This is a genomic window from Sphingomonas trueperi, from assembly GCF_040545665.1.
GTDB classification, from domain to species: domain Bacteria; phylum Pseudomonadota; class Alphaproteobacteria; order Sphingomonadales; family Sphingomonadaceae; genus Sphingomonas; species Sphingomonas trueperi_B.
Window position 1 is genome coordinate 1 of the sequence record NZ_JBEPMH010000002.1, and the last position, 55,816, is coordinate 55,816.

At 65.1% G+C, this 55,816-nt stretch carries 54 protein-coding genes and 1 tRNA gene (1 of these 55 cut by a window edge); 32 read left to right on the plus strand and 23 right to left on the minus strand.

Going from position 1 to position 55,816, the window contains the following annotated elements:
- Positions 1 to 181: 181 nt before the first annotated feature.
- Positions 182 to 1,189, minus strand: a complete 1,008-nt coding sequence (locus ABIC65_RS07180) for a LacI family DNA-binding transcriptional regulator (protein WP_354307803.1) — start codon at positions 1,187 to 1,189, stop codon at positions 182 to 184.
- A gap of 149 nt (positions 1,190 to 1,338) precedes the next feature.
- Between ABIC65_RS07180 and ABIC65_RS07185 the strand changes: the two genes are divergently transcribed.
- From ABIC65_RS07185 to ABIC65_RS07225, 9 genes are read left to right on the plus strand one after another with little or no spacing between them, the layout of a single operon-like run.
- Positions 1,339 to 2,562, plus strand: a complete 1,224-nt coding sequence (locus tag ABIC65_RS07185) for an MFS transporter (protein ID WP_354307804.1) — start codon at positions 1,339 to 1,341, stop codon at positions 2,560 to 2,562.
- Complete coding sequence (locus tag ABIC65_RS07190) at positions 2,559 to 3,623, plus strand: sugar phosphate isomerase/epimerase family protein (protein ID WP_354307806.1); 1,065 nt, start codon at positions 2,559 to 2,561, stop codon at positions 3,621 to 3,623. Before ABIC65_RS07185 ends, ABIC65_RS07190 begins: the two co-directional genes overlap by 4 nt.
- On the plus strand, positions 3,620 to 4,765 hold the full coding sequence (locus ABIC65_RS07195) for a Gfo/Idh/MocA family protein (RefSeq protein ID WP_354307807.1): 1,146 nt from the start codon (positions 3,620 to 3,622) through the stop codon (positions 4,763 to 4,765). Before ABIC65_RS07190 ends, ABIC65_RS07195 begins: the two co-directional genes overlap by 4 nt.
- Positions 4,762 to 5,127 (plus strand): c-type cytochrome, encoded by a 366-nt coding sequence (locus ABIC65_RS07200; RefSeq protein ID WP_064310063.1) that lies wholly within the window; start codon positions 4,762 to 4,764, stop codon positions 5,125 to 5,127. Before ABIC65_RS07195 ends, ABIC65_RS07200 begins: the two co-directional genes overlap by 4 nt.
- Positions 5,124 to 6,026, plus strand: a complete 903-nt coding sequence (locus ABIC65_RS07205; protein ID WP_354307808.1) for a hydroxypyruvate isomerase family protein — start codon at positions 5,124 to 5,126, stop codon at positions 6,024 to 6,026. Before ABIC65_RS07200 ends, ABIC65_RS07205 begins: the two co-directional genes overlap by 4 nt.
- 14 nt (positions 6,027 to 6,040) lie before the next feature.
- Positions 6,041 to 6,871, plus strand: coding sequence for a 3-keto-disaccharide hydrolase (locus tag ABIC65_RS07210; protein WP_354307809.1), 831 nt, complete (start codon positions 6,041 to 6,043; stop codon positions 6,869 to 6,871).
- Positions 6,868 to 7,431 (plus strand): gluconate 2-dehydrogenase subunit 3 family protein, encoded by a 564-nt coding sequence (locus tag ABIC65_RS07215; protein ID WP_354307810.1) that lies wholly within the window; start codon positions 6,868 to 6,870, stop codon positions 7,429 to 7,431. Before ABIC65_RS07210 ends, ABIC65_RS07215 begins: the two co-directional genes overlap by 4 nt.
- The gene (locus ABIC65_RS07220) at positions 7,428 to 8,273 is read left to right on the plus strand and encodes a sugar phosphate isomerase/epimerase family protein (protein WP_354307811.1); all 846 of its coding nucleotides are present in this window, start codon (positions 7,428 to 7,430) and stop codon (positions 8,271 to 8,273) included. Before ABIC65_RS07215 ends, ABIC65_RS07220 begins: the two co-directional genes overlap by 4 nt.
- Before the next feature lie 32 nt (positions 8,274 to 8,305).
- Positions 8,306 to 9,979, plus strand: coding sequence for a GMC family oxidoreductase (locus tag ABIC65_RS07225; RefSeq protein WP_354307812.1), 1,674 nt, complete (start codon positions 8,306 to 8,308; stop codon positions 9,977 to 9,979).
- 57 nt (positions 9,980 to 10,036) lie between these two features.
- Here the strand turns inward: ABIC65_RS07225 and ABIC65_RS07230 are convergent, their stop codons facing one another.
- From ABIC65_RS07230 to ABIC65_RS07255, 6 genes are all read right to left on the minus strand, one after another.
- Positions 10,037 to 11,395 (minus strand): efflux transporter outer membrane subunit, encoded by a 1,359-nt coding sequence (locus tag ABIC65_RS07230; protein ID WP_354307813.1) that lies wholly within the window; start codon positions 11,393 to 11,395, stop codon positions 10,037 to 10,039.
- Complete coding sequence (locus tag ABIC65_RS07235) at positions 11,392 to 12,393, minus strand: HlyD family secretion protein (protein WP_354307814.1); 1,002 nt, start codon at positions 12,391 to 12,393, stop codon at positions 11,392 to 11,394. Before ABIC65_RS07235 ends, ABIC65_RS07230 begins: the two co-directional genes overlap by 4 nt.
- 104 nt (positions 12,394 to 12,497) lie before the next feature.
- Positions 12,498 to 14,135, minus strand: coding sequence for an MFS transporter (locus ABIC65_RS07240; protein ID WP_354307816.1), 1,638 nt, complete (start codon positions 14,133 to 14,135; stop codon positions 12,498 to 12,500).
- Between the two features lie 225 nt (positions 14,136 to 14,360).
- Complete coding sequence (locus tag ABIC65_RS07245) at positions 14,361 to 14,777, minus strand: hypothetical protein (protein WP_354307817.1); 417 nt, start codon at positions 14,775 to 14,777, stop codon at positions 14,361 to 14,363.
- A gap of 10 nt (positions 14,778 to 14,787) precedes the next feature.
- Entirely contained in the window at positions 14,788 to 15,387 is a 600-nt protein-coding gene (locus ABIC65_RS07250; RefSeq protein WP_354307818.1) for a M17 family peptidase N-terminal domain-containing protein, read from the minus strand.
- The gene (locus ABIC65_RS07255) at positions 15,384 to 16,007 is read right to left on the minus strand and encodes a hydrolase (protein WP_354307819.1); all 624 of its coding nucleotides are present in this window, start codon (positions 16,005 to 16,007) and stop codon (positions 15,384 to 15,386) included. Before ABIC65_RS07255 ends, ABIC65_RS07250 begins: the two co-directional genes overlap by 4 nt.
- Positions 16,008 to 16,215: 208 nt before the next feature.
- Here ABIC65_RS07255 and ABIC65_RS07260 point away from each other — a divergent pair, with 208 nt between their 5' ends.
- From ABIC65_RS07260 to ABIC65_RS07270, 3 genes are read left to right on the plus strand one after another with little or no spacing between them, the layout of a single operon-like run.
- The gene (locus ABIC65_RS07260; protein ID WP_354307820.1) at positions 16,216 to 17,079 is read left to right on the plus strand and encodes an alpha/beta fold hydrolase; all 864 of its coding nucleotides are present in this window, start codon (positions 16,216 to 16,218) and stop codon (positions 17,077 to 17,079) included.
- 3 nt (positions 17,080 to 17,082) lie between these two features.
- Positions 17,083 to 18,807 carry a D-lactate dehydrogenase gene (gene dld, locus ABIC65_RS07265; RefSeq protein WP_354307821.1) on the plus strand — a complete coding sequence of 575 codons (1,725 nt, stop codon included), beginning with the start codon at positions 17,083 to 17,085 and terminating at the stop codon, positions 18,805 to 18,807.
- 19 nt (positions 18,808 to 18,826) lie between these two features.
- Positions 18,827 to 19,672 (plus strand): fumarylacetoacetate hydrolase family protein, encoded by an 846-nt coding sequence (locus tag ABIC65_RS07270; protein WP_354307822.1) that lies wholly within the window; start codon positions 18,827 to 18,829, stop codon positions 19,670 to 19,672.
- Positions 19,673 to 19,718: 46 nt separating this feature from the next.
- On the opposite strand, the gene ABIC65_RS07275 is transcribed toward ABIC65_RS07270, so the two are convergent.
- Both ABIC65_RS07275 and ABIC65_RS07280 read right to left on the minus strand, forming a co-directional pair.
- Positions 19,719 to 20,282 (minus strand): carboxymuconolactone decarboxylase family protein, encoded by a 564-nt coding sequence (locus ABIC65_RS07275; RefSeq protein ID WP_354307823.1) that lies wholly within the window; start codon positions 20,280 to 20,282, stop codon positions 19,719 to 19,721.
- 17 nt (positions 20,283 to 20,299) lie between these two features.
- On the minus strand, positions 20,300 to 21,319 hold the full coding sequence (locus tag ABIC65_RS07280; protein ID WP_354307824.1) for an MBL fold metallo-hydrolase: 1,020 nt from the start codon (positions 21,317 to 21,319) through the stop codon (positions 20,300 to 20,302).
- A gap of 87 nt (positions 21,320 to 21,406) precedes the next feature.
- Between ABIC65_RS07280 and ABIC65_RS07285 the strand changes: the two genes are divergently transcribed.
- Together ABIC65_RS07285 and ABIC65_RS07290 are read left to right on the plus strand one after the other, a co-directional pair.
- A complete protein-coding gene (locus tag ABIC65_RS07285; RefSeq protein WP_354307825.1) occupies positions 21,407 to 21,541 on the plus strand; it encodes a hypothetical protein in 135 nt (44 codons plus the stop codon).
- Between the two features lie 270 nt (positions 21,542 to 21,811).
- On the plus strand, positions 21,812 to 23,824 hold the full coding sequence (locus ABIC65_RS07290; protein WP_354307826.1) for a site-specific integrase: 2,013 nt from the start codon (positions 21,812 to 21,814) through the stop codon (positions 23,822 to 23,824).
- A gap of 841 nt (positions 23,825 to 24,665) precedes the next feature.
- Here ABIC65_RS07290 and ABIC65_RS07295 read toward each other — a convergent pair.
- Entirely contained in the window at positions 24,666 to 25,763 is a 1,098-nt protein-coding gene (locus ABIC65_RS07295; RefSeq protein ID WP_354307827.1) for a hypothetical protein, read from the minus strand.
- 278 nt (positions 25,764 to 26,041) lie between these two features.
- Here ABIC65_RS07295 and ABIC65_RS07300 point away from each other — a divergent pair, with 278 nt between their 5' ends.
- From ABIC65_RS07300 to ABIC65_RS07330, 7 genes are all read left to right on the plus strand, one after another.
- The gene (locus ABIC65_RS07300; RefSeq protein ID WP_354307828.1) at positions 26,042 to 26,830 is read left to right on the plus strand and encodes a hypothetical protein; all 789 of its coding nucleotides are present in this window, start codon (positions 26,042 to 26,044) and stop codon (positions 26,828 to 26,830) included.
- Positions 26,831 to 26,973: 143 nt separating this feature from the next.
- Positions 26,974 to 30,117, plus strand: coding sequence for a helicase-related protein (locus ABIC65_RS07305; RefSeq protein WP_354307830.1), 3,144 nt, complete (start codon positions 26,974 to 26,976; stop codon positions 30,115 to 30,117).
- Positions 30,118 to 30,127: 10 nt separating this feature from the next.
- Positions 30,128 to 30,904, plus strand: coding sequence for a DUF4391 domain-containing protein (locus ABIC65_RS07310; protein ID WP_354307831.1), 777 nt, complete (start codon positions 30,128 to 30,130; stop codon positions 30,902 to 30,904).
- Between the two features lie 32 nt (positions 30,905 to 30,936).
- Positions 30,937 to 31,350, plus strand: coding sequence for a hypothetical protein (locus tag ABIC65_RS07315; RefSeq protein ID WP_354307832.1), 414 nt, complete (start codon positions 30,937 to 30,939; stop codon positions 31,348 to 31,350).
- Positions 31,343 to 33,385 carry a site-specific DNA-methyltransferase gene (locus ABIC65_RS07320; protein ID WP_354307833.1) on the plus strand — a complete coding sequence of 681 codons (2,043 nt, stop codon included), beginning with the start codon at positions 31,343 to 31,345 and terminating at the stop codon, positions 33,383 to 33,385. The genes ABIC65_RS07315 and ABIC65_RS07320 overlap by 8 nt, the downstream gene beginning before the upstream one ends.
- 11 nt (positions 33,386 to 33,396) lie before the next feature.
- Positions 33,397 to 36,411 (plus strand): DEAD/DEAH box helicase family protein, encoded by a 3,015-nt coding sequence (locus ABIC65_RS07325; protein WP_354307834.1) that lies wholly within the window; start codon positions 33,397 to 33,399, stop codon positions 36,409 to 36,411.
- A gap of 19 nt (positions 36,412 to 36,430) precedes the next feature.
- The gene (locus ABIC65_RS07330) at positions 36,431 to 37,537 is read left to right on the plus strand and encodes a hypothetical protein (protein ID WP_354307835.1); all 1,107 of its coding nucleotides are present in this window, start codon (positions 36,431 to 36,433) and stop codon (positions 37,535 to 37,537) included.
- 163 nt (positions 37,538 to 37,700) lie between these two features.
- On the opposite strand, the gene ABIC65_RS07335 is transcribed toward ABIC65_RS07330, so the two are convergent.
- Entirely contained in the window at positions 37,701 to 39,143 is a 1,443-nt protein-coding gene (locus tag ABIC65_RS07335) for a hypothetical protein (protein ID WP_354307836.1), read from the minus strand.
- A 414-nt stretch (positions 39,144 to 39,557) separates the two neighbouring features.
- Between ABIC65_RS07335 and ABIC65_RS07340 the strand changes: the two genes are divergently transcribed.
- From ABIC65_RS07340 to ABIC65_RS07355, 4 genes are all read left to right on the plus strand, one after another.
- The gene (locus ABIC65_RS07340; RefSeq protein ID WP_354307837.1) at positions 39,558 to 40,397 is read left to right on the plus strand and encodes a hypothetical protein; all 840 of its coding nucleotides are present in this window, start codon (positions 39,558 to 39,560) and stop codon (positions 40,395 to 40,397) included.
- Positions 40,398 to 40,483: 86 nt separating this feature from the next.
- The gene (locus ABIC65_RS07345; RefSeq protein WP_354307838.1) at positions 40,484 to 41,128 is read left to right on the plus strand and encodes a hypothetical protein; all 645 of its coding nucleotides are present in this window, start codon (positions 40,484 to 40,486) and stop codon (positions 41,126 to 41,128) included.
- 90 nt (positions 41,129 to 41,218) lie between these two features.
- Entirely contained in the window at positions 41,219 to 41,758 is a 540-nt protein-coding gene (locus ABIC65_RS07350; protein WP_354307839.1) for a hypothetical protein, read from the plus strand.
- Between the two features lie 76 nt (positions 41,759 to 41,834).
- Positions 41,835 to 42,548 carry a MobA/MobL family protein gene (locus ABIC65_RS07355; RefSeq protein WP_354307841.1) on the plus strand — a complete coding sequence of 238 codons (714 nt, stop codon included), beginning with the start codon at positions 41,835 to 41,837 and terminating at the stop codon, positions 42,546 to 42,548.
- A 99-nt stretch (positions 42,549 to 42,647) separates the two neighbouring features.
- Here the strand turns inward: ABIC65_RS07355 and ABIC65_RS07360 are convergent, their stop codons facing one another.
- On the minus strand, positions 42,648 to 42,899 hold the full coding sequence (locus ABIC65_RS07360; RefSeq protein ID WP_354307842.1) for a hypothetical protein: 252 nt from the start codon (positions 42,897 to 42,899) through the stop codon (positions 42,648 to 42,650).
- Between the two features lie 299 nt (positions 42,900 to 43,198).
- Here ABIC65_RS07360 and ABIC65_RS07365 point away from each other — a divergent pair, with 299 nt between their 5' ends.
- A complete protein-coding gene (locus ABIC65_RS07365; RefSeq protein ID WP_354307843.1) occupies positions 43,199 to 43,879 on the plus strand; it encodes a hypothetical protein in 681 nt (226 codons plus the stop codon).
- Positions 43,880 to 44,098: 219 nt separating this feature from the next.
- On the opposite strand, the gene ABIC65_RS07370 is transcribed toward ABIC65_RS07365, so the two are convergent.
- On the minus strand, positions 44,099 to 44,386 hold the full coding sequence (locus tag ABIC65_RS07370; RefSeq protein WP_354307844.1) for a hypothetical protein: 288 nt from the start codon (positions 44,384 to 44,386) through the stop codon (positions 44,099 to 44,101).
- Positions 44,387 to 44,593: 207 nt separating this feature from the next.
- On the opposite strand from ABIC65_RS07370, the gene ABIC65_RS07375 reads away from it, so the two are divergent.
- Positions 44,594 to 46,000: an AAA family ATPase gene (locus ABIC65_RS07375; protein WP_354307845.1), complete on the plus strand. Its 1,407-nt coding sequence runs from the start codon at positions 44,594 to 44,596 to the stop codon at positions 45,998 to 46,000.
- Between the two features lie 2 nt (positions 46,001 to 46,002).
- Complete coding sequence (locus tag ABIC65_RS07380) at positions 46,003 to 46,800, plus strand: hypothetical protein (RefSeq protein ID WP_354307846.1); 798 nt, start codon at positions 46,003 to 46,005, stop codon at positions 46,798 to 46,800.
- Here the strand turns inward: ABIC65_RS07380 and ABIC65_RS07385 are convergent.
- The 5 genes from ABIC65_RS07385 to yhhA (ABIC65_RS07405) are packed head-to-tail and all read right to left on the minus strand — an operon-like array spanning position 46,773 to position 49,728.
- Positions 46,773 to 47,642, minus strand: coding sequence for an aKG-HExxH-type peptide beta-hydroxylase (locus ABIC65_RS07385; RefSeq protein ID WP_354307847.1), 870 nt, complete (start codon positions 47,640 to 47,642; stop codon positions 46,773 to 46,775). The genes ABIC65_RS07380 and ABIC65_RS07385 overlap by 28 nt on opposite strands.
- On the minus strand, positions 47,629 to 48,243 hold the full coding sequence (yhhC, locus tag ABIC65_RS07390; RefSeq protein WP_354307848.1) for a cyclophane-containing peptide 2OG-Fe(II) oxygenase YhhC: 615 nt from the start codon (positions 48,241 to 48,243) through the stop codon (positions 47,629 to 47,631). Before yhhC ends, ABIC65_RS07385 begins: the two co-directional genes overlap by 14 nt.
- An 8-nt stretch (positions 48,244 to 48,251) precedes the next feature.
- Positions 48,252 to 48,425 carry a YhhA family cyclophane-containing RiPP gene (gene yhhA / locus ABIC65_RS07395; RefSeq protein ID WP_354307850.1) on the minus strand — a complete coding sequence of 58 codons (174 nt, stop codon included), beginning with the start codon at positions 48,423 to 48,425 and terminating at the stop codon, positions 48,252 to 48,254.
- An 8-nt stretch (positions 48,426 to 48,433) separates the two neighbouring features.
- Positions 48,434 to 49,582, minus strand: a complete 1,149-nt coding sequence (gene yhhB / locus ABIC65_RS07400) for a cyclophane-forming radical SAM/SPASM peptide maturase YhhB (RefSeq protein WP_354307851.1) — start codon at positions 49,580 to 49,582, stop codon at positions 48,434 to 48,436.
- Positions 49,579 to 49,728 (minus strand): YhhA family cyclophane-containing RiPP, encoded by a 150-nt coding sequence (gene yhhA, locus ABIC65_RS07405; RefSeq protein WP_354307852.1) that lies wholly within the window; start codon positions 49,726 to 49,728, stop codon positions 49,579 to 49,581. The genes yhhB and yhhA (ABIC65_RS07405) overlap by 4 nt, the downstream gene beginning before the upstream one ends.
- Positions 49,729 to 50,640: 912 nt before the next feature.
- Between yhhA (ABIC65_RS07405) and ABIC65_RS07410 the strand changes: the two genes are divergently transcribed.
- From ABIC65_RS07410 to ABIC65_RS07420, 3 genes are read left to right on the plus strand one after another with little or no spacing between them, the layout of a single operon-like run.
- Positions 50,641 to 50,853 (plus strand): hypothetical protein, encoded by a 213-nt coding sequence (locus tag ABIC65_RS07410; RefSeq protein ID WP_333571721.1) that lies wholly within the window; start codon positions 50,641 to 50,643, stop codon positions 50,851 to 50,853.
- 11 nt (positions 50,854 to 50,864) lie between these two features.
- On the plus strand, positions 50,865 to 51,323 hold the full coding sequence (locus ABIC65_RS07415; RefSeq protein ID WP_354307853.1) for a hypothetical protein: 459 nt from the start codon (positions 50,865 to 50,867) through the stop codon (positions 51,321 to 51,323).
- Position 51,324: 1 nt separating this feature from the next.
- Positions 51,325 to 51,639 (plus strand): hypothetical protein, encoded by a 315-nt coding sequence (locus tag ABIC65_RS07420; RefSeq protein ID WP_354307854.1) that lies wholly within the window; start codon positions 51,325 to 51,327, stop codon positions 51,637 to 51,639.
- On the opposite strand, the gene ABIC65_RS07425 is transcribed toward ABIC65_RS07420, so the two are convergent.
- The 3 genes from ABIC65_RS07425 to ABIC65_RS07435 all read right to left on the minus strand — a co-directional run bounded on the left by ABIC65_RS07425 (position 51,636) and on the right by ABIC65_RS07435 (position 53,765).
- Positions 51,636 to 52,280 carry an SOS response-associated peptidase gene (locus ABIC65_RS07425; protein ID WP_354307855.1) on the minus strand — a complete coding sequence of 215 codons (645 nt, stop codon included), beginning with the start codon at positions 52,278 to 52,280 and terminating at the stop codon, positions 51,636 to 51,638. The two genes, ABIC65_RS07420 and ABIC65_RS07425, sit on opposite strands and share 4 nt — an antisense overlap.
- 289 nt (positions 52,281 to 52,569) lie before the next feature.
- A tRNA-Gln gene (locus tag ABIC65_RS07430) sits at positions 52,570 to 52,644 on the minus strand.
- A gap of 23 nt (positions 52,645 to 52,667) precedes the next feature.
- Positions 52,668 to 53,765 carry a branched-chain amino acid aminotransferase gene (locus tag ABIC65_RS07435; protein ID WP_354307856.1) on the minus strand — a complete coding sequence of 366 codons (1,098 nt, stop codon included), beginning with the start codon at positions 53,763 to 53,765 and terminating at the stop codon, positions 52,668 to 52,670.
- Positions 53,766 to 53,834: 69 nt separating this feature from the next.
- On the opposite strand from ABIC65_RS07435, the gene ABIC65_RS07440 reads away from it, so the two are divergent.
- Positions 53,835 to 54,320 carry a MarR family transcriptional regulator gene (locus ABIC65_RS07440; protein ID WP_354307857.1) on the plus strand — a complete coding sequence of 162 codons (486 nt, stop codon included), beginning with the start codon at positions 53,835 to 53,837 and terminating at the stop codon, positions 54,318 to 54,320.
- A gap of 21 nt (positions 54,321 to 54,341) precedes the next feature.
- Here ABIC65_RS07440 and ABIC65_RS07445 read toward each other — a convergent pair whose 3' ends face one another.
- Positions 54,342 to 54,953 (minus strand): hemerythrin domain-containing protein, encoded by a 612-nt coding sequence (locus ABIC65_RS07445; protein WP_354307858.1) that lies wholly within the window; start codon positions 54,951 to 54,953, stop codon positions 54,342 to 54,344.
- A gap of 72 nt (positions 54,954 to 55,025) precedes the next feature.
- Positions 55,026 to 55,816: the 3' portion of a pyrroline-5-carboxylate reductase gene (gene proC / locus ABIC65_RS07450; RefSeq protein ID WP_354307860.1), read on the minus strand. 13 nt of this gene lie beyond the right edge of the window; only the last 791 of its 804 coding nucleotides appear in the window; the start codon falls outside the window, past its right edge; the stop codon is at positions 55,026 to 55,028.

The window sequence follows — 55,816 nt, forward strand, 5'->3', positions numbered from 1 at the left end:
CAGCGCCCCCGCGCCCACCCCCCCGTTGTCCCCCCCGCGACGGGCGGCGGCGCCCCCCCCCGCCCCGCGCCCCGGCCCCCCCCCCCGCCCGCCTCGCCGCCCCCGCCGGCCGGGGGGGGCGGCCGGCGCCCGCGATGCTTTCGATCGCCTTTGCAGGAGCATAGCATGTGCGCGCGACGTGTCACTGGGGGTTCGGCGCGGGGCCCGTGCTGGCGCGGCGGATCAGTTCGTGAGCCAGCGTCACCTGCCGCTCGGCGGGTTCGGTGCCGCGCAGGATGCCGACCAGCAACTCCACCGCCCGCCGCCCGATCATGCCCTTGGGCTGGGCGATCGTCGTCAGCGCCGGATGGAAGAAGCGCGCGAGCGGCAGGTCGTCGAAGCCGATCACCGATACGTCGCCCGGGCAGGACAGCCCCGCCGCGCCCACCGCACTGATCGCGCCCAGCGCCATCTCGTCGCTGAAGCAGAACAGCGCGGTCACCCCTTCCGCGATCAGTGCGCGCGCGGCGCGGTGGGCGGAGTCGGCGCCGTAATCGCCCTCGCGCAGATGGAGCCGGTCCTTGAGCCCATGCCGATCGGCGGCGCGCAGTACGCCCGCCAGACGGTCGCGACTGATCGGGCTGATCGGCGGCCCGGTGATGATGCCGATCTCGCGGTGGCCGAGCTCGACCAGATGCTCGATCGCGTCGGCGCTCCCGGCGGCATTGTCGATATGCACGCTCGGCACGCCGATCTCGGGGCTGTACTCGCAACCATTGACGATGGGCGCCGAGGCGCCCTCCCGCGCGACCAGCGCTTCCAGGCTCGCGGGCAGTCGGTGGCCGAGGAAGACCAGCCCGTCCACCTCGCGGCGCGACAGCATCTCGGCGTACTGATCCTCGACCTCGGGATCGTGCCGCGTGTCGCCCAGCACCACCGCATAGCCGGCGTCGCGCGCCGCTTCCTCGGCGCCACGGATGACGCTGGCGAAGAAGGGATTGGAGATGTCCGGCACGGTGAGCAGGATCTTGGCGGCACGCAGCGTGCGCAGCGTCCGTGCAGCGACATTGGGCCGGTAATCGAGCGCCTCGACCACCTCCATCACCCGCGCCCGCGTCGCCTCCGCCACCCGACCCGGCTGGCTGAGCACGCGCGACACCGTGGCAGTGGAAACGCCAGCGGCCGCGGCGACGTCGATAATCGTAGCCATGCAGATATCTTTGTAGCGTGCGACGGGCCGTGTCGAGCCCCACCAATGTAATCCTTTACATCGTATTCGGCTCTGCATAGGCTGCGATTCGAACAGCGGCAAAGCCGCGCGGGGAGAGGAAGCGTATGGTCGCTGCTGAAGGGATCACCATGAACAGCACGCAGCCCGTATCGGGATTGCTCACCGGGCGCCTCAGCGCCCTGATGTTCATGCAGTTCTTCGTCTGGGGGGCGTGGAACGTCACGCTGGGCCTGGTGATGCAGACCGTCGGCGTCGGCAGCCTGATCGCCAACGCGTTCTCGGTTGGCCCGATCGCCTCGATCGTCGGCTCGTTCCTGCTCGGCATGGCGGCGGCGCGGTTCCTCAGCCCCAAGATGCTGATGGTGGTGCTGCACCTCGTCGGGGGCGTACTGCTCTTCGTGCTGCCCAGGCTGCTCACGCCCGAGCACGGCGCCAGCTTCGTGTGGCTGCTGCTCGGCTACATGATCCTCTACATGCCGACCGTGGGCCTGGCGAACACCATCGCGCTCAAGAGCTTCGGCGAGCGCGTCGATCGCTTCCCCTTCGTGCGCGCCTTCGGCACGCTCGGCTGGATCGTGGCGGGGCTGATCATCGGCTGGGCGGGTCTGTCGGCAAGCCCGCATATCTTCGAGGTGGCGGGCGTCGTCTCGCTCGCGCTGGGCCTGTACAGCATCACCCTGCCCAATGTTCAGCCCGATGCGCCGCAGGGCAAGAGCCTGGTCGCCGAGGTATTCTGCACCGAAGCCTTCGGCCTGATGCGCAACCGCTCGTTCCTGATCTTCATCCTCTGCGCCACGCTGATCTCGATCCCGCTGGCGATGTACTATGCCTATGCCTCGCCATACGTGGGCGCGGCGGGGATCGAGAATGTCGGCGGCACGCTGGCGATCGGCCAGATGTCCGAGCTGGTCTTCATGTTCTCGATGCCGTTCCTCTATCGCCGCTTCGGGGTGAAGCCGCTGCTGCTCGTCGGCATGATCGCCTGGGCGCTGCGCTATGCCCTGTTCGCGATCGGCGACGGCGGCGCGGGGATCTGGGCGATCTATCTCGGCGTCGCGCTGCACGGCGTGTGCTACGACTTCTTCTTCGTCGCCGGCGCGATCTACACCGGCACCATCGCCACACCCAAGGGGGTCAACGCCCAGGCGCAGGGCATGCTGACGCTGTTCACCTATGGCGTCGGCATGCTGCTCGGCTCGCAGATCGGCGGCCTGCTTTATGCGCAGCTGCCGGCGAAAGCGACCGTCGCCGACTGGCACCAGCTCTGGTGGTATCCGGCGATCGCTGCGGCGGTGATCGCGCTCCTCTTCCAGTTCACCTTCAAGAACAACCGCAACGAGGTGCAGGCATGACCGCGATGCAGGGTCCGGGCATCTTCCTCGCCCAGTTTCTCGGCGACACCGCCCCGTTCGACACGCTCGACCACATGGCCGAATGGGCCGCGGGGCTCGGCTATGTCGGGGTGCAGATCCCGTGCGATCCGCGGCTGATCGACCTGAAGCAGGCTGCCGAAAGCCAGGCCTATTGCGACGATCTCCGCGCCCGGCTCGACAAGTTCGGCATCCAGCCGACCGAGCTATCGACGCACCTCCAGGGCCAGCTCGTCGCGGTGCATCCCGCCTACGACACGCTGTTCGACGGCTTTGCGCCGGCCGAGCTGCACGGCAAGCCCGCCGAGCGCCAGGCCTGGGCGGTCGAGCAGGTCAAGCTCGCCGCCCGCGCGAGCGGCCGGCTGGGGCTCAAGGCGCACGCCACCTTCTCGGGCGCGCTCGCCTGGCCCTATGTCTATCCCTGGCCGCAGCGCCCGGCCGGGCTGGTCGAGGAGGCGTTCGCCGAACTCGCCCGCCGCTGGCTGCCGATCCTCGACGTGTTTGAGGAAGCGGGCGTCGACTGCGCCTATGAGATCCATCCGGGCGAGGACATTCATGACGGCGCGACGTGGGAGCGCTTCCTCGAGGCTGTGAACCACCACCCGCGCGCGCGCATCCTGTTCGATCCGTCGCACTATGTGCTGCAGCAGCTCGATTACCTCGACTTCATCGACCGCTATCACGACCGTATCTCGTGCTTCCACGTGAAGGACGCCGAGTTCAACCCGACCGGGCGTAGCGGCGTCTATGGCGGGTACGAGAGCTGGGTAAATCGCGCCGGCCGCTTCCGCTCGACCGGCGACGGCCAGGTCGATTTCGTCGGCATCTTCAGCAAGCTCGCCCAGTATGGCTATCGCGGCTGGGCCGTGATCGAGTGGGAATGCGCGCTGAAGAACAGCGAGGACGGTGCCCGCGAAGGCGCGCCCTTCATCCGCGACCATATCATCCGCGTCACCGAGCGCGCGTTCGACGATTTCGCCTCGAGCGGAGTCGACAAGGCCGCGATCCGCACCCTGATGGGGTTGGGAAACCGCGACGCATGATCCGGCATCCGCTGAAACTCGGCATGGTTGGCGGTGGCGAAGGCGCGTTCATCGGCGCCGTGCACCGCATGGCGGCGGCGCTCGACGGCGACTGGCGGCTGGCGGCCGGCGCGTTCAGCACCGATGCGGGCAGGAATGCGCGGACCGGCGACCTGCTCGGTCTGGATCCGGCGCGGGTCTATGCAACCTGTGACGCGCTGCTCGCTGGCGAGGCCGCGCTGCCGGAAGGCGAGCGCATCGACGCGGTGGCGATCGTCACGCCGAACCACCTCCACGCACCCGTCGCCATCGCCGCGCTGAACGCCGGCTTCCACGTCTTCTGCGAAAAGCCGATGGCGATGAACAGCGACGAGGCGCGCGCGATCGCCGCTGCCGCCCGATCGAGCGGCAAGCAGTTCGCCCTCGCCTTCACCTATAGCGGTTATCCGCTGGTCGAGGAGGCACGCACCCGCGTGGCCCGCGGCGACTTCGGCGCGATCCGGCTGGTGCAGGTGGAGTATATCCAGGGCTGGCTGAGCGGTTCGCTCGACACCGAGGGCAACAAGCAGGCCGAGTGGCGCACCGATCCGGCGCGCGCCGGCCTCGGCGGCTGCCTTGGCGACATCGGGACCCATGCCTTTCATCTGGCCGAGTTGGTCTCCGGCCTGCGCGTCGAGACCCTGTCGGCCGAGCTTGCGACGCATGTCCCCGGGCGGCGACTGGACGACGACGTCAGCGCGCTGCTTCGCTTCGAAGGCGGCGCACGCGGTACGCTCAAGGCAACCCAGGTCGCCGCAGGGGAGGAAAACGGCCTGCGCCTGCGCATCCATGGCGAGCGCGGCGGGCTGGAATGGGCGCAGATGGAGCCCAACACGCTCACCCTGCGCTGGCTCGATCGCACCGCGGAGATCGTCCGCGCCGGCGGGCCGGGTCTGGGGGTGAGCACGACGCCCCTGCTTCGTACACCTGCCGGACATCCGGAAGGGTATATCGAAGCGTTTGCAAACCTTTATCGTGGGTTCGCGGCCATTGTTCGCGGCGATTCGGCGCAGGTGCCGGGCGTCGCGGACGGGCTGCGGACGATGGCCTTTGTTGAGGCGATGATCGCCAATGCGAAGGCCGACACCAAATGGACCGAGATCGTAACCGGAGAGCGTAGATGAAGTTCTGGATGGCACTTGCCGCAACCGCGGCGCTGACGGCGAGCGCGCCCGCCTGGGCGCAGACTGCCGCCCCGCCCGCCTTTGCCGCCTGCAAGGCGTGCCACACCGTCGAGAAGGGCGGGAAGAACGGCGTGGGCCCCAATCTCAACGGCGTGGTGGGGCGCCCGGCGGCCTCCGCGCCCGGCTTCAACTATTCGACGGCGCTCAAGAATTCCAAGCTGACCTGGGATCCGGCGACGCTCGACCAGTTCATTGCCGCGCCGATGAAGAAGGTGCCGGGCACCCGCATGCCGATCGGCATGGCGGATCCCGCCAAGCGCCAGCAGATCATCGCCTATCTGAAGGCGATGAGCGGCAAATGAGCGTGACGCGCCGCACCGTATTGGCGGGCGCGACGGCGATGCCCCTGGTGGCATCCTCGGCGCGCGGCCAGTCAAATGCGGCGCGTTTCTCGCTCCATTTCGCGCCGCACGAGGGCAGCTTCGCCAGCCGCGGCAGTCGTCTGGACCAGATCGCCTTCGCCGCCGACCAGGGCTTCACCGCCTGGGAGGACAACGAGGCCGCGACCCGCCCGGTCGACGAGCAGGTGGCGATGGCCAAGGCGCTGTCGAGCCGCGGCATGACGATGGGCGTGTTCGTCGCCTCGATGCCCAAATGGGGCCAGTCGCGGCCGATCCTGGGTGCGAACGACGGCGCCGAGCGCGAGGCGTTCCTGGCGGACATCCGCGCCTCGATCGACGTCGCCAAGCGGCTGAACGCCACGCGGATGACTGTGGTGACCGGGTTCCTCGACCCCAGGGTGCCGCTCGACATCCAGACCGCGCGGGTGATCGACCTGATGCGCCGCGCAGGCGATCTCGTCGCACCGCATGGGATGGCGCTGGTGATGGAGCCGCTCAACACCCGCACCAACCATCCGGGCGTCTACATGCAGAGCATCGCGCAGGGCTATGCGGTGGCGCGCGGGGCCAATAGCCCGGGGGTGAAGATCCTCGCCGATCTCTATCACGAGCAGATCCAGTCCGGGAACCTGATCCCGGCGCTCGACGCCTGCTGGAGCGAGATCGGCTATATCCAGTTCGGCGACAATCCCGGCCGCAACGAGCCGGGCACCGGCGAGATCAATTATTCGAACATCGTCCGCTGGCTGCGCGAGCGGAAATATGCCGGAACGATCGGCATGGAACACGGCAATTCGGTCAAAGGGCGCGCGGGCGAGGAGCGGCTGATCGCCGCCTATCGCACGATCGACGCCGTCTGAGGGGAGAGAGAAGCATGTCGAGAAGCACACAGCTGCTGCTCGCGGGTCTGGCGGTGCTTGCCGCGACACCCGCTGCGGCACAGGAAAAACCGGGGTTCAAGGATACGCCGATCCTGCCGGGCGGCGGGAACTGGCACGTCCATGACTCGGACCGCCCCCACCCCACCGTCGTCACCCCCGCGGCGCAGCCGGGCGGCGCGCCCTCGGACGCGATCGTCCTGTTCGACGGCCGCTCGCTCGATGCCTGGACCGCGCAGCGCAAGCTCTGGCCGGTGGCGAACGGCGTGCTCACCGTGCCGACCCGCGCGAGCAGCGGCGGCGAGAATGCGCTGATCTCCAAGCAAAGCTTCGGCGACGTCCAGCTTCACCTCGAATTCCGCTCGCCCAATCCGCCGACCAAGAGCTCGCAGGATCGCGGCAACAGCGGCATCTGGTTCATGCAGCGCTACGAGATCCAGATCCTCGACGGCTATCAGAACCCCACCTATGCCGATGGCACGGTAGGCGGCGTCTATGGCTGGAAGCCGCCGCTGGTGAACCCGTCGCGCAAGCCCGGCGAATGGCAGAGCTACGACATCGTCTTCGAGCGTCCCCGCTTCGCTGCCGACGGCAAGCTGCTGCGCCCGGCCTATGTCACGGCGTTCCTCAATGGCGTGCTGGTGCAGAACCACCAGGCGATGCTCGGCACCACCAACTGGCGCCATATCGCCGAATATACCGCGCACGCCGATGCCCTGCCGATCCAGCTGCAGGACCATGACTCGCCGGTGTCGTTCCGCAACATCTGGGTGCGCCCGCTGCCCGAAGCGGCGATCGCGCAGGACCTTCCGGGAGATCGCAAATGAACATCGATCGTCGCGCCGCACTGACCGGCGTGCTCGCCCTGTTCGGGGCGGGCGTGTTCGCCCCCATCGCCCGCGCCGCGCAGATGACCGCGACGCAGATGATCCCCGACGGGCCGCCCAGCGTCGCCGTGTTCAATCCCGCCCAGCGCGCGCTGATGACTGCGCTGAGCGAGCGGGTGATCCCCACCACCGACACCCCGGGCGCGATCGCCGCGGGCGTACCCGCCTTCATCGAGAAGCTGCTCGCCGACTGGGCGATGCCGGGGGATCGGGTGCCGATCGTCGCCGGGCTCGATGCGATCGAGGCGCGGTCGCAGCAGGACTATAAGGTCGCCGCCGCCAAGGCGACGCCGGCGCAGCAGGACGCGCTGCTCACCCTGGCGATGAATGGCCAGATCGCGGGCGGCAAGACCTTCTTCGAGGCGTTCCGCCAGCTGGTGATCACGGGGTATTACACCTCGGAGATCGGCATCACCCAGGAACGCGAATATCTGCCGGTGCCGGGCGAATATAACGGCGCCTTCCCCTATTCCCAGGTCAACAAGGTGTACAGCGCATGAGGATCACCCGTCGTACCCTGCTCGCCGGTGCGGGCGGCGTTACCGCCCTCGCGCTGATGGATCGCCTGATCCCGCAGGCCTTTGCCGCGCAGATCCCTGCCGTGGGCATCCAGCTCTATACCGTGCGCGACATCTTCCAGAAGGATCCGGTCGGCACGCTCAATGCGATCGCGAAGATCGGCTATCGCGAGATCGAGTTCGGCGGTGGCGGCTATGACAGCATGGATCCGGCGATGCTCCGCGCCACGATGGACAAGGCCGGGCTGCGCTGCCCCTCGCTCCACATCGGCTATGACGCGTTGCTCGGCCAGTTCGACAAGTCGGTGGCGATGGCCCGCACCCTCGGCGCCAAGACCGTCGTGCTGCCCTACATGACCGACGAGCATCGCACCGAGGCGGGCTGGAACGCGGCGCTGCCGAACTTCAACAAGTTCGCGACAGAGCTCAAGAAGGCGGGCTTCGACTTCGCCTACCACAACCACGACTTCGAGTTCACCAACACGCCAGGCGGCGTCAGCCTCTACGATCGGTTGCTCAAGGCGACCGATCCGTCACTGGTGAAGGTGGAGCTCGACCTCTACTGGGCCAAGCGCGCGGGCCAGGACCTCGACGCGCTGATCGACCGGCTGAACAAGCGCCTCTACTCCTACCACGTCAAGGACATGCGCCCCGATGGCAAGATGACCGCGGTGGGCACCGGCACGATCGACTTCGCGGCGCTGTTCAAGCGTCCGTCGAGCGCCCATGTCCGCCACTTCTATGTCGAGAATGACGAGGCGCCCGCGCCCTATCTTCCGGACATCACCACCAGCTTCAAGACGCTGCAGGCGCTGCGCTTCTAAACCAACAACACTCCCTGGGAGAGGGAAACATCATGGCTGCTACCAACAGGTTCGATGCGATCGTCATCGGCTCGGGCGTGAGCGGCGGCTTCGCCGCCAAGGAACTGACTCAAAAGGGCCTCCGCGTGCTGATGCTCGATCGCGGCCGCATGGTCGAGCATGGCGAGGACTATCCGTATGACGGCAAGCCCGCCTATGAGGTGCCCGCGCATAACATCATGCCCAAGCCGCTGCAGGAGCGCGATTATTTCATCGCCAAGCGCGGCTATGTGCAGCCCAGCAACATGGGCTTCTACAATAACGACCGCATGAACCCCTATGCCTTCGACGAGGGCAGCAAATTCTACTGGATCCGCCCCGGTGCTGTCGGCGGCAAGTCGCTGATCTGGGGACGCTGGAGCTTCCGCTGGGCGCCCGAGGATTTCGACGCCAACAAGCGCGAGGGCGTGGATGGTGCCTGGCCGATCGGCTATGACGATCTCGCGCCCTGGTACGCCAAGGTCGAGGATTATATCGGCGTCTCGGGCTCGCGCGAGAACCTGCCCTATCTGCCGGACAGCAACTTCCAGCCGCCGATGCCGATGAACGTCGCCGAGAAGTGGCTGAAGGAACGGCTGGAGTCCAAGTTCCCCGGCCGCAAGCTGATCAACACCCGCCTGTCGAACATGACCGAGGACAAGCCCGACCAGGACCGCACCAAGTGCCAGTTCCGCAACCAGTGCGGCAATGGCTGCTCGTTCGGCGCCTATTTCTCGACGCAAGCCGTCACCCTCCCCGCCGCGCGCGCGACCGGCAAGCTCACGCTCCAGTCCGACGCTGTGGTGACCAACATCGAATATGACGCGGCCAAGAAGCGCGTCACCGGCGTGCGCTATATCGATGCCAAGACCGGCCAGGCGCAGGTGGTCAATGCCGACCTCGTCTTCCTCTGCGCCTCGGCGATGGGATCGAACCAGATCCTGCTCAACTCGCGCGCGCCGGGCAGCGAGCGCAGCCATTTCGACAGCAGCGGCACGCTGGGCCGCTATGTCATGGACCATATCTTCCGCGTCGGCATCGACGGCGAGATCCCGGGCATGACCGACCTGATCGAATATGGCCGGCGCCCCGGCGGCGTCTACATCCCCCGCTTCCGCAACATCGGCGGCGAGGAAGGTGTCGGCTTCAAGCGCGGCTATGGCTATCAGGGCAGTGCCTGGCGCCAGCCGGCAGGCCCGGTGGGCTTCGGTGCCGAGATGAAGCACGGCATGCGTCGCTACGGGCCCTGGCGGTTCAGCATGGGCGCGTTCGGCGAGTGCCTGCCCTACAAGGACAACCGCGTCTCGCTCCACCCGAGCAAGGTCGATCGCTTTGGGGTGCCACTGATGCGCTTCGACGTGACCTTCCGCGAGAACGAACTCAAGCTGATCGCCGATGCCAAGGTGCAGGGCGAGGCGATGCTCCGCGCCGCCGGGCTGCAGAATGTGACGAGCAACGAGGGCGAGCACGTCCCCGGCGACGCCATCCACGAAATGGGCGGCGCGCGCATGGGTGCCGACCCGCGCAGCTCGGTGCTCAACGGCTTCAGCCAGGCGCACGACGCGCCGAACCTCTATGTCACCGACGGCGCCCAGATGGCCTCGGCCTCCTGCGTCAACCCGTCGCTGACCTTCATGGCGCTGACCATGCGCGCCGCGGACCATGCGGTGAAGCAGCTGCGGGCGTGATACGGGGGAGCGCGCCGGGTGCGGCGCGCTCCTCTTCCTCCTGAATGTCTTCTCGCGCTACTCGTGCGCCCAGCCGCCGCCGACGCCGCGGACGAGACTCACGATGGCGGTGAGCCGCTGGAATCGGAGCTGCACCAGGTCGAGCCTCGCGGAAAGCAGCGCCCGCTCGGCATCCAGCTGCTCCAGGTACGACGCATAGCCGGCCTCGTGCCGCCGCCGCCCTACCCGATAGGCCTGGTCGAGCGCCGCGACCTGTCGCTCGGCGGTTTGCGCCTCCTCGGTCAGGAAGCGGAGCGAGGCCATCGCGTCTTCCACTTCGCGAAATGCCTGGAGCACGGTGGCCTTGTACGCATAGGCGGCCTCGTCGCGCCGCGCGGCCGCCGCGTCCGCGCCGGCACGGAGCGCACCGCCCTGGAAGATCGGCGCAAGGATCGATCCGCCGATCGAGAACAGCGAAATCGGATCGTCGAGCAAGGTCGAGACCACCCCGCCGCCGCTTCCCGCCAGCTGGATGCGGGGGAGAAAGGCGGCGCGCGCTGCGGCGAGGCGGTGGTCGGCGGCCGCCAGCCGACGCTCCGCCGCCGCGATGTCGGGCCGCTGCCGGACGACCTCTGCCGGCAGACTGGCGGGGACGGCGGCTGGCCACGCCAGCGCTTCACCCGGCGCTGCGATGGCGCCCGGCGGCCGGCCGAGCAGCTGGCTGAGCGCATTCTCCTGCAAGGTGCGGGCGAGCATCGTCGAAGGGAGCAGCCGGGTCGCCGCTTCCAGCGCAGCCTCGGCCTGCTGTGCCTCCAGGCTGGACGCGTAGCCGGCGCGGAAGCGGCGCCCGATCAGGTCGCGCTCCTGCCGGCGTTCGTCCACCGTCTGCCGGACGATCTCCAGCCGCGCATCTGCGGCACGCAGGCCGATATAGGCCTGGACCACCGTCGCGATCAGGGTGATGCGCAGCGCATCGCGGGCATCGGCGGAGGCAAGCCATTCCTCCCGCGCCGCCTGGGTCGACTGGCGCAACCGCCCGAACAGATCCACTTCATAGGCGACATCCAGCTCGCCCTGGGCGCGTTCCTGGTCGACCCCTACGCCGAACGCGTTGACGCTGCGGCCGCTGCTGGCCCCGCTGGCGAGTGCCGCGCTGGGCCGCGCGGCGGCAGCGGCACCGCGCAACTGCGCCCGCGCCTGCTCGATCCGGGTCGCGGCGATCTGCAGGTCGGGATTGCCGGCGAGCGCCTGGTCGACCAGCGCATCGAGCGCGGGATCCTGGAAGTCCCGCCACCAGTCGGCGGTCACCGCGCCGGATCCGCCATCCGACCGCCAGTGCGCCGGGATCGCGACCGCCGCCGCGCCGGGCACCGGCCGCGCCGGGCCCATGCACGCTTGCAGCAGCACCGGCAGGAGCAAGGCAGGCCATGCCCTCATCGCCCGGCGCCCGTGTCGATGCGCGTTTCCACGGACATGCCCGGCCGCAGCCTGGCCGCAAGCGGCTGCCCCGGATCCACCGCGATCAGAATGCCGATGCGCTGCGGCACCTTGACGAAATTGCCGGTGGCATTGTCGGGCTTGAGCACCGCGAACTCCCACCCGGTCGCCGGCGCGATCCGCGCGACATGGCCGGTCAGCTGCGCACCGCCCAGCGCATCGACGCGGAACCGCACCGCCTGGCCGGGCCGCATCCGGCTGGTCTGGGCCTCCTTGTACTGGGCGATCACCCAGCGATCCGGCGGCACCAGTTCCATCAGCGCGGTACCGTTGGTGACATACTGGCCCCGGCGCACATGGATCTCGCCGAGCTGCCCCGTTTCGGGGGCACGGATGACGGTGTGCAGCAGGTCGATCTCCGCGAGCCGCAACTGCGCCGCCGCCGCCTCCACCTGCGCGACCAGCGCCTCGCGGCCAACCTCGACGGTACGCAGATCCTCGTGCGCCACGCGGGTATTGGCGGCGGCCCGGCGCACCGCGGCCTCGGCCTGGGCGAGTGCGGCGGCCGTCTGGTCGCGCTCGCGCAGCGAGATCGATCCGTCGCGGGCCAGATCGCGTGCGCGGGCCATGTCCGCCTTGGCGCGGATCAGCTGCGCCACCGCGTCGGCCGCCGCAGCGTCCTGCCCGGCAATGCCGGCAGCACGCGCCGAGCGCGCTTGGCGGCTGTTGGCAAGCGCCGCGCGCTGCGCATCGAGATTGGCCCGGGCCTGGGCAACCCGCGCGCGATAGATCGCGTCGTCGATCAGCACGAGTACCTGCCCCGCCTTCACCTGCTGATAGTCGCGGACCAGCACCTGGGCGACATAGCCGCTTACCTGCGGCGCGATCACGGTGGTGCGGCCGCGCACCAGAGCGTCGTCCGTCCGCTCAGCGCTGCCGCGCAACGGCCCGATGCCCCAGATCTGCAGAACCGCGCCGATCGCGAGCAGCAGCGCCACCGCACAAAGCGCCGTGACGAACGGCCGCGGCCGCGGTGGGTGCCAAGTGTCGGGCGCCGCAGCGGGCGGAGGTGCAGGCGCGGGAGGTTCGGAGGCGGGTTGAGTCATCGAGCAGCTCCGACGGGCGCGGGGCGCAGCCGACGCGCTTCCTGGACAAGAATGACGATTGCGAGAAACGCCGCGAGCCCCAGCGCCAGCAGCGTCACCACCCAGAAGGTGTCGTTGAAGGCAAGGATGTTGGCCTGGGTCTGCAGGGCGCTGCCCAGCCGCGCACTCCCCTGCGCCGCGGCCGCGGCAGGATCCGGCAGCTGGTGCGCAAGCTGGGCGCTGCTGGCGGCGATGCGCTCCGCGGCGGGCGAGCTGCCCGGCGGGATCGCATCCGCCAGGTTCTCGGCATGCACCCGCGCACGGATCGTCTGGATGCTGCCCAGCAGCGCAGCGCCGGCCAGCCCGCCCAGATTCTGGGTGGTGCTGAACAGCACGACGAAGCTCACCAGATGGGTGGGGCCGCGCTCGAGCACCCGCGCGATCCCGAACAGCAGCGCCGGCCCGAGGAACAGCGTCGTGCCGATCCCGAGCAGCGACTGGCTGAGCGCCAGTTCGGTGGCGCGCGTGTCACTGGTCGAATGGGTGTCGAGCCACGCTCCCCAGGCGATCACCAGCGCCGCTGCGAGCATCATCGGCAGCAGGCGATCGGGGCGCGCCAGCCATGCGGCGAGCGCGATGCCGCCGATCATCGCCAGCAGCACCACTGCGAACAGCCCGTGCAACTGGTCGTCGGTCAGGCCGCCGAGCGCCAACAGCCCGACCGCGGCATAGGTCTGCTCCGTCAGCGCGATGCGGACGACGAGCGCGATGCCGGCGATCAGCAGGATCTCCGCGGTCCCGAACCAGCGGACCTGCAGCAGCGGCCGCGCCCGGCGATCCTCGACGAGGAAGACGAGGCCGAGCAGCAGCAACGCGCCGGCGAACATCCAGCCGAGCCAGGGCGCGTCGGTCCACCAGTAGAAGCGTCCGAACGCCAGCCCTGCGCAGCCCAGCAGCATCGCCCCCAGCGCCAGCGCGATGGTGAGCGCGTCGAGCGGTTCGAAGGCCTTGCTCCGGTCCGTCGGCGGCAGCGGCAGCAGGACCGTCAGCGCCCAGGCGGCGAGCGCCAGCGCCAGCTCGATCCAGTGGACGCCCGCCCAGTGATCGAAGGCGATCCGGTCCAGTGGCACCATCCGCGCGATCGGGATGGCGAGCTGGGGCAGGCTGAACCCCACGACGACCGCCATCGGGCGGAGGCGCGCCGGAAAGACCTGGAACGCGCTGTACAGCCCCATGGTGGTGAGACCGCCCGAGGCGACGCCGCTGATCGCGCGGGCGAGCACCGTGGTGCCGAGCGACGGGAAGCACAGCGCGATCAGTTCGCCCAGGATCAGCGTGCCCAGGATCACGTGCAGGCACGCCGGGATGCCGAACTGGACGCGCGCCTTCACGAGCAGCAGGTTGGCGGTGGCGTTGAACGCCACGAACACGGCGAGCAACAGGTTCGCCTCCGCGACGTAGAGGCCCATATTCCCCGCGATGACGTAGAGGTTGGTGCTGATCAACGCATTGCCGAGGCCGCTGGCCAAGGCCAGGATGACGGCGGAGAGCGCGTACCCGCACCGGGCGCCGGTCGAAAGGCGGGGCGAATAGGGCGCGCCGGGGAAGAGCGGTCGTTCTCCCGGTGCAAAGATGTAACGGCGCTCGACCATCATTGGCGATCCTCGGTCCGGCACGCCCTGCCCAGCCAGGGGATGCGGTGGGCGCCATCTTCGCCAGCGCCGCGCGCGCGCCAAGCTATCCGAGGGTTTGCCCGCTCGAGCATGGGCCGCCGAGAACCGATGTTTGAGATGCCGACCGCGGCGAGTTGGCGGCAAAAGTCGCGCGGGCGTATTGCGCGAACGCAACGGAGATTGAGTTCGAGCGCGAGACCGGCGGGATCAGCGTCCCGCCGCCGCCTTCCCGTCCGGTCCCTCAACGGTGACCTTGCCGTCCGCACCGACGAGCACGCTGGCCCGCCGCACGCCCTTGGCGTCGATCAGCACCACGCCCGAGACGCCGGCATTGTTGAGGAACAGATAGGACGAGGCGCCGCCCGCGCGATCGAACTTCACATGTGCGCCCTTGTCGTCGATCTCGATCGCGGCGACGGGCGCGCCCGGTGCGGGGTTGGCGAGGCGGACCGATGGCCGGTCGTCCTTGTCGAGCGCCACCGTCGCGGCCGGCTTGGCGTCGCGGCCGATCAGCACGATCGACGGGCCCTGCCCGGCCGCGGAGAGCAGGATCCGCGGCGCACCCTCCGCGTCGACGATGCGAACCTCGGAGGTGATGACGGGCGGCGGTGGCGTGTGCTGCATGGCGTGCTTCTCAGTGATCGGCCAGCGCCGCGCCGAACGCGGCGACGGCACCGGAAAAGCGCGCCGCGCCGACGTCGAACGTCCAGCGACGCAGCGCGGGGTCGCCGGCGAAGCCGATCGCCCGCAGCCGCGCATGGGCATCCAGCGCCCCGGCCAGCCCCGCCACCATCGCGGCAGGGGCGCCTTCGGTCTGGTCGGGTCCCAGGCCGCTGTCGAGCATGCTCGGCGCCAGCGCGGCGGAGCCGACGCCAAGTCCCAGCGCGATCGTGACCGCACGCCGCACCGCGGCCGTGAGCTCCTGCGCGTGCCAGCCGACCGGCGTTCCCATGCCCAGGATCAGCAGCGCGCGGGCGGTCACCGTCGGTGGCGGCTGGTCCAGGAACAGCGTTTCGCCGATCTCGGCGGCGAAGATGCCGTCGGCGCGAAGCCGCACCAGCGCGCCGCCCAACGCGGCATCCAGATGCGCGAGGCCGCCGACCGGCGGCCCCCCGCCCAGTTCCTCCGTGAACATGCAGGCGCAGGACAGGTCGGCCTCGGCCGCGCTCCCGTCCCAGGCGGCGACCTCGATCGCGACACCGTGCAGCGTGCCGACGATCTTTCGCTCGGTCATGGATGGATCATGTCGCGGGCATAATCGAGCCCGATGCCATAGCCGCCGCCATGGTCGACGACGATGCCGCGGGCAGCTTCGTAGGTGTCGTGCCGCGTCCAGTCGCGCTGCAGTTCGAGCAGCAACTGCAGCCAGGAGGTCGGCACCGCACCGGCCTGGACCATGCGCTGGATCGCAGCTTCGTGGCTGGCCGGGGTCAGTCCGCCACAGGCATCGGTGACGACGCGCACCGCATAGCCCTCGGCTAGGGCCGAGAGTACCGGGAAGCTCACGCACGCCTCGGTCAGCAGCCCCGCCACGATCAATGTGCGGCGGCCGGTGGCGACCACGGCGGCGCGCGCCGCTTCGTCTTCCCATAGATTCATGTTCCGCCGCTCGATCGGCACCACGTCCGGCAGCACGACGCGGAGCGGCGGCATCAGCGGGCCGCTATAGACCTTGGTGGCCGAGGTGCTGACGACCACCGGCACGTCGAACGCCTTCGCCGTTTGCGCAAGCGCGATGAGGTTGCCGCGGACGGTCTGCCGGTCTGCCGAGCCGGTGGCGAAGGCAAGCCCCGCCTGTGCATCGACGATCAGCACCGCGCACTCCTGCGGGGTGAGTAGGCTGGTGGCGGTCATCGTTGCGATCTCCTTGGCGAAGCGCGTCCACCTAGCGAGAGTCGGGCTGTCACCGCTTGTCGATTGCGCCGCCTTTTTGGCGGCGTTTGCGGGCACCCGCCAACGCACGCCGATGTCTAGAACCGACAAAAGATCGCGTTCGGCGCCAATCCCCTGCAGCGCGGCGCTGCCACAACGCGGCGTTCGCATCGCCCAAGGATCTCGCCCGATGACCGTCTATGCCAGCCACACGCTCCGCGCCAACGGCATCCGCCAGAACTATATCGACACCGGCGAAGGTCCGCCGGTGGTGCTGCTCCATGGCTTCCCGGAAACGAACTTCGCCTGGCGGTATCAGATCCCGGTGCTGGGCGAGCTCTACCGCATCATCGCGCCGGACCTGCGCGGCTATGGCGAAACGGACAAGCCCGCGACCGGCTATGACAAGCGCACCATGGCGCGTGACCTGGCGGCACTGCTCGACGCGCTCGGCATCGATCGGATCGCGCTGGTCGGCCATGATCGCGGCGCCCGCGTCGCGACCCGTTTCGCCAAGGATTTCCCCGACCGGGTCGACCGGCTGGTAGTGATGGACAACGTCCCCACCCGCATCGTCGCGCGGGATCTCAATGCCGAGATCGCCAAGGCCTATTGGTTCTTCCTCTTCCACCTCATCCCCGACCTTCCGGAGACGCTGATCGCCGGCAAGGAGGAGCAATGGCTGCGCTGGTTTTTCTCCGACTGGGCCTATGACCCCTCGGCGATCAGCGGAGAGGCGTTCGACACCTATGTCCGCGCTTATCGCGCGCCGGGCGCGGTACGCGGCGCGATGGCGGACTATCGCGCCAATGCCGAGGACGTCGCGCAGGATCTGGTCGACGCGCACGTGAAGATTGCCTGCCCAACGCTCGCCTTGTGGGGCGCCGATTTCGGCGCGGTCGGCAAGATGTTCGACATGCCGAAGGTATGGGCGGAAATGGCCGACGACCTGCGCGCCATCCCGATCGAGCGTTGCGGCCATTTGCCGCACGAGGAACGCCCTGAAACGGTTAGCGCTCACTTGCTGGAATTTCTGCGGGGATGGCAGGGCTGAGCCATGACCGCGCACGCAACGATCCGACCCGCCGGGCACGAAACCGCCGCGCTGCTGGCCGCACTCGCCAGCACCGTCGGCCCGCGTCACCTGCTTACCGATCCGAAGCGGACCCGCCGCTATCGCACCGGCTTCCGCTTCGGCGGGGGCAGCGCGCTGGCGGTGGTGCTGCCCGGTACGCTGGTGGAGCTGTGGCGCGTGGTCACCGCCTGCGCGGCGGCGAAGGTAATCCTGATCGTCCAGGCCGCCAATACCGGCCTCACCGGCGGATCGACGCCCGACGGCGACGACTATGACCGGCCGATCGTGATCGTCAGCACCACGCGTCTCACCGGCATCCAGTTGATCCGCCGCGGCGCGCAGGTGCTCTGCCTGCCCGGTTCGCGGCTGTTCGAGCTGGAGGACCTGACCGCCTCGGTCGGCCGAGAGCCGCATTCGCGGATCGGCTCCTCGTGCATCGGCGCCTCGGTGCTGGGCGGCATCTGCAACAATTCCGGCGGCGCGCTGATCCATCGCGGACCGGCCTTCACCCAGATGGCCCTCTACGCCCGGATCGAGGCGAACGGCAGCGTCGCGCTGGTCAACCATCTCGGCGTCGCCCTTGGCACCGATCCCGAGGCGATGCTCGCCCGGCTCGACCGAGGTGACATCCGCGAGGAAGAGATTGTCGACGATCCCGCGCGGGTCTGCTCCGATCATGGCTATCAGGAGCATGTCCGCCAAGTCGATGCCGAGACGCCCGCCCGGTTCAACAACGATCCGCGCCACCTTTTCGAGGCGGCCGGCAGCGGCGGCCACGTCGTCGTCTTCGCGGTGCGGCTCGATACCTTCCCGCGCGATGCGAAGACGGCGGATTTCTACATCGGCACCAAGGATCCCGCCGAACTCACCGCGCTGCGCCGGACGATCCTGACCAGCTTCGGCGACCTCCCGATCCAAGGCGAATACATCCACCGCTCGGCCTTCCGCCTCACCGAGCGCTACGGCAAGGATACGTTCCTGGCCGTCCGCTATTTCGGCGCCAAGCAATTGCCGCGACTGTTCGCGCTGAAAGGGCGGTTCGACGCCTTCTGCGCCCGCCACCGCTGGTTGCCGAACGACCTGTCCGACTGGCTGATGCAGGCAGCGGTTGCGTGGCTGCCGCGCCACCTGCCCGCCCGCATGCGCGACTTCGACCGGCGTTTCGAGCATCATCTGATCCTGCGCATGGGCGACGCGGGGATCGCAGAGGCGCGCGCGCTGCTCGCCAAGACGTTCCCCAGCGCGAGCGGCGCCTATTTCGAGTGCACCAAGGACGAAGGCGAACGCGCTTTCCTCCATCGCTTTGCCGTCGCCGGTGCGACGATCCGCTACCGCGCGCTGCATCGGCGCGAAATGCAGGATTTCGTCGCGCTCGATGTCGCCCATCGCCGCAACGACGCGGACTGGAACGATCAGCTGCCGCCCGAACTGGCTGAGAAGGTCATCGGCGTGAGCTATTGCGGGCATTTCTTCTGCCACGTCTTCCACCGCGACTATCTGCTCAAGCGCGGCGAGGATCCGATTGCGTTCGAGCGGGCGATGCTCGCGCTGCTCGACGCGCAGGGCGCCGAATATCCGGCCGAGCACAATGTCGGCCATCTCTATCCGGCCAAGCCGCCGCTCGCCGCGCATTATCGCGCACTCGATCCCACCAACAGCCTCAACCCCGGCATCGGCCAGACCTCGCGCAAGGCGAACTGGGCCTGAGCCGCAACGGAGTATCCCGATGCAGATCGTTCGATTCCAGGATGCGCGCGGCGTCGGCCTCGCGGTCAACACCGGCGAAGGCTATCGCGCCGTCCATGCGGCGGACCCCGCCTATCCGGGCGACCTGCCGGCGCTGATCGCCTCGGGTGTCGATCTGATGGAGACGATGGCAGAGTTCCGCAGCGCCGCCCCGATCGACATCGATGCGATGACGATCCTCCCGCCGATCCCCAACCCCGGCAAGATCGTGTGCATCGGCCTCAACTATGTCGATCACGCCGCCGAGGGCCATTTCGAGGTTCCCACCTATCCCACCATCTTCGCGCGCTTCGCCACCAGCCTGATCGGGCACGGCGCGCCGCTGGTCCGCCCGCCGCAGTCGCAGGATTTCGACTTCGAAGGCGAGCTGGTGGCGGTGATCGGCCTGGGCGGCCGCAACATCGCGCGCGAGGATGCGCTGCGCCACATCGCCGGCTATTCGATCTTCAACGACGGATCGGTGCGCGACTATCAGTTCCGCACGCCGCAATGGACGATGGGCAAGAATTTCGACGGGACCGGCGCCTTCGGCCCCGCCTTCGTTCCCGCCGCGGCCCTGCCCGAGGGTGCCCGCGGGCTGCGGCTCCAGACCCGGCTGAACGGCGCGGTGGTGCAGGACGCCTCGACCGCCGACATGATCTTCGATGTGACCGAACTCGTCGCGCTGCTCAGCGAGGCGTTCACGCTGGAGCCCGGCGACGTGATCGTAACCGGCACTCCGGCCGGGGTCGGCTTTGCCCGCACACCGCCGCTGTGGATGCAGCCCGGCGACGTCTGCGAGGTCGAGATCGAGCAGATCGGAATCCTGCGCAACATCGTCGCGTGAGATCGGCCGGGAATGGGCGCATGGCGGCGGCCATGCGCCCTTCGGCTTATGGAACGGGGATGCCGAAGCCGTTGAGGGTCATCGACACGAAGCAATAATGGCCGACGAGGTAGATCAGCTCGCTGGTCCCCGCCTGGCCGAACCGGGCAAGCGCCTGGGCGTAGAGCGGATCGGCCAACACCCCGCCGCGGAGCAGCGCCTTGGCGACATCGTGCGCGATGGCTTCGTCGTCGTCGAGATCCTCGGGACGCTCACCCGCGGCCAGCGTCGCGATCCGCCGCGCAGACATGCCGTGCGCGCTGGCCGCCACCGCGCCATGGGCATAGATTTCGTACGCCGCACCGAAATGCGCACCCACCACCAGGATCGCGACCTGCCGCGCCGGATCGGGAATGCGCTTGGCGGCGGTGAGCGCCTGGGTGACGCCCCAATAGGCCGCACCGATCTCGGGATCGTGCAGCCAGGCATTCCACGGGCCCAGCAGCGCGCCGTCCTCGCGCACCGTGGTGAAGGTCTGATATTTGGCGGCCACGCCGGCGGTCATCGCCTCGAACAGCGGGCGCTGGGCGTCGGTCAGGTCGCTCGGGGGGATCGGTGGCAAGCGGGTCATCGGCGTCTCCATGGCGCTCATTGCGGCATGCGATTGAGCGCATAGTTGGCGGGGATCCAGGCATAGCTGCCGGGCGCGGTCCGGCGGACATGGCCGAGGCCGGGGAACGAGATATGCGCGCCCGCCACCCACCAGCCCTTGTCGGCCGCCGCGGCGAACGCGGTTTCGCGCGAGCGCACCGCCGCGGCCGGATCGGTGTCGTATTTCATCGCGACGTGCGGATCGGGCAGCTGCACCGGTGCGACATGCACCGTATCGCCCCACACCAGCAGCGCCTTGCCGCGGCTCTCCACCAGATATTGGTGATGCCCGGGGGTATGCCCCGGCGCCGCGATCGCGGTGATTCCGGGCGCCAGCGCCTCGCCTTCGGCATAGGGCTTGAAGCGCCCCTCGGCGATATAGGGCTTCAGGCATTGCTGGGCGCCGTCGAACATCGAGCCGAGGAACGCCGGCACCTTGCCGCGATTGGCGTCGTTCAGCCAGAAATCCGCCTCTCCCTGCGCCACACGCACGATGGCGCGCGGGAAGACGACCTTGCCGCCCATCAGCAGCCCGCCGACATGGTCGCGGTGGAGATGGGTAAGATAGATCTCGTCGATCTGCTCGGGCGCGATCCCCGCCGCGCGGAGATTGGCGACCAGCAGCCCGCCGTCGCGGCCATAGAGATCCCCGGCGCCGGTATCGATTAGCACCAGCTTGCCCGGCAGGCGGACGAGGAACGCGCTGAACCCGCCCTCCACCGGCGAGGTCAGGAAGTTCTGCGCGAGCAGGCTCGCCACCTCGCCGGGCTTGGCGCCCACCGCCAGCTCGGTTGCCGGGAAGGGGTGGGTGCCGTCGAGCAGGGCGACGATCTCGAAGTCGCCGAGTTCGAAGCGATAATAGCCCGGCGCCTGGCGCGGCGGCCAGATGCCGCCCGGCGATGCCTGGGGCGGAGCCGGCGGCGGGGCCGAGGGGACGGTCTGGCCCTTGGGACCGGCAATTGCCGCCGAAACTGGAAGCACGGAAAGCGCGAGCGCGAGCGAGTGGCGGATTTTCATGCTGCCTCCATGAGCTTGTCCCTCCGGTATTGCCGATAGGCCGCGGGAAGGATTGGACGGGGCAGCGCTTACTTGGATGCAGCAGGCATGCGCATCGACGACACGGGGTGCGAGGTGACGCTCTCCGACGCGCTCAACGCCTATGTGTTTGGGAATGCGTTGGATGGTCCGGGCTTCAGCACCGAGCCGATCTTGGCCGCACTCGACCCCCATCCGTCGTAAACGATGGTTCGACATCAAAGCCGGGAAAACCCGACCCGCGATTCGAGCGCGCGAGGACGTTAAACCGTCCTCACAAGCCTGCCCCACATGAGCCGAAAATCAGCCGGTGAAGCGCTGACAAATAACCATTTTCAGAAACCGGCTGGGGCGGGAGGAGCCCCAGCCAGAAATGACCCAAGTAATTGAAAAGACGGGTTTCTTGCAAACCTGCCCCGCCAATGCACCACGAGAGGGTGCCACGGCAGGGTACCACGGCAAGGACCCACGCGGATGTCCGGCATCCAGAACGTTACCCGCAAGCACGGAACCTACTACTATCGTCGCCTCGTACGTTTAGGAGCCGATAAACCTTTCAGGATACGCTTCTCGCTTCGGACCACATGCCGGAAGCGGGCCAGTCAACTGGCGCCGGCCTTGACGTTGATCTGCGAGCGCATTGCCATGGACATGATCGCCAATCGCGGCAGGGATGATCTCACTGCGGCACAACGCGCCGAGATCTTTCGCCGACAGGTGATGATCGAGCGTGACCGCCTGGCGGTGATGCACGCCCGGCTCCACATCGTGCCAGTCGAGGATAACGAGGATACCGAAAAGGCGCTCGCCTTGCGCTTGGACGCAGGCGAGCTGGCGGCGATGGATGGCGCGGTGCGAGGCAAGATCGAGGACTTCCTTGTCGCCCACATCGACCCCGAGGCGGCCGACGAGCCGATCGTGGTCATGGCGTGGTCAGACCTGGCTGCATCGATAGAACATGAGGGCACGGAAGACGCAGCCGTAGCCAGGCTTGCCGACATCGGTGTCGAGCAATTCAAGCTGCGTGCAGCTATGGCCGGGAAGGTCGTCAACCAGGCGCGGATACAAGCCATTCGCGAGTTCCGCGATGCGCTGACCAACCCCGGCGCAGCCTACCCGCCGGTGCCGATTACCGGATATCAACCGTCTTCGCCCGCCCAGCCAGCAACGCCCATGAATCATCCTGCGCCACAGCCGGTTACGACTGGTCCGTTCGCACTGATGACTCCAACGGAAGCCGTCGAGAAGTTCTTTGCGCACAATCCGCGAACCGGCGGAGTGGACGGCACAGCCCGCCGCAAAGGGGGCGACCCATGGACCGAGAAGACACGCGAACAGTTCAAGCTGCTCGCCCTTCTGCTCGAGCAGGTGATGGACGGCAGGCCGCTAGCGACCGTCACGCACGACGACCTTGTCCAGCTCAACGACTGCTTCGCGAAGCTGCATGGCCCTTCGTTCCGAAAGTCACCCCAGCATCGTACCATGACGATCCACGAGATCGTCGCGGAAACGGAGGCGCGTGTCCAGCAAGGCGAGAAGGCGGTTGCGCGAGGCGCGAAGCGGAAGGACGAAGCGGGTCCGCCGAAAATCCCTGCCGGCGCTCTGACCAGGGATCAGCTGGGCCTCGGCCTCAGCACGACCAACCGCCATTGGGGCTTCCTGCGTCAGCTGACGACGTGGTTCGCCAAGCACCAGCCGCTGGGCGCGCTGGACTACAGCGCTTTCATCGAGAACGATCAACGTGATGCGCGCGATCAGCGGGACGCCTACACCGAAGAACAGGGTAGAATGTTGTTCAGCCTTCCGCCTTGGACAGGATCCAAATCACTGGCTCGCCGCATGCAGCCCGGCAGTCTGCTCGTCCACAGTGCCTGGTATTTCGTACCGATGATCGGTTGGTACACCGGGATGCGGCGCGAGGAGATATGCGGCCTCATGCTCGACGACATGGAAGTCGTCGACGGCCATTGGCAGATCAACGTTCGTCCGACGGCAATCCGACGGCTCAAGACCATCACCTCGGCGCGCAACCTGCCCCTCGCCGAGGAGCTGATCCGTCTCGGACTTCCTGCATATGTGCAGGCGCTCAGAGGGGCTGGCGAGTCAATGCTGTTCCCCGAGCTGCAGGCCGAGAGCGGCAAAGGCACCATGGGCGATCGCTATTACAAGACCATTTGGACCAAGATTGCAGCCGCCTTGCCTTTCCTGAGGGCCGGTCAAGCGACCCACTCGTTCCGACACACGGTGATCGACAGCATGAAAGCAGCTGGCATTGCGGCCGAGGTCCGAGCTGACTTCGCTGGGCACAAGCTATCGAGCGAAACCGAGGGGCGCTATTCGAAGGCGCATATGGAGTTGCTGCGGAACGCCGCGAAAGCGATACCGGAGGTGACGCGGCATCTGGATCCGTTCCCGGTGCAGCTGTTACCTGCCGGTCTGCGCGCTCCGCGTAAGGCAAGGATGTCCAACCCGAAAACGTCCCTGTGACAGGACGGTCCCAAGCACATGAGGGAGGAATGCGGCTTGTCGTCATGGCCGGCCTTGCAGCGGTAGGCTAAGTTCCCTGCCCATCCGCGCTGCAGGCCAATGTTGATGGGATCATATTCACTCTTCTTATTCATGTTTAGATAATAAAAAAGCGAGCCAGTACGTCGGCAAGCCGACCGACAGCAGCACCTCGTCCAGCCATGCGAACAGTTGCGGCTCCGGCGGTGTGGCGCGATCGCGCCGAGCTGACGAAGCCGCGCTGCCCCGGTCGAGCGACGTCCTCGACTCGCTCGCGCACTTCGACAAACCGGGCGGCGCGACGCCAGTGCGAGGGTGTTCAATGCGCAATGCAGACCGGCGATCGATGACCTTACGCGCGGCCCGGACAGGACACCGCCAAGGAGGACTCCTGGGGCGATCGGCGCCAGCCCTCGCCGAGGCCGCGCTCATCACGTATCGAATTTAGTAATTGCTGATGTGCATGCTGCCACACGATCATCTTTCAAGGTGCCTTATGGGTCGAAGCGACAAGTACGAACTGCCTTCCTTCACATCGCCCAAAGGTAGGCGCCTTCAGGCGGTGCAACCCGCATGCGATCACTGTGGCAAAGCCATGACCGAGGAGGAACTCGCCTTGGTCGACGTGGTATTGCCCGAGATCGCAGCCACGAACCTATACGTCCTGGAATGTGGGTCCTGCACTGCGACCCGCGACTGCGCGGATGAGGAATATATCACAGACCTACAAGCAGTGGCTGAAGAGGCGCTAGCAGACGCTCTTAAGCGCGGAAACGAAGATGCAGCAAGCAGGCCTGAATGATGCCCCCAGCGTCCCTAGCTCCTAGGGGAGCGAGATGCTTTCACGCGTCACGACATTCTGAACGTACTTCTCGATAGCTTCCAGCCAGGTAGCTTCGTGCAGGGGCAGCAGGTCGCGTAAGCGAGGTGTCTTATCGGCTCCCGTCCGTAAGGCGCACTCAGCTCCTGCCTTGTCCTCACCAACCTTGCCCTGGATGGCACGTGCGAGCCGTTCGTTATAGGCGCGCGCTTCCGGATATCGACCGAACCAAGACGCGGGGCTTGTGTTGACGAAGCCATCCTTCCGGATTGAACCCAGGTTCAATGGTCGTCCTCCGGCCCCATCGTGCCGCAGGTTGAGCGAACCCTTTAGATCAACATAGAAGCCGAGGGGATCGAGCTTCTCCAGAAAGGCACGGAGCAACGCCGGCGCTTCAGGATCACGCTGCCCGAGCAACTCGTAAAACTCGTCCTCGCCGATGCTCACGCCGCGCCGCGCGGTCGCGGCAAGTGTCGATGCGCGCTCCATCTGCACCGCATCGACGCGCAGCGCACTATCGTCGAGGCGCACCACGCCTCGTTCGATCAGAACGGTCTTCGCGAGTACGGAAGGCACGATAACCCGCGAGCCGCCGTCCGGGGCAGCGAAAACTCCCAGTTCGACCAAGGCGAAGGTAAATCGCTGACCCGCATGACTCTGAAGCAGTTCCGCCAGCGGCGCGATGTCGTCTCGAATGCCGTCGCCCACAACGGCAACCACCGCCCGGCCGCGGGATAGGTTCCTCGACACAGCCTCGATGAACTCCGCCTCTCCGACGCCGGGGTCACACGCCCGGACCAATTCGTATATGGATACCTCCGCTTCAGAACTCGCGCGCCGCGCCTTGCGAACCGCCTGCTCGAACGCCTCGTAGCCCATTCGGAACACCGCCCCAGCATATTCCATGGCCTGAGCGACGACCTCGCGCCGGGCCTGTGGATTGCGCCAAAGCTTTGCTTCGATGAGAACGATACCGCCCGTGGGCGTCACGTAGACATTGTCGAGCGCGCCGCTCCGTCCGCCGCCGAAGAGCAGTGGCAGCTCTCGGCAGATCGGCACGAGATCGCCGAAGCCCGGCTCGATCTGCTCGATCGGAAACACGGCTGGCTGCTGATGCAGTAGGTCCTGCAGCCAACTCTCGCTATACCCGCTGCCCGCAGTAGAGCCTAGATCCATGCGCCGCAAAGCAGTCGCTGCACCGGAGTCGTCAATCCAGATGGGCCTACCGTCCCGGCGGCGTGGCTCAGTCATATGTCCTGTTCTCCCAGATCTATGTCTCTACAAGGTCACACCCGAGTTGCCTCGCGCCCACGCGGGCAGCTAAGCACCCTACTTCGACTAATAAATCAATCCTCAATCAGAAGTTATCTGCCACTGTCATGACGCCAAACCTTCTCCCCCAATTCGCTCCGCTGCTGCTCGAATGGAACTTGCAACACACCGAAGATGCGCTCGATCACCCGAAGTTCACAATGGCTCAGTGTGAAATAGGCGGCCGGAGCGTGCAGATGATTTACGCCCCCTTCGATCACATCAATTATACCGCTAAGATAGTGATCGTCGGCATGACGCCGGGCCGCTCTCAGGCAGTCAGCGCGTTGCGGGCTGCCTCGTCTGCGCTGGTTGCCGGCGATGCGATCGACTTGGCCGCAGAGAAGTCGAAGATCTTTGCAAGCTTTTCCGGCGAACCAATGCGCAGTAACCTGATTCGCATGCTCGATCTGATTGGGGTGGCGAAGCTGCTCGGCGTGCCCTCAACCGCCGCCCTTTGGAGCGACGCAGCCCATCTCGTCCACTTCACGTCTGCCCTTCGCTATCCAGTGTTCGTCGATGGTCAGAATTGGTCCGGACAACCAGACATGGTCCGGACGCCGCAGCTGAGAAGCTGGCTCGAGGCCTACACTGGTACGGAGTTGTCTATGCTCCATAATGCGCTCGTCGTTCCACTCGGCCCAAAAGTCAGTGCCGCGCTACGGCACCTAGCGAATGAAGGGATGATCGACGCCTCGCGTGTCCTTGACGGCCTACCGCACCCAAGCGGCGCGAACGCCGAGCGCATCGCGTACTTCGTCGGTGACAAAGCTCGGGAGCGGTGCTCAAGCAAAACCAACACCGCCTCGCTTGATCATGCGAGGGAGCGACTCGTCCGGCTTGTCATGGAAGCCTAGTCGGCGGGTCACCGGCGGGTAGATGGGCCGAAATCGGCGAGGCCGCTGGGCGGTTCCGAGCATGTGGCGATAAACCGCGCCGCCGTTGAGGATTTTCCCGCAACGCAATAGGAAGCGACACATAATCGAGGGGGCGAAAACAGGTGCGGATCGTATCAAACAGCGGCGCAGACCGCAGCGTTGACTTCCTATTGAACAGGCCCAGCGATGTTGACGCCCTCTGTGAGCAGATTTCGGTATTCGGGCTGGAAGCGCTGCGGGGGCGGGTAGATATTCGTCACCTGCTGGTCGGAGAGAGCGAGCCCGCAGCGGCGCTGTACGGCGGCGGAAGCGACCGGAGCAGGCGCAATCAGCTGCGGCGACGCTCGCTGTTCCGCCATGCGCGCAACGTCCTCGATCGCGCTGCGGTACGCCAGACGCGGCTACCGACCGCCCAGTCTTTGCTGCTGACTTCTACCAGCGCGCTGGCGGGCAACTGCAGCCTGACGACCGCCGGGCTGGGCATGGCGCCGCAGGCACAACTCGGCTTTGTTCAGGGTACCGAGAGCCCAGAGGAGATCGCTTTCTTCCGGCAGTGGTTCGTGGATCAGTGGAACGCCGGCGCTACCGACGGACCAGCGGTGACTGCTCTGCGTGACGCTGTATGCCAGGGCGCTTCCGACCATGCGCCATCGACGGTCTACACCCAGGCACTCCACCAGCTGTTCGCCGAAATGGAAGCTGGCACCGACGAATCGCGGATCGTCGACTCGGCCACGGGTATCCGCGAAACGCAGGTCTGGTCGAAGCTATACCGCTTCCAGAAGGACGGCGTGATCGGCGCGATCGACAAGCTCCAGCGCTTCGGCGGCTGCATCATCGCCGACAGCGTGGGCCTCGGCAAAACCTTCGAGGCGCTGGCGGTCATCAAATATTTCGAGCTGCGCAATGCCCGCGTGCTCGTCCTCGCCCCCAAACGCCTGCGCGAAAACTGGTCGCTGTGGACCCGCAACGACGTTCGCAACATGCTCGCGGCCGATCGCTTCGCGTTCGACGTGCTCAACCACACCGACCTGTCCCGAGAACGTGGCCAATCGGGTGATATAGACCTCAGCCACATTAACTGGGCGAACTACGACCTCGTCGTCATCGACGAGAGCCACAATTTCCGGAACCGCCCGGCTGGCAAGGGCGAGCGCGAGAGCCGCTATGATCGCCTGCTCAACGCGGTCGTGCGGGCGGGTGTTAAGACCCGCGTGCTGATGCTGTCCGCTACCCCGGTCAACAATCGGCTGAACGACCTCAAGAATCAGATTGCCTTCGCGACCGAGGGCGACGACCGGGCCCTCGCCGGCTTCGGGATCGCCAGCGTGTCGGGTACGATCCGCATCGCACAAGGACAGTTCAACCGCTGGCAACAGCTGCCGGAGGCCGCACGCACCCCCGCCAAGCTGCTGGAAATGCTGGGCTTCGACTACTTCCGCCTGCTGGACCTGCTGACCATCGCCCGCAGCCGCAAGCACATCGAACGTTATTACGGCACGGCGGAGACCGGCACCTTCCCCGAGAAGCTACCCCCCGCCAACATCAAGTCGGACGTGGACGCCTCCGGCGCCTTCCCGCCGATCGTCGAGATCAACAACGAGATCCGACGTCTGAAGCTCGCGGCCTTTGCCCCGCTGCGCTATGTGCTGGAAGACCGCCGTGGCGCCTATGAGCGCCGCTACAACCAGGACGTTGCGGGCGCCGGCGGTGGTACCAGCGTCTTCCGCCAGCTGGATCGCGAAGAAAGCCTGATCGCGCTGATGCGCGTTAACCTGCTGAAACGCATGGAAAGCTCCGTGCATGCGTTCGCGCTGACAATCGGACGTCAGCTCGAGGCCGTCGAAGCCCTGATCGGCCGCATCGACGCGCATGACGATAGCATCGAAGCCCCCGCCATCGATGATCTGGACGACGACGATCCCGCGTTCGACCAGCTGGGCGTCGGCCGCAGCGTCAAGGTTCTGCTCAGCGACGCCGACCTAGTGCGCTGGCGACAGGACCTGGCGGAAGACAGGCAGCGCCTTGCCCGCCTTCACGATCAGGCGCGACGCGTTACCCCGGAGCTAGATGCGAAGCTGGCGGATCTGAAACGGCTAATCGGCGAGAAGCTCGCGAACCCGTTCAACCCGGACAACGTCAAGCTTCTGGTCTTCACCGCCTTCGCCGATACGGCGGCCTATCTCTATGATGCCCTGCGCGCAGACTATCCGCGCCGCATGGCGCTGGTGACCGGCTCTGGCCGCAACGGCACTACACATCCCAAGCTGCGCGCCGACCTCGGCTCGATCCTTACCGCCTTCGCCCCGCGTGCCCGTGCACGCCCGGAGGCGCTGGCGAGCGAAGAGGAGATCGACCTGATCATCGCCACCGACTGCATCTCCGAGGGCCAAAACCTGCAGGACTGCGACTGCGTGGTGAACTATGACATCCACTGGAACCCGGTGCGCATCGTCCAGCGCTTCGGCCGCGTCGACCGGCTGGGCTCTCCCAACGAGGTCATCAAGCTGGTCAATTTCTGGCCGAACATGGACCTGGATAGCTATATCGGGCTGGAGCGCAGCGTGTCCGGCAAGATGATGCTGCTCGATGTTTCCGCCACCGGTGAGGAGAACCTCATCGAAGCGCAGGCTGGCAACCAGATGAACGATCTGGAGTATCGCCGCCAGCAGCTGGAAGCGCTGCAGTCGCGGGTCGTGGATCTGGAGGATCTTTCGTCCGGCGTCTCGATCACGGATCTCACGCTGAACGACCTGCGCCTGGACCTCGCACGGCTGACCCCGGACGAGCGCGCCGCGCTGGAGCGAAGCCTGCCCGGCACCTTCGCTCCGATCTTCGCTAGCGACGATTTGCCCGCCGGCGCGCTGTTCGTGCTGCGCGCCGCAACGCCCGCAGCCGAGCGCGCGATCGCGAAGGCAGATCCTCTGTTCCCGCATGCCCTTGTCTATGTCGGCGCGGACGAGCGGATCATCCTGCCCCATAGCCAGCCAAAGCGCATGCTGGACCTGCTTCGCCTCGCCGCCGCCACGCCGGGAGCCGAACAAGCCGAAGCCTGGGCCCGCTTTGATACCGAAACACGCGGCGGCGAGTCGATGGCGCGCTGGCAGTCGCTGCTTGCTGCCGCCATTCGCGGCGTCACCGGCAAGGCGGAAGAGCGCGCGGTCGAAAGCCTGTTCACCTCCGGGGGCATCGAAGGCGCGGGCGGCGAAAGCGGCCTGGACGACTGGGAGGTCGTCTGCTGGCTGCCGGTGCTGGGGCCACAGTGACCGGCTCGCCATGACCATCACCCCTGCCGACGTCTTCGCCGCCATGGCGCTGCCGCCTATGAACGCGCCGCCTCGGCGCCTGCCGAAGGATCTACTTGCGCAGCACAGCGCTTCGAGCACGGCCGACCGAAAGCTGATCGACGGCATGATCGAGCGCCTTGACTGGCTTGCCACCCTGTCGCCGGCAACCATCGGCATTGCCGCCGACATGGACGACGAGCGCCCCGTTCCCGCGATCCAATTGCTGGCAATGACGGCACGTGCGGAGCCGACACAGCGCCTGTTGACCTTGATCCACCGCGCCATCCCCGTGCCGATCGTCTTGGCGACAGCGCTCCCGGGCAATGCCGGGACGCGCCTCAGCCTCGCACCGCTCCGCCGCGCGGAGCGTGTCGCCGAACAGATGGTGGTCGAGCGACTAGTACTGGCGCCGGATCTCGCCCAACCAGACGACCCCGGCGCTGCGGCTTTCCTGGCGAACCTCGCTCTGTCGGCACTGCCGAGTACTACCCTTGCCGCCACCTATGGGGCGATGATCGAGCGGGTAGAAGCGCTGACGGTCGCGCGGATCACCGCTAGCCCCTTCGCGCTGTGCCGTGACCCGGCATCGTGCGAGGCGCGGCGGCAAGCCCTCGCCCGTCACGCGCAGGCCGAGGCCGAGTGGCTGGCGGCACGCGCCGCGGCGCGCAAAGAAAAGCGGCTGGCGCAGCAAGTTGTCCTTGGAGAAACGGCGCGGATGCTCAAGGATCGGCTGCAGGAGATCGAGGGGGAACTGAGGGCAGTTTGATGGGCCGCGGGGGGTATCACGGTGGGGGCACGGTGATCGGCTACGGTATGGCGTGGTCGGATAGCGGAGACTTCCCGGCGCGGGAGCGGCAGCACAACTCCCCCTTCCCTTCCGCGCTGAAGGAGCGCCAGAAGCGCGCGGCATCCGCCCGTGCCGCGAAGAAGGCGGCGAAGAAGAGCAGGGCGGCCACTTCACCGGCAAAGCTGGCCAACGCCGCACGGGCGTCGAAAGCGCTGCAGCCCCCCTTTCCACCCGAGCGCATTCCCTTGATTGCGAGTGTCATGCGTGACATCGGACAGCCCCTTCCGAAGAAGGCGATGCAGCGGAACCGCGTGCTGCACCGGTTGCTCGCCGAGGGCATCGTTCTGCCGGACGGGAAACTGAATACGAAGCATTCGAGCCCGCAGTTCTGGCTGCGGCTAATGGAGAAGACCAAGAGTGACTGACGCCCCCAGCGCCACCGGCGCCGATCCCCTTCCCCAGATCACTCGCGGCGACGAAGCTGCGGGTAGCGGTGACATGCGCGCGGACAACGTCGCCAGGCTGAAGACACTGTTCCCCGAAATTGCGAGCGACGGGAAGATCGACTTCGACGTGCTGCGCCAGCTGCTGGGAGACGCCGTCGAGGATGGCGAGGAGCGCTATGGCCTAAACTGGAAGGGTAAGCGCAAGGCGCGAGCATTTGCGCTCACGCCTAGCCTTGGAACACTACTCGCCGCCCCTGAGGATAGTGTCGCATGGGATTCCACGAATAATCTTTTAATCGAAGGCGATAATCTAGAAGTTCTTAAGATTCTGCGACGCTCGTATTCGAACAAAATAAAGTTTATTTACATTGATCCGCCATACAATACAGGCAAAGACTTTGTATATCAAGACGCCTATGGACAGCCTCTCAGCAACTACCTTGCACTTACTGGACAGAAGAATTCTGAAGGCGAGGTACTGACCACCGATAGGGAAGCCGCAGGCCGCCTTCATTCTGATTGGCTTTCGATGCTGCTACCGCGATTGGTTTTGGCAAAGGAGCTTTTGTCAAAAAAAGGGGTTATTGCTATCTCGATCGAAGAACGAGAATACGCAAATCTCTGGGCACTTACATGTGAGATATTTGGCCAAGAAAATATTGTTGGCACGATCGTGTGGAAGAACGCCACGGATAATAATCCGACAAATGTCGCAACGGAACATGAATATATTCTTGTCGTAGCTCGGGACAAATCAAGCATCGATAATGTTTGGAAGTCACGAGCTTCTGCCGTGAAGGACATACTGGTACAAAAGGGTGAAGAACTCTGCCAGCTGCACGAGAAGTCTCGTCTGCAGGAGGCGTACGATTTGTGGTTTCGATCACATAAGGCTGAGCTTTGGCCTCTCGATCGTTACAAATACATTGATAGTGGCGGCATCTACACCGGAAGTCAAAGTGTTCACAACCCCGGCAAAGAGGGCTATCGGTACGACGTAATCCACCCAAAAACGAAAAAACCGACTAAGCAACCTTTGCTTGGATATAGATTCCCAAAGGAAACGATGGATAGCCTCATTGAGGATGGCAGAATTCTTTTTGGTGAAGATGAAGAAAAAATTGTAGAATTAAAGGTATACGCCAAGGATTTTAACGCAAAGCTTCCGAGCTGGATTGATATAGACGGAAGACTTGGAGCTTATGATCTCAAGGAAGATTTTCCAGAAGCCGCAAGATCGTTCTCAAATCCTAAGCCTGTTTCGCTGATATCATATCTCACGTCTTATATAGCGCCGGAAGAAGGCGATTGGATCATGGACTTCTTTGCCGGTTCGGGGACTACAGCTCGAGGTGTTTGGCAAGCGACAATAGAAGATGGAATGGCTCGCAGGTTCATACTTGTGCAGCTTCCTGAAATTCTATCAGCTGATCAGACATCTCAGAGCTCCGCAGCTAAATTCTTGAACAAATTAGGAAAACCACTGAACATCTCTGAGCTTACGAAGGAGCGCCTCCGTCGGGCTGGCGCGAAGCTTCGGGCGCAGCGATCAGATGTAAAGCTGGACACCGGCTTCCGCGTCTACAAACTGGCCACATCCAATCTGAAGCCATGGCAGCCGGATGCGGAAGATCTTGAAGCGAGCATCCTCGATGCAGTCGACAACGTCCTGCCGGGCCGAACTGAGGAAGACCTGCTGGTTGAGCTGCTGCTCAAGACTGGTATCGACCTCACGCTGCCGGAGGAGAAGCGCACCATCGCGGACAAGACCGTCTATGCGCTGGGCGGCGGCACGCTAATGGTGTGCCTGAGCGACATCGCTGCCGACGACGCCGAAGTATTGGGACAAGGCATGGCGGATTGGGTCGAGGCGCTCGATCCGGTGCAGACCACCGTATACTTCAAAGACACCGGCCTTGGAGCGGACGGCAATCGTGCGGCGACCAAGGCTAACCTTGCCGCCATTCTCCGTCAGCGCCTGGGCGATCGCATCGCCAAGATCGCCAGCATCTGATCGGGCCCGTAATGAAGTTCGTGTTCGAAGCAGAGCTGCCGCACCAAGTGGCAGCCATCAACGCGGTGGTCGACCTGTTCGCCGGCCAGGAGCAGCGCCAATCGCTGTTCACCATCGCCCCCCGCCAAGTGGCGGGGGAGCTCGACTATGCCGAGAAGCTGCTTGGCTATGCCAACCGCTTCGATCTGCTGGACGAAGCGATACTGGCGAACCTGAACGACGTTCAGAACCGCCACGCCCTACCCGCTTCGCCCACTCTGGAGGTGACGGCCAAGGGTAAGCGAGACGCCGTCGGCGACTACAAGATGGACTTCACGGTCGAGATGGAGACCGGCACGGGCAAGACCTATGTCTACCTGCGCACCATCTTTGAGCTGAACCGCCGCTATGGCTTCACTAAGTTCGTGATCGTCGTGCCCTCGGTCGCGATTCGCGAGGGCGTTAAGAAGACGATCGAACAGACGCGCGACCATTTCCGCCAGATCTATGATGGCGTTCCCTTCGAAAGCTTCGTGTACGACAGCTCGGACCTGTCACGGATCATCGACTTCGCCTCGTCCTCGTCGATCCGAGTGATGATCGCTACCGTGCAATCGCTGGCCAGCAAGGCTGCGGTCTTCCAGCAAGCGCGCGAGCAAACCCGCGACATCCCGGGGCTGGAATGGGTGAAGAGCACACGGCCGATCATCATCGTCGACGAACCGCAATCGGTGGGTCGCGCAGCCGATAGCGCCGGCGGCAGAATTCTGCGCGCCATGGAGCCGCTGGCGACCATCGGCTATTCGGCGACGCACCGGTTCCGCTTCCACCCCGTGTACCGGCTCGATGCCTTCGATGCGCACGATCGTGGGCTGGTGAAGTCGATCGAGGTCGACGGCGCCCGTATCCAGGATGCGGACAACAGCCCCTATGTGAAGCTGCTCGAGATCGAAGCTAAGAAGGGGCAACTGCCCCGCGCCCGCGTCGAGATCGCCAAGCAGATGAAGGGCGGCGTGTCGCGCCAGGTGGTCTGGGTGTATGACGGCACAGAGCTAACCGAGGATCAGGTTTCCGGCGGGCGTACCGTCTATGCCGGGTACCGTATCGGCATCATCGAGAAGATGCGCGGCTCGGGCTCGATGCAGCTAATCGTCCCCGGCGACGGCGTGAAGCAGCTGCACGTCGGCGACAGCTGGGGCGACGTCGACAAGGATTCGTTTGCCCGCGCCATGGTGCGGCAGACGATCCAGCATCACTTCCGCAAGGAGCTGCGCAACCGCCCGCTCGGCATCAAGACGCTCAGCCTGTTCTTTATCGACGCCGTCGCGGACTACCGTCGCTACGACGAGGAGGGCAACGCGACCCGCGGTCCGCTCGCCGTCATATTCGAAGAAGAATATGCCAAGCTGGCGGCGCAGCCGGAATTTCAGTCGCTCTTCGCGGAAGTGCCGGCGGATGCGGCGCGCGCGCACAACGGCTATTTCTCGCAGGACAAGAAGGGGCGCTTCACCGAGCCGACGCTGAACGCGTCGGGCGAATTCTCCAACGCGCGCTCGCGCGAGGATGCCGAACGCACCTTCGACCTGATCATGAAGGACAAGGAGCGCCTGCTCGACGAGGCCGAGCCGCTTCGGTTCCTGTTCTCGCATTCCGCGCTGCGCGAAGGCTGGGACAATCCGAACGTCTTCCAGATCTGCACCTTGCGCGAGATCGCGAGCGAGATGCGGCGTAGGCAGTCGATAGGCCGCGGCTTGCGTCTCTGCGTGGACCAAACCGGTCAGCGCCGCCGCGACGAAGGCATCAACGTCCTGACCGTCATCGCGCAGGAAAGCTATGCCGATTTCGCCAAGGGCCTGCAGTCCGAAATGGAGGAGGCGCTGGAGATCAAGCTCGGCATCGTCACCGCCGATCTGTTCGCCGGCCTGACCTATGCGCTGCCGGAAGGCGGCACGGGCATGGTGTCGCTGCAGGAAAGCCGCGCGGTATTCCAGGGGCTCACCGAGGCCGGCCTCATCACGGACAAGGGCGAAGCGAAACCGGAGCTGCGCACCGCCCTGGCCCAGAACAACGTGCCATTGCCGGCCGAGCTGCCTGCACCTGCCGCGAAGTTGATCCGCGATATGCTCCACCGCCTTGCGCGGAAGGTGCCGGTCAGCGACGCGCGCGACAAACGCCAGGTGAAGCTCAATCTGGCCGTGCTCGAAGGGCACGACTTCAAGGCGCTATGGGACAAGATCAGCCGCAAGACGACCTACCGGCTCGACTTCGACGATGCGGCGCTCGTCGCACGCTGCGCGCAGGCGGTTCGCGATATGCCCCGGCCAGGTGAGGCGCGGGTCACGTTCGAGCTGGCCGAGATGCTGATCGGCCGCGAAGGCGTGACGCCGGAGAAGGTCGGCACGTCGCAGCCGCAACGGCTGAAGGCGGCAAGACTTGATGTGCCGGATCTGCTGGGCGAGCTGCAGAACCGGACGGAGCTGCCCCGCAAGGTGCTGGCGGACATTCTCGTTCAGTCCGGCAGGCTGGAAGATGCCGCCGTCAATCCGTCCGCATTCGTCGATGCCGTTACCGCGATCGTCCAGGCGGGCAAGCGCCTGATGATGACCAACGGCATCGTCTACAAGCCGCTCGACGACTGGTGGGCGCAGGACCTGTTCACGGCCGAAGATGACGTGCCGATCGATCGCCTTGTGGAGGTGCGGCACGCCCCGCTCGATCACATCGTAGTCGATTCCAACATCGAGAGGGAACTGGCGAAGGCGCTGGACCTCAGCGGTGCGATCAAGGTGTTCGCCAAGCTTCCTAGCGGCTTCAAGATCACCACGCCGCTGGGTACCTACAATCCGGACTGGGCCATTGTCCGTCAGCACGATGGGCGTGAGGACGTCTACCTGGTCAGCGAAAGCAAGGGCGACCTGAACACGCTCCGCGAGGCCGAGAAGGCGCAAATCGCCTGCGGGAAGGCGCACTTCGCCGCGTTGAACGTACCATTCGTAACCGCCACGAACCTGGACGGTATCCTCATGCAATCCGAACCAGCCGAATAGATGGGACAGCGATAACGTCATGCCGATCCGTCACAGCATCTGGAAAGTCGGCAAGCGCCCGGCAGCGCTGCGCGAGGCAGCACTACCCAGCGAGGCGTTGCTGGAGGACATGATCGTCGCCGAGCCGGCGATGCTTTCAGATCAGTGGATGATCATCGGGCGCCAGGTAAACACCGGCTTTGGCGGCCGCATCGACCTGCTGGCCCTCGCGCCGGATGCCTCGCTCGTGCTGATCGAGCTGAAGCGAGGCAAGACGCCGCGCGAGGTGGTCGCGCAGGCGATTGATTATGCCAGCTGGGCCGAGGATCTGGACGGCGATGAGATCAGCCGCATCTACACCCAGTTCAGCGGCGGCGGAAATCTGACGGAGGCGTTTCGCGCCCGGTTTGGACAGCCGCTCGACGAGGACGTGCTCAACGAAAGCCATCAAATCGTTATCGTCGCCAGCCATCTAGATCCGAGCTCGGAGCGCATCGTCGACTACCTCAATAAGCGCGACATCCCCATCAATGTGCTGTGCTTCCAGGTTTTCGAGGCAGACGGCGGGCAGTTGCTTAGCCGGTCTTGGCTGCTGGACCCTGTCGAGACCCAGGTTGCCGCCAGCGTCAGCTCGGGCGGGACAAAGTCAGCGGACAGGGAGCCCTGGAACGGCGAATACTATGTGAACTTCGGCGAGGGTGAGAGCCGCTCGTGGGAAGACGCGCGGCGGTACGGCTTCGTCTCTGCGGGCGGAGGGAGCTGGTACAGTGGTACCCTGAACCTGCTCCACGAAGGCGATCGTATCTGGGTTCGCGTACCGAAGCGCGGCTATGTAGGTGTCGGACGCGTGACGGGAGCACCTGTCGCGGCCGGAGATTTCCGCATCGCGGACAGCGCGGGAGTCACGCGACCCGTCCTCGACGCTCTGACGGGACGAAGCTACCATCGCGCCTTCGTCGATGATCAGGAGCGCACGGAATACTTCGTCCCCGTAGAATGGCTTCGCACCGTGCCGCTCAGTGACGCTGTGGACGAAGTAGGCATGTTCGGGAACCAGAACACGGTCTGCGCTCCAAAGAAGGCGAAGTGGCGTCACACGATTGAGCGGCTGAAGGCAATTTTTCCGGAATGGGACCATCGTACCTGAGCCAATCGTCTGCGGTAGGACGAAAGTCGTCTAATCGGAACGTTCGGTTAGCCGAGCCAAGTTCGTTAATCAGTTGAATGTATTAAATTTGCCTAAATCTATAACGAATCACGCAAGCGCAGCTCCAGATCCGTTAGCCGACCAGATGGCTTATGAATGATGGCTAGTTCGAAGGCGGATCGGGGAACCCAAGCTTGGCACGCTCTTCAGCCCACCCTCTGCTAGTGGCGATTTCAAACGCCATTTTGCGTTCGCTCCAGCGGCACAGCAGCGCCTCCGCCGCAGTTTTGCCGTCGCTGCGGAGCGTGGCCAGATATTCGTGCGCGAGCGGTGACTCCGTTCCTTCTGCGATGTGGTCCGTCAACGCATCAACCAGCGTCTGCTCTGGTATGCCGTCATACCAACGAACACCCCATGTCCGCCGCTCGCGGTCGCTGAGATCCTCCGTGCCGTTCTGAAACCTCCTGGCAACCTCCATGAATGCGGCGGCAGCCTCTACGCTCACCGCCGCTGGCAACTCCCAGCCGTCGTTGGCTATGGGGTAGGCACCTTCCAGTGACACGCCTTCACTTGCCACACGACGGTCTTGAGATGGCATTACAGGCACAACCTTGTCTGGGGCATTAGCCGAGCGACCACCAAAGTCCGCTTCGGCTCCGCGATCAGTGCCGATCCGCTCGGTAACGGATGTCCCAGCCGGAGGAGCGACTATCTCGGCGGCGCCCACTTGCACGGCCTGCTGAGCATTCTCGTTCATGAAGGTTTGCTCGCCGTCCGCTTCGGTTTTGACGCCATGCTCGTCGGCTTTCAATGCGACACCAATGCTGTCCGAGTTTTTCCCGCCATGCTCCTCGCAATCGACTTCGACATTGTTCTGCGAGGCAGCCTCAGCTGCCAGCTGACTGAGCGTCTCTGCTAAGCGGGATCGCTCAATTCGACCTAGTGCCTTGCTCGTTAAGCCAAGCGCCTTCAAATACTTGACGAGCTCCGCATCCTCCGGATCAACCGCGTCTGTAAGCGGCTCAGCATGAGCCCGGAACTTGTCCAAATCCGCGGCTTCGAAGATCGCAGCCTTATTTCGCACGTATGCCAATGCCACTATCGCCCTCTCGAGGTCCGCCTCCGCCGCGATCATGGCGTCCTGCTTAAGCTGAACTTCGCATTCCGCAGCAAGCAGTGCCTTGCGGAGCGTATGTCTCAGCGCAGCTCTAGGTATGGTTGCCAAGCCTTCCGGATTGCGCATGCGCTGGCGGGCAAGCTTGGCATTATACGTGATCGCACCGCGCGCGTCCCTCTTCTCACCTTCGAGTTGAAGCTCCTTGATGGAAGCGGTCGCGTGTTCGATCATTTCATTGGCCCGCTGCATGCCAGCAGTGAGGACGGGGTCGTTGCGGTTATATGGCTTGCTCATTCCAAGCTTAGAGGATGGCATCTCACGATTCTGAAGCTGAATCGAACTGCCAATCAATTTATCGGGAATACTATGGTATTTATGCAACCCTCGGGCACGCCGCTCAACCAGAACGAGTTCTCGAATTACAAGGCGCCCATCCTCCACGTCCCGCCAATTTTTAGGCGCAATACCGCTAAAGCGTGGCAGGGCCACACCTTAGCTAATAATTTCTCTTCATGGCGATTAGCTGCAGCTAACGGCACCATCATTCAGCGGTTAGCCAAAATTTTAGGCGCAATACCTCTAACGTTACGCGGCCTCGCGTAACGTTTGATGAGAAGGCCTGCTACGCAGGCAATCGACCCAACTTCCCTCGTGACGGCTATCAAGCCGAGTTGGCGTCGCGTTCCGGGATCGGCACGCGTCGCCCCCCGAGGGGCTCTGGGCGGCCCGCGCAACGTGCCTTCGGTTGCGGCAGCCCTTCAGGCGCCGCTTTACTCCTACCAGATTTGGAAATGGCAAGGCTCTTCGATCGATTGAAGTGAGTGGAAAAAGGCAGCGCTCGCTGCAGCTCGCGATCGGTCCGCGTCCGCCAGCCGGCGGCGCGTCCCCATGTGAGAGAAGACCATGCGCAAAGCGCCCTATCCGCAACGCACCGAATACAACCCGCATCATGTCGTCGCCTACGACATCGAGACCATCGTCGAGAACGAGCCGGCAGACGGCTCCTTCCCGCCCTGGCCACGCCACAAGCCCGTGGCGGCTTCCTTCCTGTCGGCCTGCTGGACACCGGCAGGATTCCGGTTCGCCATCGACGCGCTGGTCTGCCAGCCCGGCGAGGAAGCCGACTTCTACGAGCAGGTCGACAGGCTGCTGCCGGTCGATGCCACCGGCATCACGTACAATGGCCGCGGCTTCGACAATCGCGTGCTGGCGCTGGGCGCCATGCGTCACCTGCCGGGCGCGTCGCTGCAGGGCCTGTCCCGGCAAGTGCGCGCCGGACGCTATGACGGCGCACACTGCGACCTGGCCGATGCCTTTGCCGGCATGGGCGCGACGCGGCCCGTCGCCATGGCCGAGATCTGCGCCGCACTCGGCATTCCGGCGAAGCTGGACACGGACGGATCGCAGGTCGGCACGCTCTGGCGTGCAGGCCAGCGTCGCAAGGTGCTGGAGTACGTCATGCAGGACTGCGTCTGCACGCTGCTCGCTTGGTACCACTACATAGCCTTCGAGAAGAGCGACGACCGCCTGTGGTATCTGCCGATGGCGGATCTAGCGGCATGGATCGAAGCCGATCCGGACCTCGCGCACCTCCTGCCGTTCGTCGACTGCCGGCCGGTGAAACTGGCGCGCCAATGGGCCCCCGCTTTGCGAGCCTCCGCCGCGCTCGAAGATGCCGAGCTTCGCCTGAACCAGCAGCGCGACGAAGCCGCCTTTGCGAGCAGCGACACCGATCCGTTCTGATCGGCCAAGCTTCCACCCTTCCATCCCGTCGTCCGCACGTCGCCGCCCGCGGCGGCGCGTGCGCGCGCGACTACGAAAGACCTTCGATGACCACGCCTACCGTCACCACCTGTGTTTCTCTCACGCTGTCCCACGTACCCGTTCCCGCCTCCGCAGACGGCACTCATCCGGAGGGACGCCACCTCGTCGGCCTCGGCATCCTGGTTGCGCAGCGCGACTTGAGGCGAGGTTGGCGCTTCGAACTGCACAGCAACGCTCTTTCCGCCGGTACGCCGGAGGAGGCGCTGCTCGAATGGGCAGCCGACCGGCTTCCCGGCAACGCCACCTTCATCGGCTGGCAGGTGGATCACGGCATGATGCCGATGCTGCTGGACGCCGCAGCGACAGCGAAGCCGGAGATCGCCCAGCACTTCCTCGTACGGCTGCACCGGCTGCTGTCCGGCGGGGTGGTCGATCTGGCCGTGCCTCGCGGTGGTGCGGCCGCACCGCCATTTGCCGACGTCGCGGCGGAAATGGCGATTTCCGCGCCACGGATGGATCTGCCGTCCATCTTTTCGGCCTGGGCAACGGGCCGCTGCGAGCAGCACCAGGCAGACCTCGAGGCACAGGCCCTAGTTCTGTGGCGGGTGTTCACTCGCGACGCGGGGATGGCCGGCCTGTCGGCCGAGGCAGCGACAGAGGACTGGCTGCGCCGCGGCAAGACCGCGGGCTTCGTATGCGCGACCAGATGAACCGGGACAGAGCATCGGAAGAACGGCGTCCGCCGTGGAGTGGAAAAACGCCTGTCGGCCCGCAGGGCCTTATCAACATTGGAGAAATGAATGATTGACCTACCCCCATATCTGGCGATCGCACAGAACTGGACCTTCGCGCTGCGCGTGCTGATGGGATATCCCCGGCAGGCGCCGCCGTTCCACACCATAGGCTGGTGCGCCACGGGCTGCAGCGGTCCGCTGCAGGAGCCGCAACTTACGCGCGTCGCGGCCGAACTGCAGCGCGACATGGTGCAGATCGTGATGCCGGCGAACGATGAACCGCCGCGCGAGATCGCGCTTGCCGTCCGCGAAGGCATGAACATCCGCTTCCGGGGCGGAATGCGGCTTTATGCCGCCAGCGACAGTGCCCGGGTCGAACTGCTGGCCAGCGATCGCCGCTGGTTCATCGGCCCACGCCACGTGCTGACCAGCGCTAAGTTGCCGCAAAATCATCGGCGGGATGCCGGCGAGCGGATCGCCCTGCGGCGCTGGCGTCAGGTCTTCGAGCAAGAGCAGTCGCTACGGCTCAAGGGCAATCTTCTTGTGCCTGCAGGTCGCGGCATCGCCGACAGCTGCCCCTTGGACGATCTGAAGATCGCCTGCTGATCCGCTTCCCCCCGAAATCCACCCCCCTGCAACGCCGCCCCTGCTTCGGGCGGCGTTGCCGTTTCAGGATACCATCATGACCGACATCACCACTCCGCTCCTCCGTCAACAGGACGTGGACACAGCCCGCCGTGCCTGGACAAGCTATCGCCGCGAGCGGCGCCCCGCTTCCGGCCTGCAGTTCAACATCCGGCCGATCAGCGAAGCCTGGCGCATCGCCGGCCGCTCACCCGCCTACCGGACCGCAGTCGCCAACGTTGCCTATATCTGGCGGGACAGCGGACCCGTCGACCAGTTTGGCCCCATGCCGCGCGCTTTCAGCGAACGGCGCTGCGAGCTGCGGGGTTCGGGACTGTTGCTGCCCGCCAAGGCGCCCGTCTGGGCGACCGAAGGTTACACCATCTGGCAGGAAGCCGACGCTGCGGCAGCGGCGACGGACGACTTCACCGAGGTTTCCGCCTGGCACGTGGTAATGGAGATTCCCAGGGCACTACCATCGAAGAACTGGAAAAGGCTGGCGACCAGCTTCGTCGAGCGGGAGCTTGTGGCCAAGGGGGCGGTCGTGGCGTGGGCGATCCATGCCATGGAGGGCGATGCGGAGGACTGGATCATCGCGCCGCACGTCCATCTCGTCGTGACGGCGAGATATTGGCGGCGCGACGAGCGGCATGGGAAGCGGCATCCCGGGTGGCTGCCGTCGTGGCAGGCACACCGAAGGCTTGAGCTTGGCTGGCGGAGGCACTGCGTGCTCGCGGTCGACGCCATGAAAGTGGGCTGGCGCCTGGATTAGGCATCCGCCGGCATGGCGAAGGCGCCGAGCAGACGAGTTCTGGATCTGCGCCTTTGACCGGCTCGAATCTCTCCGCCCTCAATTCTCCGCGCCACCCCATCAATCGAGCAACACGACGTTTCCGTCGTCCGTCTGTATAAATATCGCTTCTTTCCACCTGGCGACGAACATATAAAGCAAACATGAACTCGTCGCCATCAGACACAGCGCCCCTTGCTTCGCCGGAACGACCAGCGCTTTCTGCTGATGCGGCCAAGACGATTGGAGAGTTGCTGGCGGCGGTTGGCCGAATGCTTGCGGCCGAAGCGGCACGACCGCGCGCCGGGCCTGGGGCAGAACGACGCTACGCATCGATCTTCCTCACGTTCGCCGCGATGGCGCTTCTGGCATCGGTGCGCCGCGTGGCCGCAACCATTCGGCACAGGCTGGTTCGCGCGACCACCATTGCATGTCGCTTTCTGTGCCATCCACCCACTTCTTGGGCAGCCCCATAGTACCGCCCTCTCGATCGAACCGCGCACCGCGTCAGGCGGGCGCATTTTGATGACGACGCGAGGCAAACGAGCTCAAGCCGCCTGCGACAGCTGTGACACCCGCGATATCGCAGGTCTCGCAGGTCTCACAGGATGACTGCCTCGCCAGATGCGAGAATGACCATGAAGGGAAGTAAAGACTGGATCCGCCAGGAGATGGTGGATCAGGCGGCGGATGAATACGTCGCCGCCAACAACTGCGAACCACGTGACCTCACTGCCTTCAGGCTTTCCAAGATCCTTGGCTGTCATGCCAACAAGGCGTTGTATGACAAGGTAAATGATTGGAGGCGACGGCGCGGAGAGGCCGCCGAGGAAGCAGGGGTGGATTTGCCTGCAGGGGTCGAAGTCGCGTTCAAGGCCTACATGGATCAGGTGGCCGTCGAAGCCACAAGAAGCTTTGTTCGTTCAGCACGAGAGGTCGCTGGCGCCATCGACCGCGCCGCAAACCTTCGCGTCTCACATGCGGAACGTCGGCAGCGCGACTCGGAAAGTGAGTTCGCTGAGCTGCTCCAAGCTCTTGAGGAAGCGCACGGTGAGATCGACGAGCTGCAGGTCAGCGTCGAAGCGATGAAGGAAGCATTGGCGGAAGCCCAGCGGCGAGAGGATCGGCTGCTTGGCAGACTTGACCAGTGCCAAGTGGAACTAGCGAACCTGGGCTCGAAGTCTGCGGCTGATGTAGTTGCGGCGACGAAAGCAGTCGCGCCAGTGCCACTGCCGCAGGTTGAAAGCACCCAAGCAGCCACCGAAACGCAGCTGACCATGAGGATCGAGCCCCCTGAGGACGATCCTTCCTGATCCTTCTCGCGGGCTGGCCGTCTTGACACTCGGGAGCCTCCCACCGCCTACCAGCCGTGACTCTCGCCGAGCGACCTGCGTCCGTATTGCAGGTTGAGCACACGGGCCGAACGTGGGGCGGAATAACCGATTCTCGGCCAAAGGCAGACCGGAAGCGTGTGGTTTGCTAAAGCCTTTTACCCCCTTCCTCACGGCGTGCGGCGCTGCCAGTGGGTGCGCTTAGCCGAACAGGGAACGGGGCGCTTCGGGTTCAGATAGGTTGAGCCGCCGTTTAACGAAATCGAGCAGTTGGCGGCCGGCTTCGGTCGGCGCGACCTTATGGCCCTTGCACTTGGGGCAGCTCAGGCTCGCCTGCATCTCATACGGCTTCCCGGGCGGCGCGTCTCCGGTTCCGCCGCAGGCATCGCATGGTTCTTCGAGAATGGGTAGGCCTGGACAGTCGTTCTTCATAGGGGAGATTGCTCCGAGATATGTCAGTGTGGATGAATATTCTACGCTCAACAGCATAAGTTTTCGTCGAGCATCGAAGCAACAACGTCGGCGAAGGTGGCGCCGAGTTCGCGGACGCGCAGATCGGTGGTGACTCTGCAGATCGCAGCAATTGATACTATTTTGAGAGCGACTTCGACGCTAGGGTGCCTTGCCCGGCGATATTGCAGAATCATTCACCGCGGTCTGGAGATGGAGCATGCCGAGCGTGAAAGGGTGCGATCGATGAGCTCAAGCGACGGTGCGACCGTCTACTACAGCGAGTTGCGGCTTTCGAACGTGAAGGCCTTCGTTCCCGGCGCGACGCTCGATCTCAGGTTGGACGGTGGACCGGCGCCGTGGACGCTCATCCTGGGCGAGAATGGCCTCGGCAAGACTACCCTGATGCAATGCCTCGCGTTGATGCGGCCGATCCTGAACGTGGAACAAAGCGCGAGAACCGACGCACGCGATCCCGATCGTGTCGAGCCCGCGATACCGGCCTATAAAGACGACCTGCTGGTCGAGATGGCGCGGGTGGGCGAAGGCCTGAAAGTCAGACTCGAAGCTGAGTTCTCGATCGGCCGCGAATTGCGGCCGGCTCAGCGTCCAAAGGGCAGAGGCAAATGGGTCGTCACCTCCGCCGACTATACGATCTTGAAGAAGGACCTGGGAGAGTTTGGCTTTACGAAAGTGAAGCGCCGCCAGTTCAAGCAGCCGCTCGTGGTCGGCTATAGCGCCGCCCGGCATCCACCTTATCGACGCAGCGAGGTGGTGTCCGACCAAGATGATCCCACCGCATCGCTTTTCAATCCTGAAATCGAATTGGCGGACGCTGTTCAGATTCTCGAGGATCTAGATCACATCGCGTTGCGTGAGGAGCGTGAACTCCGCTCGCGCTCCACGAAGGGCGGGCGGGCAGAAAGCCGCGCGGCGTCGCTCTACGCCGATATGAAGCGCGCGCTGGCAAGCATCCTGCCGGAAGTCGGCGATCCGGACCGCGTGCATGTCTACGGCCCGCCGATGCCGGGGCGTCAGGACGAAAAAACGGGCGTCTGGATCGAGACTTATTCGGGCGAGGTGCCGCTTCATTCGCTGAGCGTCGGCTATCAGACTATGTTCGCTTGGACAGTCGATCTGGCATGGCGGATGGCCGAGCATCACAAGGACGCGGCGGAACCGCTGCGCGAACCAGCCATCGTGCTAATCGACGAGTTGGACCTGCATCTCCATCCCAAGTGGCAGCGCCGGGTACGGCGCGATCTGTCAGAAGTGTTTCCGCAGGTGCAATTCATCGTGACGACGCACAGCCCGGTCCTGGCGCAGACCTATCTAGACACCAACATCGCCATCGTCAGGCGCGAAGGCGATCATGCGACGATCGATAACGATCCCAAGACAGTGCGCAGCTGGCGGCTCGATCAGGTGAGCGTCGGCCTGCTGCACGACCACGATCCCTTCGCGCCCGAGATCGCCGAAGCGTTTCAGACCCGTCGCACCCTGCTCGAGAAGAAGGATCTCACCGCGGACGAGAAAGTCCAGCTCGAGGCGGCCAACGCGCTCGTCGCGACCATTCCGAGCGACAGTGGTCCGGAAGACCAAAAGGCGGCCGAGCTCATCCGCGAGGCCGCCCATCTGCTTGCGACGCGCTGACCGTGATCCGCTACGACAAGTGTGCGGCGGTGCCCTCGTCGCTTCGGCGGGGCGTCGCCGCCACGAACGCGAACTGCGCCGCCTTCGACGATGATCCGGCCGCCTATCGGAGCGGCGAGCGGGATTTCGACATTACGAGCAAGATCTACGGCACGGCGATTGTTAAGCGGCATCTTAAGGCCGACCAGCATGACAAATGCGGCTTCTGCGAGGCAGTCTTCGACGCCAACGTGGCCGGCGACGTCGAGCATTTCCGCCCCAAGGCCGCCGTGCTGACCGACTCGGGCCGGATCTATCCGGGATATTATTGGCTTGGCTATAGCTGGCCCAATCTCTCCTATGCCTGTCCGGACTGCAACTCGTATCGCAAGCGCGACCGCTTTCCGCTTGTGCTCGAAGATGCGCGAGCTGTCGATCATCACGACGACATCAACTATGAGGAGCCGCTGCTGCTCGACCCTTACGGCGCGGCTGACCCGCGCGAGCATATCCAGTTTCGGGGCGAGGCGCCGATCGGAAGGTCGCCCCACGGTCAGGCGACCATCGACATTCTCGCGCTGGACCGCACGACCCTGGCGCGCGACCGTCTCCTGCACCTGCGGCAGCTCAGCCGTCTCTACGAAAGTGTTGAGCTTCTTAAAGACGACCCGCGCCCCGAGGCGATCGCCTATATTGCACGGGTTCGCGCGCAGCTGGCAGCCGCGGTCGGGCCGGCCGCACGGTTCAGCGCGGCGGCCGCCGATCATCTCGCCGCGCTTGCCGCCGGTAAAAATTATCTGCCGGAAGAGACACCGACATGATGTGGCGGCTGATCATTCGCATGGATCGGCGACACGCCGGTTGCGCTTAGAAGCCACTCAGCAAGGGCTCGGCCGAAGGATGTGAGCCCCGGGGCGCTCGCCAGCGCGGTCACCTGTGTGATCTCCTCGTCGATGTTGCGGAGCCGCCGATGCGCGTAAGCGCGGTCGAGATCAGAGATCGAAAAATCCGCTGCCAGGGTCGTGAGCCAGCGATGGATCGCTGCGAACACGTAGAGGCCGTGCACTAAGCCGAGGATCGGACGCTGCTGCTGCTGCCAAGGCGAATAGGCGCCCCCTGCATCCACGCGTGTGAGCGCGACGTGTCGCTCGATGAGCGTGAGCTGTAGATGCATCGCCTCGTGCAGCAGCGATTCCGCGAGCCGCAATTCGCCGTCCGGCTGTGCGTAGGGAACGGAGACGAATACAGAAAAAGGCAAGGACGGCTCGGAATGGCTGCAATCGTACCCCGGTCCGAGCGCCTCAATGCAATGGACCGAGCGGATGAGCCGCGTGACGGCGCAGCCGGCGCCCGATGCTGCCAAGCGCTTCAGCGCGTTGGCGATCGCTCGCGGCGCGGTCTGCGAGGCAGCGGCGAAGGACGGGGCTGGAAAGCGATCCGCATAGAGCGCCGGAAGGGGCTCAAGCTGCATGGTCGCCACCTCGGGGATCTGCACGCTCGGCGCCGTGCTCCCCGATCCCAGCCATACTTCCGTGGTATAGGTCGCCGGATCGGAAGTCGTCCCGGCCCAGAATGCGGTGATTAGTTCGTCCGCAAGTCCCGGGAACCAGCAGGGCTGTTCGGTGGCGAAGGCGTCAGCGAGCCAGCCTTCAAGATTGCCCATTGTCCGGGCCGTAGAAGGAATAGACCAGAGTGAAGCGCTCGCCGCCGTGCAGCCGCGAGACGGCATGGTGAGATGCGGGGCTGATCGCAAAGCCGATCGCGCTGCCCGAGATTGGCCGCAGGATGCGGTGAATGTCATTGACGTCGTCGCTGTTGAAAAGCATGAAAAAGCCGCCGTCGGCATCGGCCAGGCCACGATTCAGCTGCACGGTCAATCGGTGGGTCTCGCCCCCCTTGCGCATGTCGTTGTGGATGGCAATACGCTGACCGGGATCGAGGCGATGCGCGACGACCTGGACATGAGTGCCCAGAGCATCGCCGAAGGCAGCTTCCATCTTCGCGCGCAAAGCGTCGAGACTGATGGGCGAGACCAAAGACGCGATGGCATCCGGCAGGTCGGCATCCCGCATGTCGAACTCGAACTGCTCGTAAAAATCGGTTTCGACCAGCGTCCATGGGGCGCCGTGCTCGAGCCATGCGAGCAGCGCCGCCTCCATTTCCGGCGCGAGGCAGCCGTCGGTCAAGAAATAGCGAAACGGCGCCGCCGCGACATGCGACGGTGCAAGACGCTGATAGGGATCAAGGAGAGCGAGGGTCGCCATGTGCCGGATCAGCGATTATGACGATGATAAGTTCGATTGTAGAGGGTCACGTCAAGCGGCCCGTCATGGTCCTGCTGCCGCACTTCGGCGATCAGGCGCTTGAGAGCGACACTGTCGCTCAGCTCCAAGTCGATAGCCTGCCGGCGTGCATCGCGGATGGTGTCGATAGAGTCAATGCGCATCTGGGTCCTCAGGCAGCTTGAATTCGCAGGGTCTCGACGAGACCTCGCACGCGCGCGATCACATGGCGCTGATCGGCGCAAAAGATGGTTGGGTTGTCGTAGCCGCGCTGCGCGCTCCAGCGGTGAGCGACCATGCCCCCGCCGCATATGGCAAGATCGGTGCAGCTGGCGCAGGCGGCGGCGATGGGGCGCTGTTGTGCGTAATAGGACCCGAATTCCTCGCTGCCGAGAATCTCGTCGAACGCATGTTCAAACACAGACCAAGAGCGCTCGAAGCGGTCGGCGCCGGAACCCGCGACCTTGAGCGTGTCGTTCTTATCGACGGTCCCGTCCGGCTCGATCACGAGAATGCCGTAGTCGGCCGTGCCAACGCCCTCCTTCATCGAGCGACCGCCGAGCACGAGCCGCATCATGTCGTCGAGCAAGCGCACGTGCGGCGGGGCTGGATCGGCGAGGTAGACCTCGAGCAAGCCTTCCAGCCATAGGCCGTACTCGGTCGACGTCGGCGACTTCTTGCCGAAGGGCAGCTGATCCCAGTTGCCGTCGCGCGGCAGCACATCGAGGCTCGGCGCCCCTGTATCCTTGAGGGCTGCGTACACCTCGGCGGGATCGCTTTCGGGATCGATCACCGCCAGGACGCCGGCGAGCAATGGTCGCGCATCTGGCCGCGCAACCAATCGGGCGATGCCGGCCCGAACGCGATCGAAAGAACCCCTTGTGCGATGATCCAGGCGAAAGCGGTCATGAACCGTTTGGGGGCCATCGATGCTGACCGACACACCGACATCATGACGGATCAGCACGTCGATAATGGCGTCGGTCAGCAACACTCCGTTGGTCTGCAAATGGATCCCGCACGGATGGGGTAGCGCCGCGCGGAGGCGCCGGCAAAACTGGTCCAGTTTGGCGGGGCCGAGCAGCAGCGGCTCTCCCCCGTGCAGCACGACGCTGAACGGCTTAGCCTGCAGCGCTAACTGCTCCGCGAGTCGATCGGCGACCTTTTCGAGCACAGCGACCGACATTTTTTTGGGCTGATTGCGCCATGCCTCGTCTCCCATGTGATAGACGTAGCAATAGCTGCAATCCAGATTACACCGGCTCGCGACCTTGAGAAGGACGGTATCGAGCTGCCGTGCGCAGCTCGCCTGGATAGTCACCGGTTGTGCCGGTTATAAGTCCGATTATAGGCACCAGCCTTCACCTGAATCGGCCCGGTGCGAACCTCGGCAATCACGCGCGCGAGCGCGGCGCTTTCGAGCGGAACTTCGGCGCGTGCAGCAATCGCACTATCGTTTGTACGCATGGCTATCTCCGTTGCTAGTTCGCACGATAGCAGGGTTTTCGATCCGCGCCAAGCAGCGTATTTTGAGTGGTCGACTGGACAATGTAGATCGAATATAAAATTACAAGGTGGTTATCCTCAATATTTTTAAGTATAATATGTTGTTATCGAAATATAGCCACCATGTCATATAGAACAATACTTCAGAAACGTAATATAATTTATCGATATAATAATAATATTAGTTGCATGCGTATTTCTATTGTTTAGAATAGCCTCTGCTATTCCGATTGACGGGACTTCCTCTGCACGTATCTAAATGAGTTTGCAAAGATGCCGATGTGCGGTCGCACAACACGTCGCCTTAGCCGTTGCGAATGTAGAGTAGGAGAAGGCGGCTGAGGGCGGCCAACGGCGGAATGGCGGGCCGCGAGAGATGCGAATTACCATTTTATTTTAGATGTCCCAAGAACTGACCGCATCCAGCCTTGAACGGTCTAGACTTGAATGAGTCGTTTAATAAGGGGCACGACCTGGGATGCGGGTTCGCCGCCAGGAGCGTCCGCTGCCAGCTTGCATTCTCAAAAGGAGATGTTCCGGACTGTCTAACAGCCCGGACATGGGAGGGAAGGCTCAAGTCGGCCCACGAATGACCAGTGTCGGCGTAGTCAGACGTTCCAATTTGTGAGGGCGACTAGCAGGTTTGTCCCATTTCAGGCCACTAGCGCATTTGCCATCGGTTCCGCGAGACGGTCGAACCGCCGCAGGCTGGCAGCGCGCATCGATTAACGCGCCTCGCCAGACACATAGACAGGACGCGGCGGACCCTTGCACCCCCATCTCGAACTCCATCTCCCTTGCACTATGTTCTTTTTTTGTTCTAGCTAACCCATGCTGCTCTGGCGGCGATTCGACAGCAATGGGAGCTTCAGCATGGACCACGACCTCCAGCTGCGCGCGGCTGCGCGCGCGATCTACGATGCCTGCTATCCGAGCGAGGAATGGGCACCGCTCGGCTTCAACGAGGCCGAACGCTATGCCACCGTCCAATATCGCCAGGCCGTCGGCGCTGCGCAGCAGGCGCGCTTGGCGCTGCTGGACCAAGCGGTACAGCCGGGCTTGTTTCCGGAGCAGGCGCGCGCCTGAACTGCTGCGCCGTGGATGCGATCGAGCGAACCAACTGGCTGGCGCATCGCTGGCTGGTCGAGCTGGAAACCTTCCCTTATGGCGAATGGACCATCCATGTTGGCAAGGTGGAAGGTCACCGCGTGGTGCAGACCCACTCGCAGACGCAATACGAGGCTTGGGTAGCCGAGCAGCGGCCGCTATGCCTCGCACGCTTCATTGCCGCGCGCCGGGAACTGCATCCCGCGGTAGTGCTGGTGGTCGCAGGCAACTACCGGCTGGGCCGTGTGCCGCCGGAGCTGTGGTGCGGCTATGACGCGACATTGCTGATCGACATGCCGGCCGCAACGCTGCTGTCCGCCAAGGTCCGCGCGATGTTTCCGGCTTGGCCGGGCGCGCTGTTGCGGGTCGTGCCGCAGGCGCAGCTGCCGTTGCTGGACCTGCAGCGCTCGCCGGAGGCCGCGGGTCCCAGGCTGCGACTGGTCGGCTGACATGGCCCGGTACGACGCGGATGGCGGGCAAATCCCGCGCACGCTGTTCGAGGCCGCCGCCTTCCATCGCACCCTTCGTGCACGCTGCCCAGCGTGCGGCAACGAGGCCGTGTTCCATGCCGCCGCCCTGTGGTGGCTGTTTCAGCGGCGACAATGGCCAGACCGTCTGGTCGACGCCGGCGCTCGCCTGCGCTGCTCGCGATGCGGCCGGAGGGGAACACAGCTCGAACTCACCCGCGATCCGCCAACGATCGTCGATCTGCCGCTGCCCAACGACGTAGCCTGGCGCCGCGCCGTTAGCCGCTTTCGCGCCTAGAAGAGCGAAGGCGTCGCCTCCGCCCCCTTGCGCTTCACCCAAGGCTCGCTCGTACGCTCGGCAACGATCAGCGCATCCGGGAAGCATCGCTCCTGAAGGGCGACGATGTCGTCGAAGCTGCCATGAAGCCAGCGCTCCTGCTCGTCGCGGTGGAGCAGCACAGGCATGCGATCGTGCACCGGGCGGATCGCCTCGTTGCAATCGGTCATCGCGCCGGAGTAGACCGGTCCCCATTCCGCACTGTCCCGCCACAGCCCCGCCCAGGCAAAGATCGGTTCGTCCTTCACGCGGAACCATGTACGGGTCTTGGCACCCTTGGCGCCTTCGGCCTCGGCAAAGCCGGTCAGCGGGATCACGCAGCGCCACTCCGGCTTGCGCGCCAGGCCCACCCACATCGGCTTGCGCAGATCGGCGATGTTATTCACCGGCTTCGGCTTCGCCGTGGGGCTCATAGTCTTCAGTCGTAGGGGAAAACCCCAGACCATTGACTGGACGAGGCGCTGCCCTTCGGCGGCACGAACCACCATCCCGGGGTAGCCGGGATATACCTCGTCACCCGCATTCGACCCAGCGACGTGCGTGGCGTCAAAGTGAGCGGCCACTTCGGCCATCGAACGGCGGAGGGTGTAAAGATTACACATGACCCATTTCTAGCCGACAGCCTCGACCCGCGGCAACGTCGACGACGGGGGTTGCTGGTCCTCTAGACCTGCGCATCCCGGCCGGGCAGCTGCAGCGCAGCCGGCTGCGCAGCCATGCAGTTTCCTGTGGATAAGTCGGCCATTGCAGGATGGGGGCTTGCGCCTCGAATCCGGTCGAATCATGGTGTCGAAATCAACGCCACAACAGGGTACCACGGCAGGGTACCACGACGAATTTACTCGAAGAAAAACCCGTTATTTTTCAGTAACTTGGCCCAGAAGAATGTTCTGGCTGGGGCGGGAGGATTCGAACCTCCGAATGACGGTACCAAAAACCGTTGCCTTACCACTTGGCGACGCCCCAACGGGAAGCGGGCTTATAGAGCCTCAGAACAGACGTTCAAGCCACCCGTGCGGGTCCGGTGCCACACCGCGCTGGATCCCCACCAGCTGCTCGCGCAGCCGCTCGGTCAGCAGGCCCGGCCCGCCATTGCCGATCTGGAACTCGAAACCGGATCCCCGCACCGCGCCGATCGGCGTCACCACCGCGGCGGTGCCGCAGGCGAACGCCTCGCGCAGGCGACCGCTCTTCGCGTCCTCGCGCCACTGGTCGATCGAATAGCGCTCCTCGCGCACCTCGACGCCCGCGCCGCGCGCCAGCGTGATCAGCGATTCGCGGGTGATGCCCGGCAGGATCGTGCCCGAGAGCGGCGGGGTGGCGATGCTCCCGTCATCGAACACGAAGAACACGTTCATGCCGCCCAGCTCTTCGACATAGCGGTTCTCCACCGCGTCGAGGAACACCACCTGGTCGCAGCCCTGGCGGATCGCCTCGGCCTGGGCGACCAGGCTGCCGGCATAGTTGCCGCCGCACTTGGCCGCGCCCGTGCCGCCCGGCGCGGCGCGGGTATAGTGATCGGACACCCACAGGGTAACCGACGGCGCGCCGCCCTTGAAGTACGCGCCCGCTGGCGAGGCGATGACAAGGTAGAGATATTCGCTCGCCGGCTTCACGCCCAGGAACGTCTCGCTCGCGAACATGAAGGGCCGCAGGTACAGCGAGGCGCCCTCGCCTTCCGGGATCCAGTCGCGATCGGCCTTCACCAGCGCGCGGATGGAGCTGAGGAACAGGTCCTCGGGCAGCGGCGTCATCGCCATCCGCTCGGCGGATTCGCGGAAGCGGCGGGCATTCTCGCCCGGCCGGAAGAGCCCCGCGCCGCCGTCCGGCAGGCGATAGGCCTTGAGCCCCTCGAAAATCTCCTGCGCATAATGGAGCACCGCGCAGGCCGGATCGATCTGGAGCGGCGCATAGGGCTGGATGCGCGCATCGTGCCAGCCTTTATCGGCGGAATAGCGGATTACCGCCATGTGATCGGTGAATACCTTGCCGAAGCCTGGGTTCGCGAGGATCGTCGCGCGCTCGTCGCCGGTGCGCGGGTTGGTGTGGGCCTCGAATTCGAAATCCAGGATCGTCGCGTCTTCCATCACTCGGTCTTTCTCGTCCCCAGAGCCTCGGGTTGCGCAGGACTAGGCGCGGTGGCAGAAACGGTCAACATGGCTGCCCCAATTCCTGCCTCTCCCCTCTTCCTGCGCGAGCCCGAAATCCGGCGCGGCATCGAGCTGCTCTATTTCGGCTATTCGCACCTCACCCGCTCGATCGACGACGGGCTGGCGCGCCAGGGGCTTGGCCGAGCGCACCACCGCGCGCTCTATTTCATCGCCCGCAAGCCCGACCTCACGGTGAGCGAACTGCTCTCGCTGCTGGCGATTACCAAGCAATCGCTGGGCCGGGTGCTGGGCGAGCTGGCCGAGCGCGGGCTGGTCGAGACGCGCGCGGGCACGCGCGACCGGCGGCAGCGGCTGCTGCGGCTCACCGAGGCCGGCGCCAGGCTCGAATCGGAGTTGTTCGAGGCGTTGCGCGAAAAAATGGCCGGCGCCTATTCGAGCGCCGGCCAGGGAGCCGTCGGGGGATTCTGGGCCGTGCTCGAAGGGCTGATGCCCGAGGACGAGCGCGGCCGGGTGGCGACGCTGGGGCGCTGAGCACCCCGGCGCCAAGGTCGATCAGGCGACCTTGAAGCCTTCCTTGTTCATCGCGTGGGTGAGCGCCTTGTTCTTTTCCTCGCTCAGCTGGGCGCGGAGTTCGGGGAACAGCGTGTCCTCTTCCTCGCGGATGTGCTTCTCCAGCGCGGCGCGGAATTCCTTCACCTTCTCCAGCCACTTGGGCGAGGTGCTCGGCATGTTTTCCAGCTCGTAGAGGAACTGCTTCACATAGCCATGCTCGGCGTTGAGCTCGTCGGCCTGCTCGGTCTTCCCCGCTTCGCGGAGCGCCGGGTAGATGACATTCTCTTCCTCGATCGCGTGCTTCACCAGCGCATGCTTGATGTGCGCGAGGAGCATGTTGCGGCGGATCGTCGCCTTGTCGTCGGTCGCTTCGAGCGTGTCGAACACCTTGAGCACCGCCTTGTGCTCGGCCTTGAGCGCGTCGTCCCAATTGCCGGCGAGCGCGCTGGGCGCCTGCACCGCCGCCTTGCGGCCGAGCATCGCGAGCAGGCCGAGCGCCGCACCGCCGGCGGCCGCGCCGGCGATCACGCCCAGGCTGGTGCCGGTGCCGGACTTGCTCGTGTCCTTGGCGCTGGTCTTCGCAGTACGCTTCGGTTCGGTCGTCGTAGCCATGGTAGCCTCCGTCGATGCATGAGATCGGAGACTTAACCGTTGGGAATAGTGCGCGTTCCGTAGATGAACGCGCTATTTGCGCGCTTCGGCGGCCATTTCCGCATTACGACGGGCAGAAGCAGCGAGTGTTTCGCGCAGCAGCGCCTTCAGTGCATCGTCGCGGTCCAGCACGTTGAGGCCCTCGCGCGTCGAGCCGCCGGGGCTGGCGACGCGATCTGCCAGTACCGCCGGGCTTTCGCTCGCGGCTGCGGCCATCAACCCGGATCCTTCGACGGTGGCGAGCGCCAGTCGCTGCGCCTGGTCGGCAGGCAGGCCGAGCGCGGCACCCGCCTCGGCAAGCGCATCGACGAAGCGAAAGACGAAGCCGGGACCACAGCCGGCGAGCGCGGTCAGCGCATCGAGCATCGTCTCGCTCGGCACCCATTCGACCAGCCCGAGCGGCTGCATCAGCGTCTCGGCGGCGGCACGCGCCTCGGCATCGTCGCTCGGTGTGGTAAGGCCGACGACGCCCTTGCCGATCGCCACCGGCAGGTTCGGCATCGCGCGCACCACGGTCCGCGCCCCCAGCGCGTCCGCCAGCGTCGCAACTTCCACGCCCGCCAGGATCGACACGAGCAGCGGCACGCCCGCGACGAAGGGCGCGAGCACCGGCGCGACGTTGTGGAGCTGCTGCGGCTTCACCGCCAGCACCAGCGCGGTCGGCCGCTCACCCTCGGGCGGCGCGGTCAGATGCCGCACGCATTCGGGCACCACGGGGCTGCCCGGGTCGATGACGGTGATCGCGGCGGGATCGATCCCCGCCCCAGACCAGCGACGGAGCATCGCCCCGCCCATGTTGCCGGCACCGACCAGCCAGATCCGCG

Bases quoted from the DNA above. Each gene is read 5' to 3' on its own strand.
- ABIC65_RS07180 (WP_354307803.1), bottom strand. From the start codon at position 1,189: ATGGCTACGATTATCGACGTCGCCGCGGCCGCTGGCGTTTCCACTGCC.
- ABIC65_RS07185 (WP_354307804.1), top strand. From the start codon at position 1,339: ATGAACAGCACGCAGCCCGTATCGGGATTGCTCACCGGGCGCCTCAGC.
- ABIC65_RS07190 (WP_354307806.1), top strand. From the start codon at position 2,559: ATGACCGCGATGCAGGGTCCGGGCATCTTCCTCGCCCAGTTTCTCGGC.
- ABIC65_RS07195 (WP_354307807.1), top strand. From the start codon at position 3,620: ATGATCCGGCATCCGCTGAAACTCGGCATGGTTGGCGGTGGCGAAGGC.
- ABIC65_RS07200 (WP_064310063.1), top strand. From the start codon at position 4,762: ATGAAGTTCTGGATGGCACTTGCCGCAACCGCGGCGCTGACGGCGAGC.
- ABIC65_RS07205 (WP_354307808.1), top strand. From the start codon at position 5,124: ATGAGCGTGACGCGCCGCACCGTATTGGCGGGCGCGACGGCGATGCCC.
- ABIC65_RS07210 (WP_354307809.1), top strand. From the start codon at position 6,041: ATGTCGAGAAGCACACAGCTGCTGCTCGCGGGTCTGGCGGTGCTTGCC.
- ABIC65_RS07215 (WP_354307810.1), top strand. From the start codon at position 6,868: ATGAACATCGATCGTCGCGCCGCACTGACCGGCGTGCTCGCCCTGTTC.
- ABIC65_RS07220 (WP_354307811.1), top strand. From the start codon at position 7,428: ATGAGGATCACCCGTCGTACCCTGCTCGCCGGTGCGGGCGGCGTTACC.
- ABIC65_RS07225 (WP_354307812.1), top strand. From the start codon at position 8,306: ATGGCTGCTACCAACAGGTTCGATGCGATCGTCATCGGCTCGGGCGTG.
- ABIC65_RS07230 (WP_354307813.1), bottom strand. From the start codon at position 11,395: ATGAGGGCATGGCCTGCCTTGCTCCTGCCGGTGCTGCTGCAAGCGTGC.
- ABIC65_RS07240 (WP_354307816.1), bottom strand. From the start codon at position 14,135: ATGATGGTCGAGCGCCGTTACATCTTTGCACCGGGAGAACGACCGCTC.
- ABIC65_RS07245 (WP_354307817.1), bottom strand. From the start codon at position 14,777: ATGCAGCACACGCCACCGCCGCCCGTCATCACCTCCGAGGTTCGCATC.
- ABIC65_RS07250 (WP_354307818.1), bottom strand. From the start codon at position 15,387: ATGACCGAGCGAAAGATCGTCGGCACGCTGCACGGTGTCGCGATCGAG.
- ABIC65_RS07255 (WP_354307819.1), bottom strand. From the start codon at position 16,007: ATGACCGCCACCAGCCTACTCACCCCGCAGGAGTGCGCGGTGCTGATC.
- ABIC65_RS07260 (WP_354307820.1), top strand. From the start codon at position 16,216: ATGACCGTCTATGCCAGCCACACGCTCCGCGCCAACGGCATCCGCCAG.
- dld (WP_354307821.1), top strand. From the start codon at position 17,083: ATGACCGCGCACGCAACGATCCGACCCGCCGGGCACGAAACCGCCGCG.
- ABIC65_RS07270 (WP_354307822.1), top strand. From the start codon at position 18,827: ATGCAGATCGTTCGATTCCAGGATGCGCGCGGCGTCGGCCTCGCGGTC.
- ABIC65_RS07275 (WP_354307823.1), bottom strand. From the start codon at position 20,282: ATGACCCGCTTGCCACCGATCCCCCCGAGCGACCTGACCGACGCCCAG.
- ABIC65_RS07280 (WP_354307824.1), bottom strand. From the start codon at position 21,319: ATGAAAATCCGCCACTCGCTCGCGCTCGCGCTTTCCGTGCTTCCAGTT.
- ABIC65_RS07285 (WP_354307825.1), top strand. From the start codon at position 21,407: ATGCGCATCGACGACACGGGGTGCGAGGTGACGCTCTCCGACGCGCTC.
- ABIC65_RS07290 (WP_354307826.1), top strand. From the start codon at position 21,812: ATGTCCGGCATCCAGAACGTTACCCGCAAGCACGGAACCTACTACTAT.
- ABIC65_RS07300 (WP_354307828.1), top strand. From the start codon at position 26,042: ATGACGCCAAACCTTCTCCCCCAATTCGCTCCGCTGCTGCTCGAATGG.
- ABIC65_RS07310 (WP_354307831.1), top strand. From the start codon at position 30,128: ATGACCATCACCCCTGCCGACGTCTTCGCCGCCATGGCGCTGCCGCCT.
- ABIC65_RS07325 (WP_354307834.1), top strand. From the start codon at position 33,397: ATGAAGTTCGTGTTCGAAGCAGAGCTGCCGCACCAAGTGGCAGCCATC.
- ABIC65_RS07330 (WP_354307835.1), top strand. From the start codon at position 36,431: ATGCCGATCCGTCACAGCATCTGGAAAGTCGGCAAGCGCCCGGCAGCG.
- ABIC65_RS07340 (WP_354307837.1), top strand. From the start codon at position 39,558: ATGCGCAAAGCGCCCTATCCGCAACGCACCGAATACAACCCGCATCAT.
- ABIC65_RS07345 (WP_354307838.1), top strand. From the start codon at position 40,484: ATGACCACGCCTACCGTCACCACCTGTGTTTCTCTCACGCTGTCCCAC.
- ABIC65_RS07350 (WP_354307839.1), top strand. From the start codon at position 41,219: ATGATTGACCTACCCCCATATCTGGCGATCGCACAGAACTGGACCTTC.
- ABIC65_RS07355 (WP_354307841.1), top strand. From the start codon at position 41,835: ATGACCGACATCACCACTCCGCTCCTCCGTCAACAGGACGTGGACACA.
- ABIC65_RS07360 (WP_354307842.1), bottom strand. From the start codon at position 42,899: ATGCGTAGCGTCGTTCTGCCCCAGGCCCGGCGCGCGGTCGTGCCGCTT.
- ABIC65_RS07365 (WP_354307843.1), top strand. From the start codon at position 43,199: ATGACCATGAAGGGAAGTAAAGACTGGATCCGCCAGGAGATGGTGGAT.
- ABIC65_RS07370 (WP_354307844.1), bottom strand. From the start codon at position 44,386: ATGCTGTTGAGCGTAGAATATTCATCCACACTGACATATCTCGGAGCA.
- ABIC65_RS07375 (WP_354307845.1), top strand. From the start codon at position 44,594: ATGAGCTCAAGCGACGGTGCGACCGTCTACTACAGCGAGTTGCGGCTT.
- ABIC65_RS07385 (WP_354307847.1), bottom strand. From the start codon at position 47,642: ATGGGCAATCTTGAAGGCTGGCTCGCTGACGCCTTCGCCACCGAACAG.
- yhhC (WP_354307848.1), bottom strand. From the start codon at position 48,243: ATGGCGACCCTCGCTCTCCTTGATCCCTATCAGCGTCTTGCACCGTCG.
- yhhA (WP_354307850.1), bottom strand. From the start codon at position 48,425: ATGCGCATTGACTCTATCGACACCATCCGCGATGCACGCCGGCAGGCT.
- yhhA (WP_354307852.1), bottom strand. From the start codon at position 49,728: ATGCGTACAAACGATAGTGCGATTGCTGCACGCGCCGAAGTTCCGCTC.
- ABIC65_RS07410 (WP_333571721.1), top strand. From the start codon at position 50,641: ATGGACCACGACCTCCAGCTGCGCGCGGCTGCGCGCGCGATCTACGAT.
- ABIC65_RS07420 (WP_354307854.1), top strand. From the start codon at position 51,325: ATGGCCCGGTACGACGCGGATGGCGGGCAAATCCCGCGCACGCTGTTC.
- ABIC65_RS07425 (WP_354307855.1), bottom strand. From the start codon at position 52,280: ATGTGTAATCTTTACACCCTCCGCCGTTCGATGGCCGAAGTGGCCGCT.
- ABIC65_RS07435 (WP_354307856.1), bottom strand. From the start codon at position 53,765: ATGGAAGACGCGACGATCCTGGATTTCGAATTCGAGGCCCACACCAAC.
- ABIC65_RS07440 (WP_354307857.1), top strand. From the start codon at position 53,835: ATGGCTGCCCCAATTCCTGCCTCTCCCCTCTTCCTGCGCGAGCCCGAA.
- ABIC65_RS07445 (WP_354307858.1), bottom strand. From the start codon at position 54,953: ATGGCTACGACGACCGAACCGAAGCGTACTGCGAAGACCAGCGCCAAG.